The 57671-nt window shown below is 60.4% G+C and carries 43 protein-coding genes and 2 pseudogenes (1 of these 45 running past the window's edge); 25 read left to right on the top strand and 20 right to left on the bottom strand.

The features are described from left to right. The 12 genes from EMQ25_RS11565 to rfbA form a co-directional block, all read left to right on the top strand. A protein-coding gene (locus EMQ25_RS11565) for a hypothetical protein (protein ID WP_127188752.1) crosses the window boundary here: on the top strand, positions 1–1095 show its 3' portion. It extends 657 nt beyond the left edge of the window; 1095 of the gene's 1752 nt are visible here — the last part of the coding sequence; its start codon lies off the left edge, out of view; it ends in the stop codon at positions 1093–1095. A 406-nt stretch (positions 1096–1501) separates the two neighbouring features. Beyond that, complete coding sequence (locus tag EMQ25_RS11560) at positions 1502–2599, top strand: glycosyltransferase (protein WP_158626066.1); 1098 nt, start codon at positions 1502–1504, stop codon at positions 2597–2599. A 1-nt stretch (position 2600) separates the two neighbouring features. Further along, complete coding sequence (locus tag EMQ25_RS11555; protein WP_127188750.1) at positions 2601–3641, top strand: hypothetical protein; 1041 nt, start codon at positions 2601–2603, stop codon at positions 3639–3641. Next, positions 3638–4231, top strand: coding sequence for a hypothetical protein (locus tag EMQ25_RS11550; RefSeq protein WP_127188749.1), 594 nt, complete (start codon positions 3638–3640; stop codon positions 4229–4231). Before EMQ25_RS11555 ends, EMQ25_RS11550 begins: the two co-directional genes overlap by 4 nt. Beyond that, positions 4228–5388, top strand: coding sequence for a hypothetical protein (locus tag EMQ25_RS11545; protein ID WP_127188748.1), 1161 nt, complete (start codon positions 4228–4230; stop codon positions 5386–5388). The genes EMQ25_RS11550 and EMQ25_RS11545 overlap by 4 nt, the downstream gene beginning before the upstream one ends. A gap of 671 nt (positions 5389–6059) precedes the next feature. After that, the gene (locus EMQ25_RS11540) at positions 6060–7322 is read left to right on the top strand and encodes a glycosyltransferase (protein WP_127188747.1); all 1263 of its coding nucleotides are present in this window, start codon (positions 6060–6062) and stop codon (positions 7320–7322) included. Beyond that, positions 7303–8454: a glycosyltransferase family 4 protein gene (locus EMQ25_RS11535; RefSeq protein WP_158626065.1), complete on the top strand. Its 1152-nt coding sequence runs from the start codon at positions 7303–7305 to the stop codon at positions 8452–8454. The genes EMQ25_RS11540 and EMQ25_RS11535 overlap by 20 nt, the downstream gene beginning before the upstream one ends. After that, positions 8451–9539: a DUF1972 domain-containing protein gene (locus EMQ25_RS11530; protein ID WP_127188745.1), complete on the top strand. Its 1089-nt coding sequence runs from the start codon at positions 8451–8453 to the stop codon at positions 9537–9539. Before EMQ25_RS11535 ends, EMQ25_RS11530 begins: the two co-directional genes overlap by 4 nt. Positions 9540–9592: 53 nt before the next feature. Then, positions 9593–10153 carry a dTDP-4-dehydrorhamnose 3,5-epimerase gene (gene rfbC, locus EMQ25_RS11525; RefSeq protein WP_127188744.1) on the top strand — a complete coding sequence of 187 codons (561 nt, stop codon included), beginning with the start codon at positions 9593–9595 and terminating at the stop codon, positions 10151–10153. A 3-nt stretch (positions 10154–10156) separates the two neighbouring features. Then, positions 10157–11215 carry a dTDP-glucose 4,6-dehydratase gene (gene rfbB, locus EMQ25_RS11520; protein ID WP_127188743.1) on the top strand — a complete coding sequence of 353 codons (1059 nt, stop codon included), beginning with the start codon at positions 10157–10159 and terminating at the stop codon, positions 11213–11215. Beyond that, positions 11212–12066: a dTDP-4-dehydrorhamnose reductase gene (gene rfbD, locus EMQ25_RS11515; RefSeq protein WP_127188742.1), complete on the top strand. Its 855-nt coding sequence runs from the start codon at positions 11212–11214 to the stop codon at positions 12064–12066. Before rfbB ends, rfbD begins: the two co-directional genes overlap by 4 nt. Beyond that, on the top strand, positions 12063–12944 hold the full coding sequence (gene rfbA / locus EMQ25_RS11510; protein WP_127188741.1) for a glucose-1-phosphate thymidylyltransferase RfbA: 882 nt from the start codon (positions 12063–12065) through the stop codon (positions 12942–12944). Before rfbD ends, rfbA begins: the two co-directional genes overlap by 4 nt. A 457-nt stretch (positions 12945–13401) precedes the next feature. Here rfbA and EMQ25_RS11505 read toward each other — a convergent pair whose 3' ends face one another. The 6 genes from EMQ25_RS11505 to EMQ25_RS11480 form a co-directional block, all read right to left on the bottom strand. After that, complete coding sequence (locus tag EMQ25_RS11505) at positions 13402–13818, bottom strand: GlcG/HbpS family heme-binding protein (protein WP_127188740.1); 417 nt, start codon at positions 13816–13818, stop codon at positions 13402–13404. Between the two features lie 221 nt (positions 13819–14039). Further along, entirely contained in the window at positions 14040–15125 is a 1086-nt protein-coding gene (locus tag EMQ25_RS11500; protein WP_244606570.1) for an ABC transporter ATP-binding protein, read from the bottom strand. 13 nt (positions 15126–15138) lie between these two features. Next, entirely contained in the window at positions 15139–15963 is an 825-nt protein-coding gene (locus tag EMQ25_RS11495; RefSeq protein WP_127188739.1) for a carbohydrate ABC transporter permease, read from the bottom strand. Further along, positions 15960–16835, bottom strand: a complete 876-nt coding sequence (locus EMQ25_RS11490; protein WP_158626064.1) for a carbohydrate ABC transporter permease — start codon at positions 16833–16835, stop codon at positions 15960–15962. The genes EMQ25_RS11495 and EMQ25_RS11490 overlap by 4 nt, the downstream gene beginning before the upstream one ends. Before the next feature lie 55 nt (positions 16836–16890). Continuing rightward, positions 16891–18186, bottom strand: coding sequence for an ABC transporter substrate-binding protein (locus EMQ25_RS11485; protein WP_127188737.1), 1296 nt, complete (start codon positions 18184–18186; stop codon positions 16891–16893). A 44-nt stretch (positions 18187–18230) separates the two neighbouring features. Next, on the bottom strand, positions 18231–18911 hold the full coding sequence (locus EMQ25_RS11480; protein WP_127188736.1) for a FadR/GntR family transcriptional regulator: 681 nt from the start codon (positions 18909–18911) through the stop codon (positions 18231–18233). A gap of 68 nt (positions 18912–18979) precedes the next feature. On the opposite strand from EMQ25_RS11480, the gene EMQ25_RS11475 reads away from it, so the two are divergent. Both EMQ25_RS11475 and EMQ25_RS11470 read left to right on the top strand, forming a co-directional pair. Then, positions 18980–20227 carry an enolase C-terminal domain-like protein gene (locus EMQ25_RS11475; RefSeq protein WP_204570008.1) on the top strand — a complete coding sequence of 416 codons (1248 nt, stop codon included), beginning with the start codon at positions 18980–18982 and terminating at the stop codon, positions 20225–20227. Then, entirely contained in the window at positions 20224–21924 is a 1701-nt protein-coding gene (locus EMQ25_RS11470) for a GMC family oxidoreductase (protein WP_127188735.1), read from the top strand. Before EMQ25_RS11475 ends, EMQ25_RS11470 begins: the two co-directional genes overlap by 4 nt. A 316-nt stretch (positions 21925–22240) precedes the next feature. Here EMQ25_RS11470 and EMQ25_RS11465 read toward each other — a convergent pair whose 3' ends face one another. Further along, entirely contained in the window at positions 22241–23182 is a 942-nt protein-coding gene (locus EMQ25_RS11465; RefSeq protein ID WP_127188734.1) for an ArdC family protein, read from the bottom strand. Between the two features lie 641 nt (positions 23183–23823). Here EMQ25_RS11465 and EMQ25_RS11460 point away from each other — a divergent pair. Then, positions 23824–24066, top strand: coding sequence for a hypothetical protein (locus EMQ25_RS11460; protein WP_127188733.1), 243 nt, complete (start codon positions 23824–23826; stop codon positions 24064–24066). Here the strand turns inward: EMQ25_RS11460 and EMQ25_RS11455 are convergent. Then, positions 24063–24530, bottom strand: coding sequence for a hypothetical protein (locus tag EMQ25_RS11455; RefSeq protein ID WP_127188732.1), 468 nt, complete (start codon positions 24528–24530; stop codon positions 24063–24065). The genes EMQ25_RS11460 and EMQ25_RS11455 overlap by 4 nt on opposite strands. 230 nt (positions 24531–24760) lie before the next feature. On the opposite strand from EMQ25_RS11455, the gene EMQ25_RS11450 reads away from it, so the two are divergent. Together EMQ25_RS11450 and EMQ25_RS11445 are read left to right on the top strand one after the other, a co-directional pair. Then, positions 24761–25018, top strand: a complete 258-nt coding sequence (locus EMQ25_RS11450; protein ID WP_127188731.1) for a hypothetical protein — start codon at positions 24761–24763, stop codon at positions 25016–25018. Then, positions 25002–25568: a hypothetical protein gene (locus EMQ25_RS11445; RefSeq protein ID WP_127188730.1), complete on the top strand. Its 567-nt coding sequence runs from the start codon at positions 25002–25004 to the stop codon at positions 25566–25568. The genes EMQ25_RS11450 and EMQ25_RS11445 overlap by 17 nt, the downstream gene beginning before the upstream one ends. Before the next feature lie 67 nt (positions 25569–25635). Here EMQ25_RS11445 and EMQ25_RS11440 read toward each other — a convergent pair. After that, positions 25636–26402: pseudogene (locus tag EMQ25_RS11440) on the bottom strand (IS5 family transposase). A gap of 338 nt (positions 26403–26740) precedes the next feature. Here EMQ25_RS11440 and EMQ25_RS11435 point away from each other — a divergent pair. Beyond that, a pseudogene (locus EMQ25_RS11435) lies at positions 26741–26998 on the top strand (integrase core domain-containing protein); the annotation flags it as partial. Positions 26999–27039: 41 nt separating this feature from the next. Here the strand turns inward: EMQ25_RS11435 and EMQ25_RS11430 are convergent. After that, positions 27040–30714, bottom strand: coding sequence for a peptidoglycan-binding protein (locus EMQ25_RS11430; RefSeq protein ID WP_204570005.1), 3675 nt, complete (start codon positions 30712–30714; stop codon positions 27040–27042). Between the two features lie 649 nt (positions 30715–31363). On the opposite strand from EMQ25_RS11430, the gene EMQ25_RS11425 reads away from it, so the two are divergent. Both EMQ25_RS11425 and EMQ25_RS18085 read left to right on the top strand, forming a co-directional pair. Then, positions 31364–32299, top strand: a complete 936-nt coding sequence (locus EMQ25_RS11425) for an HWE histidine kinase domain-containing protein (protein WP_158626062.1) — start codon at positions 31364–31366, stop codon at positions 32297–32299. A 681-nt stretch (positions 32300–32980) separates the two neighbouring features. Then, positions 32981–33541 (top strand): c-type cytochrome, encoded by a 561-nt coding sequence (locus EMQ25_RS18085; protein ID WP_158626061.1) that lies wholly within the window; start codon positions 32981–32983, stop codon positions 33539–33541. 269 nt (positions 33542–33810) lie between these two features. On the opposite strand, the gene EMQ25_RS11415 is transcribed toward EMQ25_RS18085, so the two are convergent. From EMQ25_RS11415 to EMQ25_RS11385, 7 genes are all read right to left on the bottom strand, one after another. Further along, complete coding sequence (locus tag EMQ25_RS11415) at positions 33811–34710, bottom strand: GGDEF domain-containing protein (protein WP_127188727.1); 900 nt, start codon at positions 34708–34710, stop codon at positions 33811–33813. Positions 34711–35245: 535 nt separating this feature from the next. After that, the gene (locus tag EMQ25_RS11410; protein ID WP_127188726.1) at positions 35246–36067 is read right to left on the bottom strand and encodes a DeoR/GlpR family DNA-binding transcription regulator; all 822 of its coding nucleotides are present in this window, start codon (positions 36065–36067) and stop codon (positions 35246–35248) included. A gap of 112 nt (positions 36068–36179) precedes the next feature. Then, positions 36180–36608: a RidA family protein gene (locus tag EMQ25_RS11405; RefSeq protein ID WP_127188725.1), complete on the bottom strand. Its 429-nt coding sequence runs from the start codon at positions 36606–36608 to the stop codon at positions 36180–36182. Between the two features lie 30 nt (positions 36609–36638). Next, entirely contained in the window at positions 36639–38303 is a 1665-nt protein-coding gene (locus EMQ25_RS11400; RefSeq protein WP_127188724.1) for a hydantoinase B/oxoprolinase family protein, read from the bottom strand. Between the two features lie 2 nt (positions 38304–38305). Continuing rightward, positions 38306–40354 carry a hydantoinase/oxoprolinase family protein gene (locus EMQ25_RS11395; RefSeq protein WP_127188723.1) on the bottom strand — a complete coding sequence of 683 codons (2049 nt, stop codon included), beginning with the start codon at positions 40352–40354 and terminating at the stop codon, positions 38306–38308. A gap of 4 nt (positions 40355–40358) precedes the next feature. Next, a complete protein-coding gene (locus EMQ25_RS11390; protein WP_127188722.1) occupies positions 40359–41702 on the bottom strand; it encodes an NAD(P)/FAD-dependent oxidoreductase in 1344 nt (447 codons plus the stop codon). 35 nt (positions 41703–41737) lie between these two features. Then, on the bottom strand, positions 41738–42451 hold the full coding sequence (locus EMQ25_RS11385) for an SDR family NAD(P)-dependent oxidoreductase (protein ID WP_127188721.1): 714 nt from the start codon (positions 42449–42451) through the stop codon (positions 41738–41740). A gap of 396 nt (positions 42452–42847) precedes the next feature. On the opposite strand from EMQ25_RS11385, the gene EMQ25_RS11380 reads away from it, so the two are divergent. From EMQ25_RS11380 to EMQ25_RS11365, 4 genes are read left to right on the top strand one after another with little or no spacing between them, the layout of a single operon-like run. Continuing rightward, positions 42848–44533, top strand: a complete 1686-nt coding sequence (locus EMQ25_RS11380; RefSeq protein ID WP_204570002.1) for an ABC transporter ATP-binding protein — start codon at positions 42848–42850, stop codon at positions 44531–44533. Continuing rightward, positions 44530–45504, top strand: a complete 975-nt coding sequence (locus tag EMQ25_RS11375) for an ABC transporter permease (protein ID WP_244606569.1) — start codon at positions 44530–44532, stop codon at positions 45502–45504. Before EMQ25_RS11380 ends, EMQ25_RS11375 begins: the two co-directional genes overlap by 4 nt. After that, the gene (locus EMQ25_RS11370; RefSeq protein ID WP_127188719.1) at positions 45501–46325 is read left to right on the top strand and encodes an ABC transporter permease; all 825 of its coding nucleotides are present in this window, start codon (positions 45501–45503) and stop codon (positions 46323–46325) included. Before EMQ25_RS11375 ends, EMQ25_RS11370 begins: the two co-directional genes overlap by 4 nt. A gap of 52 nt (positions 46326–46377) precedes the next feature. After that, a complete protein-coding gene (locus tag EMQ25_RS11365; protein WP_127188718.1) occupies positions 46378–47907 on the top strand; it encodes an ABC transporter substrate-binding protein in 1530 nt (509 codons plus the stop codon). Between the two features lie 1171 nt (positions 47908–49078). Here the strand turns inward: EMQ25_RS11365 and EMQ25_RS11360 are convergent. The 3 genes from EMQ25_RS11360 to EMQ25_RS11350 form a co-directional block, all read right to left on the bottom strand. After that, positions 49079–49816 carry an outer membrane protein gene (locus EMQ25_RS11360; protein ID WP_158626060.1) on the bottom strand — a complete coding sequence of 246 codons (738 nt, stop codon included), beginning with the start codon at positions 49814–49816 and terminating at the stop codon, positions 49079–49081. 641 nt (positions 49817–50457) lie between these two features. After that, a complete protein-coding gene (locus EMQ25_RS11355; RefSeq protein ID WP_127188716.1) occupies positions 50458–52605 on the bottom strand; it encodes a putative bifunctional diguanylate cyclase/phosphodiesterase in 2148 nt (715 codons plus the stop codon). A gap of 458 nt (positions 52606–53063) precedes the next feature. Then, on the bottom strand, positions 53064–53741 hold the full coding sequence (locus EMQ25_RS11350) for an outer membrane protein (protein WP_158626059.1): 678 nt from the start codon (positions 53739–53741) through the stop codon (positions 53064–53066). Positions 53742–54491: 750 nt separating this feature from the next. Between EMQ25_RS11350 and EMQ25_RS11345 the strand changes: the two genes are divergently transcribed. After that, on the top strand, positions 54492–57077 hold the full coding sequence (locus tag EMQ25_RS11345; RefSeq protein ID WP_158626058.1) for an EAL domain-containing protein: 2586 nt from the start codon (positions 54492–54494) through the stop codon (positions 57075–57077). Positions 57078–57671 lie beyond the last annotated feature (594 nt).

Genomic DNA, 57671 nt, shown 5'->3' with positions numbered 1-57671 from the left:
ATGATCACCGCCATCTTGCTTCTCACCGTCGCGCCATTCTTGCAAATTGCGCCTCAACCCGTGACGCGCGCCGCATCGGAAGGCACCGACTTCCTTGCCAAGATGCTTGGGTCCCTGAATGAGCTCCAAGTATCAGATTACGCGGGTATGCAGGACATCAGCGACAACTGGAGGGGATACGAGGCCTATATCGGCACTCAGGAGATCGAGAAAGTCGGCGGCCTCGCCCGGATCATCGGTGTAGGCTTCGGCAGCTTTGCCGTCGGACCGTTCGACGATAGGCTTCAGAACATTCCCTTCTTCCACAACGGCTACGTTACGATATACCTCAAGGCAGGCTTTATGGGCCTCGCCGCCTTCGTACTCTTCATCTACAAACTCTACCGGCTTGCAGCAGCAGGTATTCAGGAAGCGCGCCGAACCGGCGATCGCCGGGTTGCGACGGCCGCGTTGGTGATATTGCTTCTCACGACCTCGATTCTGGTTAAAACATTGGTGGCGCACGGTGTTTTCTATTCTAAGACAACTTTCGAGTTGTTCCTGATCGGAATGGCAATCTACGATCTGCACAATGCCCGTCGAGCCCCAAGGAGCTACAGAAGCCCTTCTACGGGGCGAGGATCGTACTTGGGGGCGGCGACGGCATTGGCACCACGGCAATCATGGTCGAGACCGGCAAATGCAAGATCCGCGTGTGGTGCTGGCAGGAGCGGATCATGCTTTAGGGCGTCGGCGGTCTCCCTCGCGAGTACTCCTGCTCGCCCGGAAAGACATAGGTCTCGCCAGAGGGTGTTGCCGGGATCTGCCTGTCTGACGCAGGAGCTGCCGCCGCCGCATGAGGCGACGATTGGGCGCTGCGCGCGGTGGCTAGGGTCCTCGGGCCAGCGGCGTGGAGGGTGCAGAGCATCTGAACAGTCCGTGGCCTCAGCCCTCAAGACTGGCGGCAGTTCAACGCCTCTGGCGATCCGGCCTTCGCCGAGAAGCCCTTCACCATTATTAGTCCATGTCTTGATCGGCCGGCCGATGCGGTGGTTTCGTTCGATGAAAAGAGCCAGATCCCGGAGCTTGACCGCGCCCATCCTGGCCTGCCCATGAGAAGGGCATGGCCGGCATCATGACCCACGGACTACAAGCACTGCGGCACAAGCACGTTGTATACCGCGCTCAACCTGCTCGATGGCGAGGTCATCGCGCAGAACATCCAGCGCCACCGTCACCACTTCACGCGACCTCCTCTCCCGGCTCAATGTCGTCGAAGAATTCTTTGCCAAACTCCCCCGACACAGGCTCAAGCACGGCTTCTTTCACTCGGTTGTCGATCGCCAAGCAGTCATCAACCGCTTCGTTCGTGAGTACTATGCCGTCAAATCGAAGTCCCTTCGTCGGGAACACGGACCCCGAGGGCTTCATCGCCGCTCAGAATCAAGGGTTACCAATTTGGAAAAAATCCGCTAGCAGCACACAAGATGTGCGGGATGCAAAACAGAAGGGTCTCGGTGGATTGAAGGTTCTGCACGTCATTCTAGGCAAGGCGGACAAGAACCGCGCTAATGGTGTAAATCAAGTCATCGCCGGCCTCGCCAAATACAGCGCCAAGCACGGAGTATCGGTCACTGTGTTGGGCAAAGCGCAAACAGCCGCGCATGAGGGGGAAGTGATCCAGCGCGACGGCTTCGCGGTCACCGTCTACACGAAATGGAACCGGGCCTTCCGCACCGCCATGCACCAGGCTGTCATGGCGGCCGACGTGGTGCATCTGCACGGAACCTACGCGCCCCTCAACATCTGGGTTGGGCGGGTTTGCGAAAGGCATGCAAAGCCCTATGTCGTCACCCTCCATGCCGGGATTGCCCCCGCCCGGATCTCCCTGAAGAACTTCCTGCAGAAACAGCTCTTCCACATGCTCTTGCAGCGGCGGCATCTCGAGCGGGCGGCTTTGATACAGGCCCTGACCGAGGAGGAGAGCACCGAGGCCTTGGCCGCCTTCCGGCCGAAGGCGATGTGCGTGATCCCCAACGGTGTCGATCTTGAGGATTTCCCTAACATTCGCGAACGACCACGGCCCGGACCGGATCTCAGGATCGGCTATATAGGACGGATTGCCCGAGAGAAGAACCTCGGCGCACTTTGCGAAGCCTTCGCCAAGGTTAACACCGACGGCCGGATGCGGCTCCTGCTGGCTGGTCCTGCCTCCGCCGAGGCAGACGTTATCACCCGGCAATGGGGGGCGGCAGGCGTCGAGCTCGTGGGGCCGAAGTTCGGCGCCGACAAGCTTGCCTTCCTAGATGACATCAACCTGTTCGTCCACCCATCGAAATCCGACGTTTTTTCGCTCGGCGCGATGGAAGCCCTCGCGCGGGGGGTACCGGCAATTATCTCACGCACATCCGACACCAGCCATTTCGCCGATACCGGTGCTTTCGTCCTGTGCGAACCGACGGCGTTTGGCATAGAGCGCGCAATGCGAAAGGCGCTTGACACACGCGACGACTGGCCGGCTATGGCAAGGCGGGGACGGCGATTAATCGAAACCCGGCTTAACTGGGACGCCGCCTCGACGGATTTAGTCGTGGCCTACCAAAACATCCGGGAGACATAGCTTGGCGTTCAAGCGGGCAGCAGCGGACCTAGTGCTCACGGCGCTGGACGGGCAAATGCAATATCTACTGCTGCGCGGCCTTGACGAGTTCGCAAGGGAAGGTGGTGACATCGACGTCCTGGTGAAGCGCGACCGTGCCCGCGAAGCCCTCACTCTTGTCGCCGAAGCGGCTGGCCGCGGCGGTTGGGCTGTCGCGGGCCTGGCCGACATAGGGTATCTCACGCAGATCTGCCTGGTCCAGCGTTGGGGTCCTGACGGGCGCCACAAAGCCGTTAAGATCGATCTCTGGAACGGTATGAGCTGGGGTGCACTGGGCGCCGATCCCTTGACAGACGCCCTGTTCGACAATCTCGAAACGCAGGGGACGGCGGATACGGTCGGGCTAGTCACCCTACTGCAGAAACTGCTCTATGCTGGCTACCTGCGCGACGGTGACCGCGAGCGCGTGTTCTCTGTCTGTGCGCCGGATCGCATCGCCGCTTTCGCCGATGCCCACGGCCTTCCCCTATCAGAAGCCGAGATCGAGCGCGGCCGGATTGACCGGTCTGCCCGCTGGCGGCTGCGCGCCGCATCGGCAGGCGTGAACATCGTCGGCCTGCCAGCATGGATAGTTAAGGTGGTCTGGCGAGCGCTGTTCTTCACAGCCATCCCGTCGACATTCGCGGGCGAAATCTTCCGAGTGTCCGGGGCCGATGCGCCGCGCCGCGCCGCGCTGTTCGAAAATTTCCATACAATCATGCATCAATCCGGCTTTCCCGAGCCCTTTATAGGACCGGTCGCCGCCGGGTCAGTCGGGCCATTGTCCAGGGGCACTATGCGCCTGCGCGGGCAAGCCTTTCGTGGCAAGACGGTTCTCGTCGGCGATGCATCGCTTGACGTGAGGGGGGCGCCTGCACGAAAGCCCGGCCTCTTCGCCAAGTGGGTCAACATTCAACTCTCCGACGTCCCCCTTTCCAGCGCGAAAGAATGCGACCTCGAGGCGCTCCTCGCCAGCGTTTCCAACCGGGCGCTCGAAAGGCTGCTTGGGACAAGAAAGACATGACAAAACGCGCAAAAACCATTGTATTCCTCGGCCCGGACGGCGCTGGCAAGAGCACTTTGCTGAGCCTTATTGAAGTCGAGCTGACCAAGCGCGGAGTCGAGTTCTCTCATTACCATTTCGCCCCAGGATACCTGAAACGCTACCGCCCTTCAGGATCGCTGACGATCACCACCAATCCACACGAAGGCCGGCAATACAAACCGGGGCTGGTATTCGTGAAAATCTCGTTAATGCTGTTCGAATTCAACATGGGGGTGCCACGCGTTAAGCGACGCAACGATTTAGTGTTTTTCGACCGTTACATCCACGACGTTCTAATCGACCCGCGGCGCTACCGTTTGGACCGAGTGCGTTGGTGGATGCGTGCGCTCTTGAAGCTCGCGCCCCGCCCCGATATCGGAGTAATCATCACGGCGCCGCCGGCGGTGATCCAGGCGCGCAAACAGGAAGTGCCACCGGAAGAAACGGAACGACAGGTCGCGGCCTACAAGGCGGCCGCGCGCTTGTTCCCGCGCGCGATCAAGATCGAGAACGTCGGTCCCCCCGAGGAGACGGCCCAGCTGATCATCGAGGAAATCCTCGCCCAATGATCGATCTCACCGCGCTATTTGGCCCCAAGGGGGCGCCTGGCGACGACATCACGTTTCGGGCGTTTCCACGCCGCGGTCCAGAACGCTGGTTGCTCGAGGCGCACTACCGCCGTCCTTTGCACCTCGAGACCTGGCCGCGTGCCAACCGACGCGCGCAGATAATCTACGGTGCCGCCCGGATTCTTGGTGCCTTCGGTCTGCGCCTTCCCTCACGGCGGGTTGTTCTCAGAATTGCGGACGGTTCTCGCTATGATCTGTACCGAAGGCGTTTTGACGCCCTCGCAGTCTTTCTCGGGACCGCTGGACCAAACCGGAAGTTTGTCGTTTTCGCCAAGAAAGGCGCAACGGCCTGGTTCATCAAGCTGCCGATCGGAGCCCAGAGCTTGGCGCTCGCTCTGACCGAGGCGGCGACCCTGAACGCGCTGGCCGAGGACACGGAGCTTGCCGGTCTCGTGCCGCGATGCTTCTGGATCGGCGATGCGCTCGCTCTCGAAGACGTTAGGAGCACCGGCGCGACCTACGCCCCTCTTGATAATAAGGAGGTCCTGCGCGTCCATGATCTGCTCTTCGCCCGAAGCCAGACAGACGTCCCGCTTGAAGACCTCTTGCAGCGATTGAAATCCCCCAACTTGACGACGGCGCCGCACCCGAAGCGCGACATCGCTGCGCGAATTGACCGGGCTCGGAGAGCGGCGCACGCGTTCCTCGAAACCTTTCCGCCCGAAACCATCGTCGCCTGCTACGACGCGCACGGCGATTTCACCCGTTGGAACGTACTGCGCGCGCCTGACGGTACGGCGCGGATCATCGACTGGGAGCTCTTCGGCCTGAGGCCGAAATTTTTTGATCCGTTTCACTACAAAGTGTCACAGGCCATCCTGGTGCATCGGACCCCGGCAAAGGCGATCCTGAAACAGATCGACAAAATCGCCATCCAGACATTGGATCGCACGTCCATCATGATGTACTTTGGCTTGTATCTTGTTAGCCAGGTATCCTACTATGGTGAGGTATACGAACGTCAAGAAGAGCAGGGCGCGCAGTTGTATTGGTCACTAGAAACGTGGACAGACCTCCTGGTCTATTTGGCTAAGGCCCATCTTGAGGCAAATACTGCGAATGCAGTTTGCACCGAGAATCTTGGCGTCGCGCAATGACCCGTCTCGCGTCATTGGCTCACTTCTCGCGCGTTCGGCCGTCCGTCCACCCTCTCGTCGGATGTCCCAAGCCGGACGATGGCCGCCATTCCTTGATTCAGTGGCTCGGTTTGGCCCGAGGCTTGGTCCTTTTACAACGTAAGATCGTGCTCGCGCGCGAGAGGGGACCCTGCTACTGACAAACTCGGCGGGCGGCCTTATGCGGTTCCAGGAGGAATGCTTAGATGACTGCCTCTAGCACTATCAGATATCGGTCGAGCGCAAATTCTATTTCGGGACGCCATTGCACATGACCCCGAGTGGTTCGATTGCGAACGTTGGTAAGGGTATCAGCTGTGACGACAACGTATGAACTGCGAGTTCGCCTATATCCGCTGTACGGGGGGGGCTCATCAGGGCTGATCGTGTCATCGGGTAATGCTTAACGTGAACGCCGAAGCCACATCTTCAACGGCTCGCGCTCTTATGCAAGCGGGGCGTCACCTGCAAAGAGGACCGAGATCGGCCGGCTACCGGACGGGCGCAAAGGTCATGATAATCGACGGCTTGGCGATTGGTCGGGGTTTGATGATCTCCGCGGGCAGCGTGGTCATCGGAGCTTCGCTCACCTTCGCCTGATCGGTGGCATTCCCCCTCGGCTCATCCGGCCGCTTTTCTACCAGGACACCGCAGTGACCAGAACCAGTCCCGCGCCCTCCATCAGCAAGGCCACCCGAACCTGCATTTTGATCGCCGCCTATGATGCTGGGTTGCAGACGAGCGAGGGCCACGTAGCGCGCAGCCTGCTCGCGCGGCTGGACCCCGACATGCGGGTGATCCTAATCACTCGCCGCAACAATGTCGCTGAGCTTAAGGCAAGCCCCGACTTTGCCGCCGCTAGCCCCAACGTCCAACTGATCGGGTTCGATCTGCCCCGGTGGGCCGCCTGGTGGAAGAAGGGTGCGCGCGGTTACGGACTGTACGCCTATCTGTGGCAATCGATTTGGCCGTTCGTATTGAAGAGAAGGCGCTTGCTGTTACGGCATATTTCAATTGTCCATACCCTCAACTTTCACAATGACAGTATCCCCAATATGGGTTGGATTCTCGGCCGTCCATCGGTCTGGGGGCCAATCAACCACCATGAAATCGCGCCCGCTTGGCGCCGCGAAATTTGGCCCCACCAGGTCAAACATCTCCACGTCGTCAAGTTCTTTTCACGAAGAATTCTATGGCGGCTGGATCCGTTTTTGCGGCTCGCGCTTCGACGAACGGACAAGATTTTCTGTGCCGGACCATGGGTGACCCGCCGACTGGCGCCTCTCGACGAAGCCCGGGTCATCATGCGCAGCCAGCTTGGGATTGCCAAGGATCTCGCAGTCAATGCGCAGGATCGTTCTGCCGGGAACGAGACAGTTTGGCTGATCTGCCCCGGTCGCCTGGATTGGATCAAAGGAGTCGATATCGCCATCGAAGCGATGGCCCTGCTGCCAAACAACGTGCAGCTTGAAATCATCGGCGACGGCCCTGCAGAGCGCATGTTGCGGAATCTGGCCGAGAGCCATCAACTATCGGCGCGCGTCCACTTCATGCCGCCCATGGACCGCAATGCGTTGTTTGCCCGAATCGCAAGATGCGATCTGCTTCTGTTTCCCTCGGCCGAGGTGGCTGGCCTAATCTGGATCGAGGCACTCGGCTGCGGCACGCCGGTCATAGCGTTTGACGGCATCACGGAAATAGCAACTACTGCGCGTGAAATCCCGGGCATCACCCTCGCAAGCACGGGAACATCGCGAAAGGAAGCCGTTTTGAATTATGCGAACGCCATTAGGTCTGCCGCCGAGAAGCCCGTGGACCATGCCGAAATCGCTTCTAGAGCCGTCAACAGGTACTCTTGGGCGTCACTCGCCGAGCACGTCCAGGATACTTACCGGCGTGCAGTCGAAATCGAGTGAGCGTCCATTCTCGGTGATAATTTTCTGCCACCTTCTCAACGACGCGTCGGGCAGTCCCGTGGTCTTGCGCGAAACAATCCAGGCGCTTGAAGGGATCGAGCCCGACCGGGTCCTGTTCGTCGGGAGCCAAGGTTACGGCGCACTGGATGATGCGGGCGTACCCGTCCGCCGCTACTGGTACCGCCGCAGCCGGATCCGGCTACTCACGCTCTTTGCCTTTGCCGTGAGCCAGCTGTCGCTTTACCGGGCGCTGTCGCGAGCGGATCTGCCTGAAGATGCGCTGATCTACGTCAACACACTTCTGCCTTTTGGCGCCGCGCTTTGGGGCGCGCGTCATGGGCACCGAGTCGTGTATCACCTCCACGAAGTGTCGATTTCTCCGCGACCGCTTGGGTGGTTTCTCCTGCGCATCGCCGAGAAGACTGCGGCCCGGGTCTTTTATGTGTCGCACGATCACCGCGCTCGCCTTCCGATCGCCGGCGTCCCCAACCAGGTGCTTCCCAACCCGATCTCCGCCAAGATTTCAAAGCGTGGCTCGGCGACCACCTACGCACCCCGCCGATCGGGCCTATTCGAGGTGCTAATGCTAGCCTCGCCGCGCGACTATAAAGGGATTCCCGAGTTTCTTGCCCTGGCCCGCGGGCTCGAGCGGCGCCCCGACATCCAGTTCACGCTCGTGCTGAACGCGGATGCCGCGGAGATCGAAAGCTACCTGCCTCCGGCTCGTGTTCCCGGGAACGTGACTGTGCATGGCCGCGCCGCCACCCCTGAAGCGTTTTACGCAACAGCCGACTTGCTAGTGAACCTCTCAAGAGTCGACCTCTGGATAGAAACTTTCGGTTTGACCATCGCCGAGGCCATGGCTTTCGGCTTGCCGGTAATCGGCCCGCCCGTGGGCGGACCGAGTGAACTCATAAGCCAGGGCTGTGAAGGGTACCTGGTGGATTCGCGCGACATCGCCACACTGGATCGCAGTGTGACCACCCTTGCGGACGAACCATCCACGGCGCTGGCTATGTCGGAGGCAGCACGCCTGCGAGCTCGGGAATTCACCGTCAGCCAATTCGCAACTGCATTGCATGCAGAGATTCTTGCCATGGCCCCAAGCGCCCAAAAGCCGAGGAAACGATGAAACTCGCCATCCTTGGCACCGTAGGCGTGCCAGGTCGCTACGGCGGTTTCGAGACGCTCGCGGAAAACCTCGTGCGCTATGCGGAAAGACATTCGCAAGCCGCGGATGGGCTGACCGTCTACTGCAGTCGACGCGCCTATTCCGACCACCCAGTCACCTATCACGGGGCTCGCGTGCGGTATTCACGGCTCGATGCTAACGGTGCCCAGAGCATTCTCTATGATGCCATCACTGCCCTTGATGCGGCGTGCCGTGGGCATGACAGACTATTAATCCTCGGCGTGTCGGGCGCCGTCGTTCTGCCGCTTTTGCGGCTGGTCTCGCGCGCGAAGATCGTCATCAACGTTGACGGAATCGAGTGGCAAAGGTCGAAATGGACAGGCGTTGCCCGACACTTCCTGCGCTGGTCTGAGGTCCTCGCCGTGCGCTATGGCCACGAGGTGATCGCTGATAACCAGGGAATCGCGGACTATCTTCAGACGGCCTACGGGATTGCCGCCACGGTGATCGCCTACGGCGGTGATAACGCGCTCGAAGGGCATCTAGCCGATGCCGTGACGTTCCTTCCCAAACTCCCGCCCGAATACGCTTTAGCGCTCTGCCGTATCGAACCCGAAAACAATGTCGAGATGATCTTGGAGGCTTTCAACGGTTCCGACCGTCCGCTCGTATTCGTTGGCAACTGGAACAGGAGCCACTACGGGCGGCAGATGCGGGCGCGCTATGTCGATCGCCCCGGCCTGCACCTGCTCGACCCGATCTACGATCGCGACGCCCTTTACCGCCTGCGCCGGAGCGCGGCAGTTTACGTCCACGGCCATTCTGCCGGCGGCACCAATCCGTCGCTAGTCGAAATGATGCATTTCGGCGTCCCTATCCTGGCGCATGGCTGCGCCTTCAATCGCCACAGCACTGAGGGTAAGGCGCGCTATTTCAATACTCTCGGTGAGCTTGCGGCACTGATACGGGGCCTCAACCCAACAGGGGCTGCACAACTCGGTGCCGATATGCGCGAAATCGCGCAACGCCGCTACACTTGGGATCAAATTGGCGAAGCTTATTTCAGGCTTCTCAACCGCATTTGAGGCGAAGCAACCGTAATGAAAGCGAAATCTGAGGATATCAGAAAGCCACAACTATGAAAATCGTACAAACGACGCTGCCCGACGTCAAGCTTCTGAAACCGAAACGCTTTGGTGATCATCGCGGTTTCTTTGCCGAGACATACAGCCGCCGGCTATTCGAGGGCTTAGGTGTGAATGTCGAATTTCTCCAAGACAATCACTCTCTGTCTGCCACAGTGGGTACGGTTCGGGGGTTGCATTTTCAGGCTCCGCCCTACGCGCAAGCGAAGCTGGTGCGCTGCGGGCGCGGCGCCATCTTTGATGTGGCGGTCGATATTCGGCGCGGAAGCCCGACCTATGGCAACTGGGTGGGGTATGAGCTTAGCTCAGAAAATGGCGCGCAGCTATATGTTCCCACAGGCTTTGCCCATGGCTTCGTTACGTTAGAGCCCGACAGTGAGATAATCTACAAATGCAGCGAATATTACGCGCCCGAGACCGAGGGCGCGTTGCGATGGGATGATTTGGCCATTGGCATCGACTGGCCCATAACAGGCGAGGCAATCCTAAGCGAGAAAGACGCTACAGCCCCACTGCTGGCCGAGTTCAACAGCCCGTTCGAGTTTCGAGGATAGGCCATGAAGCTTCTCGTCACAGGCGGGGCGGGCTTCATCGGCTCTGCTGTAGTGCGGCTGGCGGTCGCGCGAGGCCATACTGTTGTGAACCTAGATGCGCTTACTTATTCCGCCAATCTAGCCAACGTGGCGTCGGTGGCGGATAGCCCGTCTTACGCCTTCGTACAGGCAGATATTCGCGATCGTGCGGCGGTTGACGCGATTTTTGCCGCCCATCGGCCCGATATTGTGCTGCATCTAGCAGCTGAGTCCCATGTCGACCGATCAATCGACGCGCCTTCCGACTTTATTGATACCAATATCACCGGTACGTTCAACATGCTGGAAGCCGCGCGAAAATATTGGGTGGCGGAGGGCCTGCGCGAATGTTTTCGCTTTCATCATGTCTCGACCGATGAGGTGTTTGGCTCGCTGCCCGCTGACCCAGATTTGCAATTCACGGAAAACACGCCCTACGATCCGCGCAGTCCGTATTCGGCCTCCAAAGCTGCGTCTGATCACCTTGTGCGCGCTTGGTATGAAACCTATGGCTTGCCAGTGGTGCTGAGTAATTGCTCAAACAATTATGGCCCCTATCACTTTCCCGAGAAGCTGATCCCGGTCATCATCCTGAGTGCGCTGTCGGGCAAGCCGCTGCCAATCTACGGCGACGGCAGCAACATCCGCGACTGGCTCTATGTGGAGGATCACGCCGACGCGCTGCTCTTGGTGGCCACTAAGGGAACACCGGGGCGCAGCTACAATATCGGCGGCGAGAACGAACGCACGAACCTTCAACTGGTGCAAACCATCTGCGCCATACTTGATCGGCTGCATCCGCGCGCAGCTGGCAGGTATGCCGATCTAATCACCTTTGTCGCCGATCGTCCTGGACATGACGCGCGCTATGCGATCGACCCCACGCGCATCCGCACGGAACTCGGGTGGCGCCCGTCGGTCAGTGTGGAAGAGGGGCTAGAACGAACCGTATTGTGGTATGTAGAGAACAGGGACTGGTGGCGCCCGCTGCTAACACGTCACGGTGTGGGTCAGCGCCTGGGCACAGCAAAGCCCACCACATGAGCGGCCTTCTGGTGTTCGGTCGCACGGGCCAGGTCGCAAAAGAACTGCAACACCTGGCCCAAGTGCAGGCTTTGGGCAGGGATGCGGCTGATTTGTCTGACCCTGCTGCCTGCGCCGCTGCAATCTATGCACACGGTCCCCGTGCAGTAATCAACGCGGCCGCCTATACCGCCGTGGACCGCGCCGAAGAGGAAGAGGCTCTGGCTACGACCATCAACGGCGCGGCGCCCGCCGCCATGGCAGAGGCCTGCGCCGCGTTGGACATTCCGCTAGTGCAACTTTCTACAGATTACGTCTTTGCGGGTATTGGCACACAGGCCTTTGCGCCAGACGATACCACTGAGCCACAAAACGCCTATGGGAGGTCTAAGCTGGCAGGTGAGCAGCGTATTCGTGCGGTAGGCGGCAGCTACGCGATCTTGCGCACCTCATGGGTGTTTTCCTCTCATGGAAGCAATTTCGTCAAGACCATGCTTCGGCTCTCGGAGAGCCGGAACGAGCTGAGCGTAGTGGATGACCAGTTCGGCGGTCCAACCCCTGCGCGTGCCATTGCCGCCGCCTGCCTTGAAATCGCCAATCAGCTTTGTGCCGGCCGAGACAAATCCGGCACGTACCATTTCAGCGGCGCGCCAGATATCAGCTGGTGCAATTTCGCCCGCGCGATTTTCATGGAGGCCGACCGTCCAATTGGCGTGAAGGGTATTTCTACGAGCGACTACTCCACGCCTGCCAACCGTCCGCTGAATTCCAGGCTGGACTGCAGCAGCACTACAGCGACATTTTGCATTGCCCGCCCTGATTGGCGGGCAGCGCTTGCAGACACATTGACCGAGTTAGGTATTTCCACATGACAAAGCGCAAAGGCATTATTCTGGCCGGCGGGTCGGGAACCCGCCTCTATCCCATCACTCTAGGCGTCTCTAAACAGCTTCTGCCGATCTACGACAAGCCTATGATTTATTACCCCCTGACGGTGCTGATGCTGGCTGGCATCCGTGACATCATGGTGATCACCACCCCCCACGACTCAGATCAGTTTCAGCGAACTTTGGGTGATGGCAGCCAGTGGGGCATAACGTTGCATTATGAGGTACAACCCAGCCCCGACGGGCTCGCACAGGCTTTTATTCTGGCCGAGGAGTTTCTGGCTGGCTCCCCCGCAGCTATGGTTTTGGGCGATAATATCTTTTTCGGCCACGGCCTTCCCGAACTGCTGCAAGAGGCGGGAAAAACCACTCATGGCGCCACCATTTTTGCCTATCGCGTGGTCGATCCGGAACGCTATGGCGTGGTGGAGTTCGACGAGGACGGCATGGCAAAAAAAATCGTCGAAAAGCCGGCCGCGCCGGCTTCGAACTATGCCGTGACTGGGCTCTACTTCGTCGATGGCACGGCACCCGAACGAGCCCGCGCCGTGCGCCCCTCCGCCCGAGGCGAGTTGGAAATCACCACGCTTTTGGAGAGCTATCTTATCGCTGGCACCTTGACCGTGCAGAAAATGGGCCGCGGCTATGCTTGGCTGGACACCGGCACCCACGCGAGCCTGTTGGACGCAGGAAATTTTGTGCGCATCCTGACCGAACGTCAAGGTCAGCAATTGGGAAGCCCCGACGAAGTAGCCTTCCAAATGGGCTGGATTACCAATGACCAGCTAATCAACCGAGCAAGGCAGTTCGGGAAGAATGACTACGGCGCTTACTTAAACGTCACAGCGCAAGGACAAAGTTAGTTTGGCTGGTGGGAAGGGAAATCGGCCAGCTTGCTCGAGGCCGCGGCACACCTTGGTGCCCTTGCGCGACGCCAAACACATGCAATGGCGCGGAAGGTGAGCCAGTTCCTGCGCAGACGGAAGCAGAGCCGTACCTGCTATCGGCGTCGTCAGTAGGGCCAATGCTGGCGTTGGTGTCCTTCATGAACATGATCGGGTTCATGCCGATCCTGGCCGTGGTTTCGTCGGCACGGTCTGAGACGCTTCAGCAAGCATAGGTAGAGCCTCGACACTAACGAACCGAGCGATACCCCCGGACGCAACGCTCCAGTGCGGTCGCGGGTCCGTTGGAGCTCTGCAGGCATCTCCTCGGGCCAGCCGGGCCGCGCTACCCATTTGAGAAGGGTGCCGGACAAATCAGGTAGAGGTCTGGTTACAGTGCCAACAGGCTCTTGGGAGCCGAAGGCACCGCTCGGTGCTACTGAGCATACTCAAGACCGAGCTCTTCCACAGCATGGATGGCGCACGCTTCGTCGGTGTCACCGGCATCACCCGAAACGCCGATGGCGCCGATCAGCATCCCTTCGCGAAGCAGCAGCAGGCCGCCAGGCGCTGGCAGTAGTCGGCCGTCCAACAAGCTTGCAGCGGCGGCGAAGAATTCTGGTGCCTGTGGTGCACGTTCGGAAAGAGTGCGCGAGCCGAGGCCGAGGCTTAAGGAGCCCCATGCTTTTGCCTGGGCCAGGGCCAGCCGCGCAAAACCTGCCCCGTCCTCACGTGCGCCGGCTACTTGATGGCCGCCGCTGTCGAGTACAACTGCCGACAGGGGCCGTGCACCCAGGCGTCGTCCCTCTGCGAATGTCGCCTTCAACAAGGCAAAAGCAATGTGAAGCTCCATCAGTTGACCTTTCGTGAGTTTGGGCGAATGGGCGCTAGGCTTTTCAAAAGCCGATGCCGTGGCAAGTATTGTCCTCCGACGCCACCAAGCGACCATGCCGGCCGCGGCGTCGGCGTAGTCCTACAACTGACCTCGAGCCCCAATGTTCCGGGCGATGGCAAAGCCAGGACCCAGCGCCGCCGCCGGCCACATCGTCGTCAAGATCGATGTGGGTAAACTTCTTAAACTGATAAGCCCGTTTGCGTGTCGAAGAAGCGAACCTTGGCCGGGTCGGATGGGCGCAGCCCCACCGCGCCGCCGGCGCTGAGCTGCACGGTTGCGGGCAGGAAGGCCGAAACCAGAGCGTCGCCCACATCTATGCGCACCAAGCTGCGTGAGCCGAGAAACTCGACCGTTCTTACGATCCCCTTTATTGGCGCGTTTTCGGATGGGTCGTGCTCGATGTTTTCGGGGCGGATGCCTATCGAAAGCTGCTCTGCCGGCACCCCGACGGTCGCGGGAAGCGGCAGGGAAAAGCCTTTGCCGACAAGGCTGCCGCTTTTGCTCTCGCCGTTGAGAATGTTCATTCCGGGCTCGCCCAGGAAGCGCGCCACGAACAGATTGGCAGGACGGTCGTAGAGGTCCCGGGGCGTGCCGACCTGTTCGATGCGTCCCGCCGACATGACCACGATCAGGTCCGAAAGGGTCATGGCCTCGCTCTGGTCGTGAGTGACGTAGAGCATGGTCGCGCCCAGACGCTGGTGCAAATCCTTCAGTTCCGAGCGCATCTGCACCCGCAATTGTTGGTCAAGATTGGAGAGAGGCTCATCGAGCAGGTAGACGGTGGGCGTGCGCACCATGGCACGGCCCAGCGCGACGCGTTGACGCTGTCCGCCGGAAATTTCCCGAGGGTAACGGCTGAGCATGCCATCAAGGCCCAACATGCGCGCGGCAGTGCGAACCTTGTTGTCCACTTCGGGTTCGGGTGAGCGGCGTCGGCGCGCCCGCATCGGAAACGCTATGTTTTCATAGAGGGTCAGGTGCGGATAGAGCGCGTAGGACTGGAAGACCATGGCTATGTCGCGGTCAGCTGGCTTGACGGTCGTGACATCGCGATCGCCGATCAGGATCTGCCCTTCAGTGGGCATTTCCAGACCAGCAATCATGTTGAGCGTCGTGCTCTTACCGCATCCCGAGGGCCCCAGCAGGGTGACGAACTGGCCGGGCGCGATGGTGATATTTATGCCTGAGACGGCTCGAACATTGCCATAGCTCTTGCCGACATTGATGAAGCGGACCGATTGCGCTGTCGATGCGTTGCGTGGCACTGCGTTCACCGAATTAGCCTTTCACCGAACCATCAGCGAAGCCGCCGATGAGATATTTACGGAACAGGAGGAACATGACGACGGGGGGGATGGTCGCAATGATGACGCCAGCCATCAGCGCGCCCCAGTCCCTGCCGTGGAAACCCTGGAAGAAGATCAGAGCCACCGGCAGGGTGCGTAGGCCCGGCGTGTCGACCATCGTGGTGGCGGTGACATAGTCGTTCCAGGAATGCAGGAAACCGAAGGTCGCGGCGGCCAGAAGTGCTGGCTTGGCGCCTGGCAGCACGACCTTCCACACCGCCTCGAAACGCGAGTACCCATCGATCTGCGCCGCCTGTTCGAGTTCGCGTGGGATGGTGTTGAAATGCGACCGCGTCACCCACACGGCGAAGGGCAGGATATGGCCGGCATAGAGCAGGGGTAGCGCGACATAGGTGTTGTAAAGTCCCATATTGACGAAGAGCAGCTGGGTGGGCAGCAGCACGGCGAAGCCGGGGACTGCCATGGCACCTACGAAGAGGACCAAGACCAGCTGCTTGCCCGGGATGGGGTATCGCGCGAGCGAATAGCCAGCCACGGTGCCAAGGACCAGCGCGACCGCCACCGCCAGAAAGGCGTAGAGGCCGCTATTGAGAAAAGCCCGGTGTACACCTTCCGAGATCAGGCGGGCGTAGTGGTCCAGCGTCGACACCGAAGGGATGAGCTCGGGCGGCACCTGGAAGATGCGATTGGTCGGCTTGAGCGAGGTCGAAAACGCCCAGACGATGGGGCCGAGGGCGACCAAGGCTGCAAGAAGACAACCCAGCAACAACAGCCCGTTACGGGTTCCGGTTTTCATGCGGCAGCTCCCGGCTGCTTGCCCAAGATTTTGATGTAGAGGGCGATGAGCAGCATGTTGATCATGAACATGACGATGGCGATGGCGTTGCCGCGCCCCTGGTCGAGCTCCACAAAGCCGGTATGGTAGAGCAGATAGCCAAGCGTCGTGGTCTGACGGATCGGGCCACCGCCGGTCAGTCCGATAATGGTCTGGACCTCGTTGAAATAGCTGATGGTCAGCATGGAGATGACGATCAGCAGCGACGACGCCAATAGCGGCAGAGTGATCTTGCGGAACGCTTCCCAAGCGCCAAGGCCATCCATGGCGGCTGCCTTGTAGAGATCACGTGGGATTTGCCCGAGCCCGCCCGTAAGGATGATGGCGGCGAATGCAAAATTGCGCCACACCGCGATCAGTATCAGCGTCGGCATGGCGAGGATCGGGTCGGTCAGCAGGTCCTGCGGCGGCATGCCGAAGGCGGCAAACACGGCGCCGACAAGCCCGCCGGGCGAGGGGACCAGGATCCATTTCCACAGCAGAGCCACGACGATCGGGCTCATCGCCCAGGGCACGAGGAGGACGGTGAGCAGGATGCTGCCCCATTTACCGAGGCGTCGGATGCCCATGGCCGATACCAAAGCCAGGGGGACGGCAATGACCAGGGAGCCGAAGGTGAAGATCAGGGAACGGCCCATGGCCTGCCAGGCGAAGGGATCGCGGAACAGCGCGACGTAGTTCTGCAGGCCAACATAACCTTCATCGCCAAAGAAGAAGACCTGTCGAAGGCTGAGATAGAAGCCATAAAAGGCCGGAAGCACATTGATCGCCACAACGAGGATAAGTGCGGGGCCGACAAGTGCCGACCCCACGATTCTGGTCTTGCGGGCCACTGAGTCCAGGGCGCGGGAAGAGTCCACCGAAATCTCAACGGCCGTCGTCATCGCACTACCAACCCAGCGTTGCCTTGGCTCGTTCTAGGATGGCGCTCACATCCTCGTCGGTGCCGATCAGCTCCTGAAGCGCGGTGTTCATGATCGGGAAGACCCTGGTGATGTCGGGCAGCTTGGGTGGGAAGGTCAAAGCGCCCGGTGCGTCGAGCAGCGCGTTGAACACGGCGATGGATTCGGCCTCGGGGGTGCTGAAGAACGGGTCGGACTGAACGGAGCGGCGGTCTGGCACCAGCCCGGCGGTCTGCGCCCACTGCATCGAAGCTTCCGGCGTGTAGAGCGCTTCCACAAAGGCGGTAGCGGCTGCCTTGTTCTCAGATTTTGCCGAAACACCTACTGTCCAATAGGGCCCCAACAACACAGCCGGAGGCCGATCACCAAAGGCCGGCCAGGCCGAGACGGCAAGATCATCGGGGTCATAGGCGGCCGCTATTGACTTGTACTGGGCAAACCGTGGCGCGAAAGCCTGGACGATGGCGAAGCGACCCGCGGCGAACTGGTCCTGAATATCGTCGCCCATTGCGTTCAGCAGCGTGGGCGAGAGAGCGCCGACAGACACAAGCTGTCGGACAACATTGGCTGTTTCGACCGCTTCGGGTCCGGTGACATCGAATTGTCCGGTCTCGGCGTCAAAGATGCCCGGACCGAAACCGGTCATTATGTTGATGAACGCTGAGACGCTATTATCATTGGTAGGCAGGCCGAGGCCAAGACGGTCGCCGCTGGTCAGCCTGCCGGCGACCGGGATGAATTCGTCCCAGGTCAGCGGCGGTGCATCGAGCCCGACTTCGGCCAGCGCGTCCTCGCGATAAAAGAGTACCTGCGCGGGCGATGGCCAGAGCGGCAGGGACGTGCGAACGCCATCGATGACCGATTTTTCTGCGAAGACCGGATAGAGGTCGGGGATGACATCGCTCTGAAAGGAGGCGGACAGTTCGTCGTTGAGATCAGCGAGCGCTCCGCGCTGATTGACCAGATCGAGGAAGGTGTCTCGCATCCAGATGATGTCGGGCGCCCGGTTCTGGGCCGAGGCCGCAACGAACTTCGTTTCGAGTTCCTGGAAGGGTTGAGATTCGACTTCAACCGACACGCCCGGATTGGCCGCGACAAACGTCTCGATCAGGTCGCGCAGCACGACTTCGCGTGGCGACTGGCCTTCGGCGCTGAGAAAAGTCCAGATCCGGATGGTGCCGCTGTGCTCCTGAGCAAGAGCGATTTTGCCCATGGCGGGCAGCAGCGCAGATGCTGCTCCCAGCTTCAAGACCGTGCGTCGATCCAGTTTACCGATACTCATTGCAAGTTCCTCCACTGCTTGAATTTTTATGATTTCGCCGGGGGCTATCGCTCCAGCGTGCTCAACACACGCGAGCGCCCATTCAGTAGGTGCCGTCGGATCTCGGCCCGAGCGCGATCTGCGTCGCGCGCCGCGACGGCATCGACGATGCCGCCATGCTCGAGGGAGATCAGTTCCCGGCGCTCGGCCAAGGTCAGAAAGCCTCGCTCGGCCGACAGGCTGCTCCACCTGAAGATGTGAGAAGTGAGCTTGCCCAGCGCGTCACTGAGCTTGGGATTATGCGCGCAGGCCGCTAAGGCCGAGTGGAAGGCGACGTCTTCCTTGTCGGCATGGTTGCTGGCGAGCTGGATGATCAGGTCAGCCTGGGCTTTTTGCAGATTGGCAAGGTCCGCGTCAGTGCGGCGGTCGGCGGCGAGGGCCGCAACCTCGCTTTCGAGCGCCAAGCGAACTTCATGCCATTCGGCCAGATCGCGCATGGATTCGATGGCCGACAGGCGCATCATTTCAGGGGAGCCGTTGTGCACGGCATAGCTTCCCGAACCCTTGCGAGAGCGCACCATGCCCTCGGCGCGGAGGCGCGCCAACGCTTCCCTTATACTGGCGCGCGACAGGCCGAACATATCGACGAAGTCGGATTCGGCGGGCAGGCGCTCCCCATCATCCAGTTGCCCCATATAGAGGACCAGCTGGCGATAGGCACTCTCACTGCGACTTTCAGTTTCCATGTTCCTTAGACACCAATATCCGTTGACGGGCAGATTGTTGTCTGACTAGAATTGTTCTGTCAGACAGCTTGGCTTTTGGCAAGCGAGAATTTCTAAGGGATGAAATGAAAAGAATCATTGGCGCACGGCCCGGCTGGCGCATTGCCAAGGTGGAAGTCCACGAATTTGACTATGTCGTGGATGGATTGGGCATGGATGACAGTGGCAATCGCTGCGTGATGAAGGGCCAGCAGAGCCGCCTTTCAGCCTTTGCCGTCGTGATCGAGACCCGGGACGGTGCGCGCGGCGAGTATTGCAGCGTCCATAGCGGCAAGAACGGCGCCATGGTGGGCCAGGTCAAGGCGCTGGCCGGCCAGATCCTGGGCGAGGACGCCGAGGAACGCGAAGCAATCTACAACAAGCTCAAACGGTTTCACCGCCACTATATGGCAATTGGCCACTCGGCATTGGACATCGCGCTGTGGGATCTGGCAGGCAAGGCTGTCGAGAGATCGGTATGGCGATTGCTGGGTGGGTATCGCCAGCGACTGCCCACCTATGCCAGCACGCTCAATGGCGGTCGACATGGCATTCTCGATTCTATCGAGGCCTACGCGGACTTCGCTGAAGAGTGCCTTGCTCTTGGCTACCGAGGCTACAAGATCCACGGCTGGGGTGAAGGCAACCCTCGGGAAGAGGCTGCCAATCTGCTGTTCTGCGCCAAGCGCGTCGGTGATCGCATGGCGCTGATGTATGATGCGGCCAGCGAATTGCAGACTTTTGCCGATGCCATCTATGTCGGCAAGGCCTGCGACGAGGGCGGCTACCTCTGGTTCGAAGATCCGTTCATGGACGCGGGGTGGTCGCCCCACGCGGCGCGCCAGCTCAAGGAAAGTGTCCGGACGCCGCTCATGCTGACCGAGCATGTGCGCGGGCTGGAGGCCAAGGCGTCGTGGATCGGAGAGCGCGCCACCGATTATATCCGGGTCGACCCTGACTATGACATGGGGATTACCGGCACCATGAAGACCGCACATCTGGCCGAGGCCTTTGGGCTCGATTGCGAGATTCACGCCGCTGGGCCGGCGCAGCGACATTGCATGGCCTCGATGCGTAATTCGAGTTGGTACGAGCTCTCTCTCGTTGCCCCAGGTGTGGCCAATCCCGTGCCCCCGGTTTTTGGCTCGGGCTATAGCGATGCGCTCGAAGACATAGGCGCTGATGGCTGCATGCCGGTTCCGGACGGTCCGGGACTTGGCGTCGAATATGACTGGGACTACATCATCGCCAACCGCACTGCATTTCAGCAGTTCGTCGTCACGGATGACCGGCCGTGACCTCAGGCTATGATTTCGTGATCGTAGGGGGCGGCTCGGCGGGCTGCGTCCTGGCCAATCGTCTCTCGGCCGCCAGCGCCCATCGTGTCCTACTGATCGAGGCAGGGGTCGACCATCCGCCGGGTCAGGAGCCGGACGCAATTCGCGACGTCTATCCGTATCGGGCCGCTTTCAACCCGTCCTATCAGTGGCAGGATCTAAAGGCGCATCTGCTGCCCGTTCCGCATAACGATCCGGATCGACCGCCCTTAAAGGCTTACGGCCAGCCGCGGCTGATTGGCGGCGGTTCGAGCATCAATGGCGAGATTGGAAATCGCGGTCTGCCGGTGGACTATGATGAATGGGCCGAATTGGGGGCCGCCGGGTGGGACTGGCAGAGCGTGCTGCCATACTTCCGAAGGCTCGAAACCGACATGGACTATGAAGGTCCTTTCCATGGAGACGATGGCCCCATCGCCATCAGTCGGGTTTCCGAGAACCAGTGGCCCGGCTTTACCCGGGCAGCGACGGCGGCCTTTTCAGCGGCCGGCTACAGAAATATCGGGGACCAGAATGGTGTCTTCGAGGACGGCTGGTTCCCACTTTCGCTGACAACCAATCGCCACCAGAGAATTTCCGCGGCCATGGGTTATCTCGATGCGGCGACCCGCGCACGCCCCAATCTTACCATCAGGACCGATTGCACGGTGGACGGATTGGTAATGGACGGGCGCCGTGTTGCCGGGGTCAGGGTGGGAGCGGAACAGATCCTGGCGCGGCGGGTCATCCTGTCGGCCGGCGCGACGCGGTCGCCGATCTTACTGCTCCGCGCCGGCATCGGCTCGGCCAATGAACTCCACGCAGCTGGAGTTCCGGTTCTTCACGACCTGCCTGGCGTGGGCAGAAATCTGCAGGAACACCCCTCCATAGCCATGTCATCTTGGATTCGCCGGGGATCGCGCATGGGCAAGGTCCCCCGCCGCCATGTTCAGGCAGGATTGCGCTTCTCGTCCGACCTACCCGACTGCGGGGCAAGCGACATGTTTATGGTCGTGGTCTCCAAATCGGCATGGCATCCGGTGGGCATTCGCATCGGCTCGCTGTTCAGCTGGATCAACAAACCCTATTCGCAAGGCTTTATCCGGCTCGATCCAGGCAATCCGAATGGCCAGCCGGATATGCGCCTCGAAATGCTGTCCGATCCGCGCGATCTGGCGCGGATGAAGATCGCAGTGCGCAGAATGGCAGCTTTCTACGCCACCAATGTTCTGCAAGCGGCGTCGGCCCACCCCTTCGCCGCTACGCATGGCGCCATGGCGAAGCTGGTTGGCGACGTCAATCTGCGCAACTGGGTCGCCACTATGGTGCCCGCCCTCCTTACCGATGGACCGTCCAGGCTAAGGGATTTTGTCATCGACCGCTTGTTTGCAGCTGGTGACGATCTGAGCCTAGCTCTGCGCGACGACGATGCCATGACGGCGCTCGTGCGCAAGCATACGGTGGTGGGATGGCATCCTTCCTGTACCTGCCGCATGGGGCGGGCCGAAGATCCACTCTCGGTTACCGATGCGCGAACGGGGCAGGTGCACGGTATCGACAACCTGCATGTTGTTGACGCTTCGAACATGGTGCGGGTGCCCCGTGCCAACACCAACCTTCCGACCATGATGCTGGCCGAAAAACTGGCCGACGGAATTCTGGCAATGACTAGCCATTGATCTGACGCCTACCCACCGTTCCGCCTGCCGCACGAGACCATCTCGGCGGCATGGGCACTGTTAGATGGTCTAGAAATGGCCAGCTCTGCGCCAAGGCTGCGCTGTTGATCAGTGTGTCGGTTGGTCAATTGCCTGATCGCTTGACTTTTCTCATGGAGATATCGGCGCAAGCGCAGATCGGCGGCAGGCCGATCTTGTCCTACATCCCCAGCGTTTGGGCTATTGCGAGCTTTGGCTGCGAAGCACTGGCAGGAGGTCATTCCGAGGAATATGGCCTAGACATCGCCGCAACCATGCCTTCGACTGCGCCGCTGCGCTACGAGGCAGCGGGTGAGGGGATCGGAACAGAGAAGGGTGCGGCCAGCCCAGTAAGGTAGGTCGCTGCCTCGGAGGCCCTGGCAGCAGCGGTGAACAAGGCCCGGTTGTCGGACTTCAAGAGCTTCAGCCAGTGAGCCAGATAGGCTGCATGGTCAGGTCGCGGACTTTGCGTCACCTGCAGCTCGGCACAAAGGAACGCCGAAGCGATTTCGGCGACAAGCTCCTCGGCTGCGTAGGCATCATCGCCGAAGCGCTCGCCGAACCGCCTGTTCAAGCGAGCGGGCGCACCGGTCCAATGCGCCAGTTCGTGCAGCAGCACAGAGTAATAGCTTTCAAGGGGCGATGAGGTAGGTGTGCCCACGAAGCTCTGCTGGTCAGGCATGACGATCCGATCGGCGCGACGATCATAATAAGCCTCGTCACCGCCATGGTGGATTTCGGCTTTGCTGCTGGCGATTAGGGACGCGACTTGGGAAACAGCTGGGACGGGCATGTCCTTCCCGCACGCAAGCTGGACCGTCTCGGGCAGAACATAGCCTTCGACCTGATCCGCGTTAAAGACGATCGAGAGGCGCGCCACGCGGCGGCGGCCATCATCGTCGGCATTCTCTGGATCGGGTTCGACGTCGTAATCGCGGTAGAAGATGATCGGCGTGCCTTTCTCACCTTTCCGCACTTGCGCGCCGAGGTCGAGCCACTGGCGATAGCTCGCCCAGGAGGATGTCGTGTAGCCAGCGGCAAAGGCGGCACACCAGAGGCTGATGATGTTGACCCCGTTATAGGGCTTCGTTGTGCGCGCATTGGTGGGGAGGGTCATTGGGGCCTCGGCACGCCGCCAGGGCAACACAGGATTACCCGGATCGGCTTCAATGGCGGCAATGAGCTGAGTCGTGATTTCGGCGTGAAGATCGCGTCGAGCTGGAGGAGAAGAGGTGCGCATGGGGAACTCCGCTGTCGGAGTTCGGGCTTCAGGCGCAGAGATTAGAAATTGCCACCTTGGCGGCTGATTGTGGATGGTGAGGCTGCCGGCGCTACCACCAGGCCGCACTTGGAGTGTCTGGTGCATCAGGGCGTAAGGCTTGTCAGGAACCAGCGAAGCTCATCAGGGGAGTGGCCGGAATATCCTTCTCAATCACCTCGTCCCGCCGCTTGAGCCCCCCGCGCCGACCACCGCCGAGCCTGTCTGTTTCCGCTCCCACACCGCAATTGAGGCTGCGTCCTCCGTTGCCCAAGCTGCACTCGACCCAAGCCAGTTGACTGCGAAGCTGGTTCCGACCAGCGCGACGATTCAGATCCTCGGCGTCAGATGCCACCCAATCGACAGAGCAAGGTCTGTCAGCTCGCGTTGAGGTGCTAGCCTGTCGTCACTCACCGGAGCGCGCGCAGTCGGGCGCTGGATACACCAATTGTACGTACCTATAGAATAGGATTATCTGCTCCCAAGTGCTGAGCGGCGGCGGCAGAAGTGATCGGCCGGGGCATAGCAGCGCCGTGGGAGATGTGCACGCGAGCATCAGCAGCCGCTACCAGACGTGGAACTCCAGGTGATTGCAAGAGGACTGACAGAGGATGCGAGCTGAGGTGAAGCGGCCAGTGCGGCCGGTGCGTCATCCCGATCGTGAGCTCGAGTGTGAGGAGGCGCTGGAACCAGCGCTGCTCGAGCTCGTCGCCGCGGCCGAGGGCGCAGGCTGGGATCACGGCGAGATCTGGCTGGCCTTGGTGAGCCTCGGCGTCAATCACATCAATGCCGACATCGAGAAGGAGAAACGCGAGACGAATCTGCGTACGGCACGGGGCGTCCGCCGGCTCTTCCCCGACGGCTAGGCGCCTGCCTTGCCGCCCGGCAACACGATGAACCGGCTGTCGCGCAGCACGAACGCACCTTCGGTCAGCGACACGCGCCGGCCGGGATAGGCCAGCACCGCCGCCTCGAAGGCCGCATGCGCAACGCTGATGTGTCGCACCTGTGCGATAACGCTCACCAGCACCTCGTTGCCGACGTCCCGATTCTCGACCGCGTACGGCAGCCCGCCTATCAGCGGCTGCGGCGTCTTGGGCACACCCATCCAGATGTGGACGCCCTTACTGTTGCAGGCTGGGCAGCGCATGCGCTCGGAAAAGTGCCGCTGCCCGCGCATCGGCCACAGGCTGTGCGCGCCGCCGACATAGTGGATGACTTTCGGAAGATCGACGGGCCACCGGTGCCGGCACTGGAGCTGGAGGCAGATCGCTACCAGCTCCTGACCGCTCACTCGGGCGTCCTCTAATGTCTTCAGCGTCCGCGGCATTCCACGATCCTCATCACGAGGAGTCGTGTCCTAGAATGAGAACGGAAAGCGAACAAGAGGGTAGGAGTGGATTGTGAACTGGCGGACCGGATTTTGGCGCGCTTTTGACAGCCATCCGCTCCTGATGCCAATTCGAGCCTCAGGGCCCTGACAGGAGTTCGGCTACCAGCGTTTGCCACCGAAGCCCCGCAGGTGGCAGAATCGAACCGGAACGCCTGAGGGAGAGATCAGTGGCCGGCACCGACAACTTTACCGAGCGGGAGGCGCGCGACGTTGTCGCTCGCTCCGCTCGCGTGTTGCGGAGTTGGGAACACGAGCTTGCGGTGCTCTACGATGAGGATAGCGAGGACGCCGACTATAGTGGGGGCGCCGTCGCCACGATCTTGTCAACGCTGCGCGATATCGAACGCGATTTCCCCGCGTTGAAGAAGGAAGCCAGGGCTGTGATCGAGCGTTATCGGAAATTCTCTTATGTCGACCGTCGATAGGGAGCCGAAGCACAGGCGCCGGGGCCCCAACTTCAAGCACACCGCAGAGACCGACCGCTTCATCTGCGACAGCCGGAAGGCCGCCGTGACATTCGCAGCCATCGCTGAGACGCTCGGGATTTCGACGGCCGCGGTCGTACAGAGGGCCAGGCATCTGGATCCCGGCACCGAAAGCCTACGGTCCGGTCGCTACATCCGGGCAACGCCAGAACAGGTTTCGATCCTGGGCGAGATGGTGGACGAGGGTGCAACGCTCGCTGCCATCGGTCAAAGGCTCGGAGTTGGTCCTGATACAATTCGGGCATGGCTCGACGCATCCGGCTTCGCATCCTATCGTCGGCGGAAGATCCTCACGGAGGTCGTCGGTGGTCAGGACAAGCGGCGCAGGTTTGCTCACACTGCCGAAACAGACAGGGTGATTGTGGATAGCCTGGCAGCCGGCAAGACCTTCGTCTCGATGGCGGATGCGCTTGGGACCACAAGGCGCGTTGTCCGGGCACGGGTCCGATTCCTTCAGGCCGAGTGCCTGTTTCCTCCGCCCACAAAATGATACGAGACGTCCGTGTGCCGATGGTGTTTGAGTCTCTGCAGGCGACGTTGCCATCTAGGGTCCGGACTCAATTGCACCAATAGGTGATGGCAGCAGCGATGAGTGCTGTGGCCAGGAAGTTTCTGGCGAGCTTATCGTAGCGGGTTGCGATGCGTCTCCAATCCTTGAGGCGGCACCAAAGACGCTCGACCAAGTTTCGGGCCTTGTAGGCGTGTCGGTCATATGGGATTGGCGCGCGCCGGCTGGCGGTGGAGGGGATAACGACCTGAGCGCCCTGCGCAGCGATGGCGGCGCGGATGGCGTTGGTGTCGTAGCCGCGATCGGCAATGAGACGATCGAAGCGCCCTGCCGCTTTTTCGATCAAGGCGCCAGCCATGGTCATGTCGTTGATATTGCCGGCCGAGACCATGAGCAGGCGCGGGCGCCCCTGGGTGTCTGTCAGTCCATGGAGCTTGCTGGTGCGACCGCCGCGTGAGATGCCGATGGCTTGCGCGAAGGCCCCCCTTTTGCGCCGCCCGCCGAGCGGTGGGCCTTAATGTGGGTCGCGTCGAGGGCAACAGTGCCCCAGATGCCATTATGCCCGGTCAGCGCCTCGAACATCCCCAACCAGATGCCTTGTCGGCTCCAGCGATTGAAGCGGTTATAGATTGTCGTGTACGGCCCATATTCGGGCGGGCAATCACGCCAGCGTGCTCCGCTCTAGAGCATGTGCACGATGCCCGAGATCACCCGACGGTCATCGACCCGATGCGCGCCTTTGCGACCACGAGGCAGCAAGGGCTCGATGCGAGCCCACTCCGCATCGCTCAACCACGTCAACTGTCGCTGTTTCATCGCGGTCTCCTCTCCTCGGAAACCTTGAATCACAACTTATGCCGCACGGGAATCCTTATTGGGTACGGACCCTAGGCCGCCGTTCGCCCTTCGGGCGGCGTCGCCGTTCTTCAGCTGGCACTTTCTTTCAAGAACTCGATGACGACCTCATCCTGAGCGCCGTATGGGCGGTTGCCCCAATCGAATGAATTCGGGTGTCCACGGTGTGATCGGCAGCGCCGATTGGATGCGCGGATATCGAGCCAAATGACCTTTGTCTGCTTTCTATCCGTCGACCTTGTGCCAGTCCCACCTCCAACAACGTCGCTGCTGCTACAGATTGCGGCGTCACCTTCGATCGCGATGAGCTCTTGAACGAGAGCCTGTTCTTCGGCTTCGACCACGCCCGTAGCGCCATTGCTGAAAGGACGCAGGACCTCCATACCGCAAGACCCCATTTCTCGCTCGGCTATCAGACCCCGGCGGCCTTTGCTGGAGCACTAGCCGCAACCGGCTCCGACCCTGTGCTCGATAAGGGCTTCCCCTCTCCGCCGGTTGCTCAACCCGCGCCACACGGCGTAACTGAAACGGCCGAGGCTCTAATCGCCGCTGGATGAAAGTTCAGTGGCAGGTGAGTGCCATCCTGCGGAGACGCCCATCAACGGATTGTCGTTGGCAAATCGCTCGGAGTATCGACCAGATGCCACAGGCTCTCGAAGCCATGGCCCTGCTTCCATCCCTCGGTTTCCGCAGCGGCCATACAGTCACCCTCGAACGGGTCCCGCACGACCCTAAACTCGGTGTCGAGGAGTTGACCGAGAACGTAGCAGTCGGATTCATAGCGGCCTAGTATGGCGTTCTCGCGCTCTACGCCGATACGAACCAGTATTGCCTTGATGCGGCGATCCTGCCAAACGGCCGTACCATAGTCGAGTAGATCGTCAGACACAGTCGTAATCGTCCACCGGTCATTGCGCAACGCACTTAAGACCTTATGCGTCTTGGGAAAGTGCAGCAGTAGGGGCGCAGGATTTTGGTCGTCCACGAAACTGCGCATCATCTCCATAATGGTCTTCTGTGCGCCAGCCGCATCAACGTGATGCTCGGCTCGCAGCGCCACCTGCTGTGCGAGGCTCGCCGCGCGGAGCTCGTCCTCCTGTGCGCTTTGGAGTTGAGCGGCAGCCCGCAGCTCCTGGTCGGCCAGCGTGGCCGCCATCAACTCTTGGCGAGATACTTCATCAAGCCGAGCGACTTCGGTCTGCACGGTGTCGGTTTCGATCCACAGAGGCAGCAGCTCGTGTTTGATGTTGTCCCGCGCCATCGCGTCCATAAGGACTCGCAACGTCTCGTCTGGACCATAAATGGCTTCACATAAGCCTCTTTGGGCCGCGACAAATGCCTGCTCTTGAGTGAGAGCCTCAGAGAAAGCCACATCGCTCAGGTAGAGCGTAACAAGATCGAGATGGCGCGCCAGGAGATTGGCGTGAGCGTCGAGGTTTTGGGCGACGGCGCAGAACGCGCTGTCCGACGAAGCAAGCTTCAAGATGCCGTAGCCATGGAGAAGTTCGTTGCCAAGGCGAAGCTTGATAGATTGGACTTCAGCATCGAGGCGTGCAGCTTCATCCGCCGTTTCCTCCGATTGCACCGACACCAAAGTCACTAGGCGACCGTCTTCGAAGCTCGAGATGATCGGCTGCGCTTGGCTGGGGCTCAGCGACAGAAAGGCCCCCCTCTCAAGTAGGATCAGGTCGGCCACTGCTGAGCCGCCCAAGCACTGCGACACCTCTACTTGCTCGATGCCAAGGTCCTTGAGTTTCCGGCGAGCCAGTAGGAATGGAAGACCCGTCTTCGGAGGCGTATGAACCCAGCAGCCGTGCACGGTACCTCCCTCCACCGTCAGATCGCCCAGCAGATTGGTGGTGAGGTAGGGGGCGGTCCCGTCAGCCACTCTGAGGACCACAAGAGCGTCGTTGTCACCCTCAAGCAGTGCCGCATTTGCTAGAGTAATCGAGAGGCCGTTCGCGATTGTCTCGACTGCTGGCTGAACACGGCGTGCGGCCTCAGACTCGGCAAAAGCCATTGCCGCTGCGGTAAGACCGTACTCGCCTATTGATGCCTGCGCACCTGCGACGATTCGCACGATGTTTGAGGACTTCTCGTCGGCGAGTGCGCCTTCGAGCGTTGCCTGGAGCTCGATCAGAGGCAGAACCTCGTCATCGGTGAGGTTCCTGCTGATGTGATCAAGGAGGAAGGTGTTTAGAAGTGTCCCTTCCTCGACCGCCGTTGCGATGGCATTGGCCAAAGCGACGTCGTTTAGGTGATGCCGTGCGGACATCGCTGCGCCGTACAGCTCATCGGCGTGTACCAACTCGTACAACGCGGCATGCGACGCGGTCAGCCCATCCAGCTGCGGATCACTGAGCTCGCGCTTCAGCCGTCCGATTGCTCGGGCCACTGATATTGGTTCGACAAAGTTCTTTCCTGACCGAGCGAAGTCTTCGATATCAGCCAGCAAGCTTCGCGCCTGCTCGAGCGCAGCGTCGAGTGCTCGGGATGCTCTCGCGGCTTCAGCGTCGGCATTTTTGAGATCCGCATCAGTGACCAAGGGTGCTTCACGAGCGGCAGCAAATGAATGCAAATCCGCAGCAAGACCCAGTTCCTGAATTATCTGGCCTGCTTCCAATTGCGCGGACGTAACCCGCTCAGCGTTTCCTTCGACAAGTATCGCCTCAAGCCGCTCTTGGAGCTTGAGCAGCGCCTCCGTTTCGGCAGCGGTAACGTTCCGGGCAATATGATCGATGATAAAGGCAGATTGATCTTCCAATCGGCGGCGGGCAAGGAGTGCTCCTGTCGTCGCAGCCTGTTCCGCTGCGAGCAGCTGAGCCATGCGGTCCTCAACGAAGACTGCATCGAGTTCGAGCAGCCTCTCCAGACGTTTCACATCCGAGTTGATGCGCGTTGCGTCTTGGGCAGCAAGCGATTGCTTGAGTGCGACCAGAGCTCGAGCAACTTCAACCCCGTCCGAGAACCGACCCCCGCGGCTTGAAAACGCTTCCACGTCGTTTAACAGGGTCGTTCCTTGCCCTGTAGCCTCCTCGCGCGCCAATCGCTCCGCTTCCTGCTTGGCTCTCGTTTGCTGCGCTTGCCAGTTCTCTGTCGCGACCTCGTGCTGGATTTCAAGTTCGGCGAGCAGCAATTCGGCCTGCTCACGCTGGTCGCTGCCGAGTTGATCAATTTCAACCTGCGCAGAGCACGCCGAGTCGGCGTGCTTCCAATCCTCCCTGTGTATAGACGCCGCGCAATTGGTGACTTGCAGGTGCAGTTCACCCAAAACCAGACGGTTGGCCAGCGCGTTGATCTGGTCTCGAAGGGCGCTAGGCTCTTGTGCAACAGCGTCCCGCTCGGTGGAGGTAAGCTCTACCAACTGCTGCTGCTTCTCCTCCAGCAACGCCCGTGAATCTATAAGCGCTGCGCTAAGCCGCCCTCGAATATCTTCCAGGATCGCCTTGATCGCACCATTTTGTGGGTCCGCTCGGTTTGCGCGGAAGCAAGCTTCCAGTCCAGCTAGCCAATCTAAGGCGTGAGCCGCTGATTTGCACGCTTCGCTGGCATGTTCGGCTTCGGCGATTGCGAGCCTGTGCGCATCGTAGGAGATCTTGTCCGCAAACCCTGAATCGAGAAAGTCCCAATAGGGGCGGGCTTGGGCAAAACCTAGCCGTTCGGCGTGGGCGAAGTCTTCTGCAGAGTCGAAGCCGGCTTCTTGCGCTGCTATGAATGTAGGATAATCGCCGAAGTCAGATTCAGCGAACAGGTAATATTCGATGGAGCTTGTGATGCCGTAGTACCGGGCACTGTCCCAGTCGCCTTTCGAATCGAACCCGGCTGTAGAGGCCGTGATGAATTCTTGCCTACTGGTAAAACCGGCCTCAGCTGCCTGCCGCTCCTCGCGTGCGCTGCGCCAACCCGCGCTCGCACGTTCCTCCAGATCGCCCAGGTCTGCCTCGCTGAAAGCCCCACGTAAGTCGAAGGCAGCTTGATAGGCGGCTACGGCCGCCCGCGTACCGGGCCCCACTTTCCCGTCCACTTCCATGTTGTAGAAGCCAAGTGAACTTAGCGCGGTCTGTACCCGGCGAATGAATGCAAGTTCAGCTTCTAATTCTTGGCGGGCCTTCTCAGCCTGAGCCGCCTCCATCTGCTGTTGCTGTACTCGCGCTTGTTCCTGCTTCAACCCCTGCTCGAGCAATGCCCCTGCGATCCCAAAGAAGAGATCTCGATTGCTCTGGGAAGCTCCGGCCGTCACGCTTGCCAATAGTAAACCAGTCGCGAGCGCCACACTACGCAGTCGCCGGTATGCTCTGTGTTTCAAGTAGTGCCCCCACCCCTAGACCTTGCACCCACTGAACCATAGGCGACCCGAACGATCAACATCGAAGAGTAACGTCTATCCGCATCCTGGCTTCGGCTAGTGACGTGAACGGCGTCTATTTGAGGCATTAGTCGCGCAAGTTGCCGTCGAAGCTCTCGATGAGGTCGTTCTGCATGGGTTGCCCGGCGGGATGCAGTGCCAGTCGATCTGCCAGTCTTGGGACCAGCGCAGGATCACATGCTGGAAACCCGGTGCCATTGTCACTGACCACCGTCGACGGCCTGCCTCTTTCGGCGATGATGGCATCAAGCTTGGGCGAAGAGTATGAGCGCCTTGTGGTGCGCAGCTGCGAAGGCTCGGCGATCTGTGGCGCCGGGCTCTGTCTTCTCCGAAGCGCAGTCGAAGCGACCGAAGTTCGAGTGGGTGGAAAGCGTGGAGGAGCAGGGCGCGGCAAGGCCTGAAGGCCTTAACACTCGGTGCAACATGCGAAAGATGCGGGATGGAGTAAGTGCACCTGCGTCTCTTGCGCCATGCAGACATACGGGCAGTTGTCCTAGGTCCTTGAAAATGGGATCATTGCCCTCCTCTGATGAAGTAGCGTCCTTCGCAGATGTCCATGACCGACCAAGAATTGGCAATTGCTGTTGCCGAGACGTCACCCGCCATGCTGTGGATGGGCGATGCGCTCGGTCGTTGCGTGTTCCTAAACAGCTCACTTCGTCGTTTCTGGGGCGTCGATCCCGACGCTCTCGATCAGTTCGACTGGAGCTCAACGCTCCATCCCGACGATGTCGCGCTGTTGAGCCAGCCGTTCAGCGAGGCAATGGCTGCGCATACCTCTTTCGTAGTTGAGGCCCGCTACAGGCGCGCCGATGGCATCTATCGAATCATGCGGACCGAGGCGAACCCCCGCTTCGGCGGGGACGGGACCTTTCTCGGCATGACAGGGCTCAACATAGACGTGACGGAACAGCGGGACGCTGAGCAAAAATCCCTCTACCTCATGGGCGAGCTGAACCACCGAACTAAGAACCTCATCACGGTGGTCATGGCCATTGCGCGGGCGACGGCGCGAAGTACCGAGCCTGATCGTTTTCTCGAGACCTTCTCATCGCGCCTGGCGGGGCTGGCATCCAGCAATGATCTGCTCGTTGCGCAGGACTGGACCGCAGTGTCAATGCGGGATCTTGTGACCAGTCAATTTAGGACCATTTCCATGGAGTCCGATGATCGCATTGCATTCGATGGACCCGACTTCTCCGTTTGCCCGCAGCATGCTCAGACAGTCGGTATGGCGCTACATGAGCTGGCCACCAATAGTCTCAAGCATGGGGCCCTTTCCGAACCGTCCGGCCGATTGACCGTAACCTGGCGATCAAATGATGCTAACCAGTGGCGATTGGAATGGCGAGAGACTGTGTCACGGACGCTGCCGGCTCCGGTCCGAAGGGGGTTTGGGCACGTAGTCATGGTCGACATGGTAGAGCGTACCGTGGGCAAGGTCGATCTCCGTTTCGAACCGCAGGGTGTGACCTGGATCCTCGAGGTTTAAGGTGCGGGCGGCATCTACCGGCCAGGGTGCACTTCGATCGATAACGTTTGGAATACGTATTGGACAAAGCGACAGTGCACTCAAGCGCTGTGGGACACCGACACAATTCGCGATTCAAGAATAGCATGAGGGTGAGACCGTCCTGCCAAAGCGTTCTGCTTCAATGTGTATCAGAGAGACTGCGGCTTCGGCCCGCTCGCCGGTGATTGGCCGTCCGATTGCACGCTAAGACTGGCAGTCGAAAACTGAACCGCATCGCCGCGGCACTCCTAGGCATCTCGCGAACACGGGCACCGGACGGGACGAATTGCCCTTGTGGACGGAGCAGGTTCAGGCGAACTTGATGCCGAAGTCAGGTCATTCGGGAGTGCTGGCCGGCGCATTCCAGATATCGACGTCGGATGGCTGCAACTTTTGATGGATAGGCGCGCGTGCGGCTCGATGTTGCCGTCGGCAAGCACATTCTGCGCGGTGATGCTTGCCAAGGTCGGACGAGAGGGGACATTCCGCGTTGGCGGAGATCCGAAATCAAAGCTGTGGGAGGGCAACATTAGCGGAGCTGCTGAATCCAGAGATGCGATCGTGCGTCTCCGTGACGCGCCAGCAAGGGCGTCGATGCTACGCGCTGGCCTTTTTGTCATCATGCTGTGGGGTGCCCCCGCATCCGCCCAGAGTGTGGAGATGGGAGCCAAGGTCTTCGCACGATGTGCTATCTGCCACGAGATCGGGCTGGGGGCCGGTAGCCGTCAGGGGCCGCAATTGAATGAACTGCTTGGTCGGCGCGCGGGAGACCTGCCGGATTTCAACTATAGCGCGGCCTTGCGTGAGGCTGGTCAAAATGGGCTAGTTTGGACGGCCGAGACGCTGGCCGAGTTCATCGCGCGACCGCGGCACTTTGAGCCGGGCAGCCGTATGATTTTTCGCGGGCTGAGAAATCCTGCAGAGGTCGAGGATGTCGTTGCCTACCTTGCAAGTCTCCAGACGCCCGATCAAATCGCAATGCGTACGGGCAAGGCGCTGGTTGAGACCTATTGCGGCGCCTGTCACGCGACGGGATTAGAAGACTTGGGGCCGCACACGGCAGCGCCAGCGTTTCGCGATCTTCATCGCCGCTACGATGTGGCAGACCTTGCCGAGGCGCTGGTCGAAGGACTATCGAGTGGCCATCCGGAAATGCCGGAGTTCGAGTTTGAGCCCGACCAAGCCGAGGCGATTATCGCCTATCTCAAGTCACTGGAATAGCGGCTTGATGTGTCGAACGGCCATGTCACCCTGAATGGCCCCACGATCCGCAGGCTATGACGCCTTATAAGATCCGAACTTTGGCAGTTCGCCCGACTGGGTGTGGTCACGGTCTCGCAACGCGTGTCTATCCGGCTTCGCCGTTGAGAACGGTTTCCGGTACCCTCAGGTGGTTTTAACAGCCTCACGCTGTGGGTGCCGTTCCAAGGACATCTTCCGATGGTGGCGGGTCGAGCAACGCTGACAACTTCGCCGCCTCTGGGAGCAGGCTAATGGACCGGTAGCTGAGCGAGATCCATTCGGTTCCGCCCATGGCGCTTTGCTCTATAAAGGGCACGATCAACCTCGCTGAAGATTTGCCCCGGTTCCCGCGCTCCCTCGAACAGCCCCAGTCCCATTGACACCGTGATGCAGCCATGCGGGGGGTTGCCTCTATGCTCGATCTTGGCAGCGCGGATACTTGTCAGCATTCCTTCGTAGAACGCGGCGGCCGACATACAGTCGCGATGCTTGGACGTTACGGCGAGCTCCTCCCCGCCAATGCGGTAGGCTCTATCCGTGCTCCGCTTGAGGGCTACCTGAAGCAGTTCGCCTATCCGCTCTAGAACAGCATCGCCCTTGGCGTGGCCGTATCGGTCATTATACGCCTTGAAGTTGTCGTCATCCAAAAGTGCGAATGCCTTTATGCTTTGATCGGCCACAGAGGCCATGAATTCTGGCAGTTCTTGAGCGTAGGCCCTGCGGTTCAACAAGCCGGTCAGTGCGTCCACCCTGGCGCTCCAAGCCTCTGTGATGTCACTGAAGATCCATATGCGGCTATACCCGCCGCCATTCTCCGGCAAAGCAACGCTACGGCGATTGAAGAGCCGGCCGTCCTTGAAAGAGAGCTGATCTTCCGATGGAATTGTCGAACCATAGAGGCGGTTGACGAGGTGCATGAAGGCATCGGGATCATCGAGTTGCTCGAGTACGTGAACAAGCATAGCCTGGTCGCCCTGCAGGACAACCGATCTCGGTATTCGCCATAGCGTCTCGAAGGCCTCGTTCATGTAGAGGACCTCTCTGTTGCTCCCGATGATCAGCACGCCATCTGGCATCAGATCGAGAGCTCGCCGCATCAGCGATGCAGTGTCTTTTTTCTCACGAGATGTTTCGAGTAGCGTGTCCACTATGCCTTCCTACGCTGACTTCTGCCGTGATGCTCGAGAGCATTTGGCATTGAGCCCCGTGGGACGGTGCAAAGCGTAACCCGTGGTCCGAATGCACGTCGATTTGGGGAGGCCAGTCAAAAATCCTGAAGTTTACGGCCCTGAAAGCCAGAGCCGCCACGTCAACGCTATCTGATAATCAAGGGCACTGGAAGCCATCTAGGATCCCTGTGTCCTGCGACGCCAGAAGGAGGCAGATGGCGGACGTCTTGACTTGGCGCCATTTGACTGGGCGATTGGCGGTTCGGTTGAAAAAACTGTGGCGCAGCTTGCGAGGCTTTCTTGCGGTATGCGCCGAACCCAGCGCGCCTGCGTTGCCCCCCAGAGGTGATGCTCCCTGAAGCATGGCTATGGCTCCGGTGGATGCCAGAGGATTGCCCAGAAGATACGAAGCCCCGCTCTTCTCATCGAACGCTGGCGCGAAGCGCACGGGTAGTGAGGCGACTGGATCGTTGAAGGGCAGTCTCCGCCAGCACGAGCTGTTGAAGGCGGTGCGCTAGTCGGCGACGGATTCGCCAATGGCGACGCGGGTAAGCTTGGTGTTCCGGGCCGCAAACGCCGCCGTATCTTCCTCGGAGACACCGTCATCGGTGATGATCTCGCTGATTTCGCTGACATCGGCGACGCGGTACATCGCCCGGCCGCCGAAGCGAGAGCTGTCGATCAGCAGGACCACCTGGTTTGCCGCGTTGATCATAGCGCGCTTGAGGTTGACGGTATCCACGGTGGTGTCCGAGATGCATTCAGCATTGAGGGCCTGGGCTGAGGCGAAATAGGTGTCGCACCGAAGATCACGGATGAAGGTCAGGCCCGGCTCGCCGAACAGCGTATAGGCGCCGTCTCGGCAGGCGCCACCGGGCACTACTAGTTTGATGTGATGGGTGTTGGCCAGCGTGCTCGCAACCAGCACGTCATTGGTGACGATAGTGAGCGGGATCGACAGCGCCGCGATGGCGCGGGCAAATTCGTGCATGGTCGAGCCGGTATCGATCAGGATGCTCTGGTGCGGTTCGATCCGCTTGATCGCCTCTTGCGCGATGGCGCGCTTTTCCTCCGTCGCTGTCTGGCGTGCGAGGTCGATGGTGAATTCCCAGGTCGCCTGTCGGCGTACGCGCACCGCCCCGCCGTGGGTACGGCGCACAAGGCCTTGCGAGGCCAGCTGATCGAGATCGCGCCGGATCGTGGACACCGATGTACCGAAGAGGCGCGACAATTCCTGGTTGGTCGCCGCCATGTTCTGGTTCAACCAGTCGAGCAGTCGTTCCTTGCGCTCGGCCGGCAGCATGTCATCGGAAATAGGCTCGTCGTCAAAGTTCAAGGAGGCTTTCTCCGATTGGGAGCATTGTGCAATGCCCGCCCATATTCTCACACCCCCAAAGAGAAAGGAACCGCCGTGCCGGCGCGCGGTAGGGCGGTTCCGATGCCGCAGGTCAGAGCGTGATGTTGATATATTCCGCCCCGGCAGCGGCGACGCCGCGATAGGCGGTCAGCTCGATCTCGACCTTGAAATCGGCGGCGCCGAGGGGCGAGCAGGTTACGGTCGAGGCGGGGTCGATACCCTTGAACTTTTCGCCGACAACGGCCATCACCGCGGCGGCATCTTCGCGGTAGGGAATGGTTACGCGCGAGCGCACCACGTCGCCCAGGCTGGCACCGACGGCGGCAAGCGCACCCTCAAGGTTCTTGAAGCATTGCCGGGCCTGCTCGACCGCGTCGGTCGACATCTCGCGGGTCTGGTAATTGCGGCCAGCCGAATTTGAGGCGAAGATCCAGTCATCGATGACCACGAGGCGCGAATAGCTCTCCTTGTCTTCGAAAATGCTGCCCGATTTTACCTTGATCACCTTGGGAGTGGCCATGTGTCTAATCCTTCTTTTTTGGAGGGGGGGTCAGCTGGCGGGTGCCAGATCGGGGTGTGCCACGGCAACGCTGGTGGCGGCCTGGCCATAGGTCCTAGCCGCGAACTCGGCGCTGATCCGGCCTTCGGCGATGTCCCGCGCCACAGCTTCCGGGGAGCGCCCGGAAGGAGGGCCGAAGCCGCCGCCACCGGGCGTGACAATCTCGACCACCTGTCCGGACATGAGCGGGATGGAGCCGACGAACGAAGTGCGCTCATCGCCGAAATCGGCGGTAGAGCCGGCGGCCGGAAGCCCGCCGGAAAGGCCCCAGGGCTGGGATAGGAGGCGCGAGCCATGCAGGCTGAGCTTGCAAGGCCCTTCCGCCCGATAGACCCGGCGCAACCCCATGCCACCACGGTAGGTGCCGGCCCCAGCTGAGCCATCGACCAGTTCGTAGCGCAGCAAGGTGAGGGGATATTCGAGTTCGAGCGCTTCGACCGGCAGATTGGACGTATTGGTCATGTGCACATGAATCCCGCTCAGGCCGTCGGCCTTGGGGCGCGCGCCCCCGCCGCCGCCAATGGTTTCGAGATAGACCCAGAGGCTTCCATCGGCGCGTTCGCCGGTAAAGATGGCGCCGGTGCAGCAGCCATTGCCGGCCGCCTGCACCCGGTCGGGCAAGGCCTGGGCGAGCGCGCCCTGCACCATGTCGGCGACGCGCTGGCAGGCGGCGATGCGCCCGTCGACAGCGCCGGGATGCTTGCAGTTGAGAAGCGAGCCATGCCGTGCTGTCACCGTCAGCGGCCGTGACAAGCCCGCATTGGGAAGGATGGTGGGATCAACCACCGATTTGACGGCGTAGTAGCAGGTAGCAAGCAGCGCCGTGAAGATGACGTTGAGCCCGGCAGCGACTTGGTCGGGGGCGTCGAAATCAAGGTGCATCTCGTCACCGCTGACGGTGATGGCGATGCTCAGTTTCATCTCGACGGGCATCTGGCTGTCGTCAAAATAATCGGTGAAGCGATAGGTGCCGTCGGGAATTGCCGCGATGCCAGCGCGCATCTTGCGCTCGGCATAGTCCTGCAGGGCGTCCCCGGCCTGCAGCACGCGCGCGGTGCCGTATTTGGCACAGAGCGCCTGCATGCGCTCAACGCCCAGCCGGTTGGCCGACATCTGCGCGCGCAGATCGGACAGGCGCTCATGCGGCACCTGGCAATTGAGCAGGAACACGTCCTGCAGGTCCTTTTGCAGAACCCCCTGCTTGTAGAGCTTGACCGGGGGCAAGCGGATGCCCTCCTGGTAGATATGGGCGTGCCCGCGATCGGCGAAGTCGGAATGGTGGGCTGTGTTGATGGCCCAGCCGACCATGCGGTCCTCGAAAAAGATCGGCTCCGCAAGGACGATGTCGGGCAGGTGGGTGGCGCCCCCTTCATAGGCATCGTTGCCGATGAAGACGTCGCCCGGATGGATGTCGGCTTCGGCGAAGCGCTTCTTGATGTGCGGGATTATGCCGATGAAGCTGCCCAGATGCATGGGGATATGCTCGGCCTGGCAGAGAGTGTTGCCGCGCCAGTCGAACAGGGCGGTAGAGCAGTCTCGCCGTTCCTTGATATTAGTGGAATAGCTGGCGCGGACCAGCGCCTCGCCCATTTCCTCGACGATGGAGGTAAGGGCGCTGCCGATGACCTCGACGGTGATAGGATCGACCTGACTCATCTTCACACCTTGAGGATGACGTTGAGATAGGGATCGACGACTGCGTCCATGCCGGGCAGCACGACAGTCGTCGCGTCCATCTGCTCGATGATGGCGGGGCCGGCGAAGCGATTGCCCGAACGGAGCCGGTCACGGGCATAGACCGGGCATTCGACCATGCCGCCGGCCTCGGGCATATAGACCTCGCGCCGCGCGACGATCGCGCCCTCGGCGGACGGCCCGGCGTCGGGGTGGCTGTTGAACTGGGCCTTGGCGACGATGCCAGTCGCCTCAACCCGCAGGGTAACGACCTGCACGATCTCGCCTTCGGCGATGAAGCCGAAGCGTTGGCGATGGGCCTCCTCGAAGCCGGCCTCCAGCGCCTCGAGCGTTTCGGCAGTGATCGGCCCGGCAGGGACAGGGACGGAGAGCTCGTAGTTCTGTCCGGCATAGCGCATGTCAACGGTGCGGCCGATCAGGCGTCGATCCTCCCTGAGGCTTTCGCTGTCGAACCAGATTACGGCCTGCTTTTCGAGTTCCACGAAGCCTTCATGCAGCACGGGCAATGCTGCCTGATCGAGTGGCAGCAGCCGGCTGGCGGCAAAATCGGCGCGCAGATCGGTGAGCAGCAGGCCGAGGGCGCAAAGGGTGCCGGGGGTCACCGGCACGATAACGTGCGACATGTCGAGCTCACGGGCGAGGCGGGCGGCATGAAGCGGCCCGGCTCCGCCGAAGGCCATGAGCGCATAGTCGCGCGGATCGTGACCGCGCTGCACCGAAATGACACGGATGGCCTTGGCCATATTGGCAGTGACCACCGAGATGATCCCCTGCGCTGTTTCCATGACGCTGAGACCCAGCCGATCTGCAAGGCGCGCGACAGCTTCGACGGCAAGGTCGCGCCGAACCTTCATGCGCCCACCCAGAATCTCGACCGGGTTCAGGGTCTGAAGGACGATATTAGCGTCGGTGACAGTCGGCTCGGTATTGCCCCGGCCATAGCAGACGGGGCCCGGATCGGCCCCCGCGCTGCGCGGGCCGACCTTGAGCAGGCCACCGCCGTCCACGAAGGCGATGGAACCGCCACCGGCACCTACGGTATGGATGTCGAGCATGGGGGCCTTGATCGGATAGCCATGAACGCTGGCTTCGCTGGTGAGGCCGCAGGCGCCGTTGCGCAGCAGTGCCACATCGGACGAGGTGCCGCCCACGTCGAAGGTGATGACATTGTCGAATTCGGCCATGCGGCCGATCGCCTGGGCGGCAACAACTCCGGTACTTGGCCCGGACAGCACCGTCCGCACGGGGAGGGTGGCAGCCGCGTCGAAGCCGATGACGCCGCCGTTCGATTGGGTGAGCTGGGGCGGAATCGCGATCCCCAGATCCGACAGCCGCGCCTTGAGGCGCTGGATGTAGCGCCGCATGACAGGGCCAAGATAGGCGTTCACCACCGTAGTGGACATGCGCTCGTATTCGCGGAACTCGGGCGCCACTTCGTGCGAGGCGGAGACGAAGAGGTCCAGCGCTTCCTCGCGCACGATCTCGAGTATGCGCTTTTCGTGCGCGGTGTTCATGAAGCCGTAAAGGCAGCAGATAGCGATGGCTTTGACCTCGGCACGTTGCATGGCGCGGATCGCCTTGCGAACTTCGGCCTCGTTGAGGGGAAGCTCGATGCTGCCATCGCTACGCACGCGTTCGGCAACCTCGAAACGCAGGTCGCGCGTCACCAGCGTTTCCGGCTTTTCCGCGTTCATGTCGTAGAGGCTGGGCCGTTTCTGGCGGCCGATCTCGAGCAGGTCGCGAAAGCCGTCGGTAACGACAAGGCCGGTCTTGACCCCGCGCAGTTCGATCAGCGCATTGGTTGCGACGGTCGTGCCATGGCCCAGAAAACGGACTTCGGCGGGCTGAGCGCCCACAGTCGACAGGCCCTCCGAAACGCCATCGGCGATGCCGCGCGAGGGATCGTCCGGCGTAGAGGGCACTTTCCAGATGTCGAGCCGGCCGGTTTCGTCGTTGAAAAGGCAGACGTCGGTGAACGTGCCCCCCGAGTCCACCCCGATGCGCCAAACCATGTTGCTAACCCCTGGAATCGTTGATGAAGGCACGGGAGACGTTGGCCGACTTGGCAAAGCGTTCGAGCGCGAAGGGCTGGGCGTCGACGGTCGTCTGTTCGCCCATGACGAGTTCAGCCATCATCTGACCCGCGCCCGGGCCAATACCGAAGCCGTGGCCGGAGAAGCCGCTGGCGATGAAGAAGCCGGGAAGCGAGGCGACCGGACCGATGACGGGAACGGCGTCGGGCGTGACATCGATAAGGCCGGACCAACTCTGCTGGATGCGGGCATTGGCAAAGGCTGGGAAAGCCTTGATGACGTTGATCAGCCCGTTCTGGTTGAAGCGTTCGACCGGCACGGGATCAAGCACGCGCACACGTTCGAACGGAGAAATCTCGTCGAGCGCCCAGCGGCGGGGAGTGCGCCATTCCTCGAGAAAGCGCGAGCCGATCCGGAGCTTGAGTTCATGCCATTGCTTGATCAGGCTGGGCACGAAATCTGCAAAGAGGCGGAAACTGTCGGGCACGATGGGCACGACATTGGCATTACGCATGGCAATCGAATAGCCGCCGTCGTGGCGCTTGCGGAAGGCGAAATTGCCGCCGCCCACGGGCATGTCGGGCACCCCATCGACCGGACCGATCCGCGCCACCGTGCCCAGGATCTTAAGCTGGGGAAAATCGATGTCGAGATTGCCGGCAAAGAGCCGCGACCAGGCTCCTCCCGCCAATACCACCTGGGCTGCGACGATCGGGCCGCGCTCGGTAACGACGCCGCTGACGCGGCCGGCCTTGGTTTCGACCCCGCGCACGGCGCAATTGGTCAGCACATGGGCGCCGGCTTGCGCCGCAGCGCGGGCGATGGCGGGCGTGGCCATGGTGGGTTCGGCGCGTCCATCCGTGGGAGTGTGGAGCGCCGAGACGAAGCCCCCGGAAATGCCGGGAAGCAGACCGCTCAAATCACCGCGGCCGATGAGGCGCGAGCCGATCTGGAACGCCTGCGCGTGCTCCAGCCACCCCTCATAGGCCTGGGTCTCGCGGGCATTGGTGCAGAGATAGGTGATGCCGGTCTGGCGGAAGCCGGTCTCGCCTCCGACTCGCTCGTTCATGCCGCGCCACAACCGGAGGCTTTCCATGGCAAGCGGCAGTTCGGCCGGATCGCGCCCCATCTGCCGCACCCAGCCCCAGTTGCGGCCGGATTGCTCTGCTCCGATCAGCCCTTTCTCGCACAGGGCCACCGAAACGCCGGCCTGGGCCAGAAAGAGGGCGGTGGAAGCGCCCACGATGCCGCCGCCGATGATGACGACGTCCACCTTTTCTGGCAAGCGCGCATCGGTGACGACGGGATCGGGAATAATTGTGGACATGATCGGATCTTCTGGATCGATTGTGGGGTTTCGGCTCAGAGCATGTCTTCAAGACGACAGTTGACGAGCAACTCGGCGATCGCGGCGGAATTGGGTAGCTCGACGAGCGTGCACACGAGCTCGGCCATAGTCTCGGGCTGGATCATGTCCTCAGGGGACACCTTCGAAGTATAGGCGCTCATCTCGGTGCGCACGAAGCTGGGACAAACGGCGGTGGCGCGCACGCCCTTCTCCCAGGCGACATGCCGCGTCGTATGGGTCAGGCCCATCAAGGCGAACTTGGTCATGTTGTAGCCGACAAAGGCGTTGCGCACGCGCTTGCCCGACAGCGAGGCCACGTTGACGATACGCCCGGCGCCGGTCTGTTCCAGTTCTGGCAGGCACAGCCGGGTGAGGCGCAGCGGCGCCTTGACGTTGACCGCCCAAAGCCGGTCGAGCGCCTCGTCATTGTCATCCATGAGCGAGACGCGCTCGCCCGACCCGGCATTATTGACCAGCGCGTCGATGCGGCCGAAGCGTGCGACGGTCGCGTCAACCCATGCCGCTGCGGTGGGAATGTCGAAGGCGTCGAACCGCGCGTAAAGCAGCTTGTCGGTCTGGGGACCGAAGGCATCCACTAGCGATTGCGGATCGCGGGCGCCCAGGCTGACCCGGTAACTGCGGGAGATGAAAGCTCGGGCGATCGCAAGACCGATACCGCGGTTCCCGCCCGAGATCAGCACCACGCGCCCGTCGGAAATACTCGCCATGCCCTCTCTCTCTGCTGGCGCATTGAATGCGCGTATTGCGCGGTCGGTCAAAGAATCTGGTAGAAATCTACCACAAAAGGCCGACAACGACATTAGGAGCGCAGTTTCATCGCGAGTGCAAGCCTCAAAATGGCGGAAGATATGAAAGAAAATGCCCATTTTTCGCGCAAAGAAGTACCCGTCTATGCGTGTTCGGTCAAAAACCCCCACCATTCGCCTTCGAGGATTGACAAGGTGCGCAGGATTGTGCCTGCTTTGATCAGTTGAAGCGACCTTGTGGCGGATATTGATGCAGCAGGTGGTGCAAAGCCTTCAAGTATGCTCACTGTCTTGCGCGGTGATCCTGGAGCCTTCAGGCACGGCCGCCTGCCGTCGGCCGCCCAAGGATGCTCCGCTGTGCTGAGCGTCGAGGGGCTGAGCATCGGCTTCCAGTCGCAGGACGGAGTTGTCCCGACGGTTCAGAATGTGTCGTTCAATCTCTCTGCCGGTGAAGTGCTCGGCCTCGTCGGCGAAAGCGGAAGCGGCAAGACGCTGACCTCGCTGGGCGTCATCGGCCTGCTTCCGCCCAATGCTAGTGTCACCGCCGGCCGGGTAGTGTTCGAGGGTGTCGACCTTCTGTCGCTGAATCAGGCGGAGATGCGCAAGTTACGCGGCCGACGCATCTCCATGATTTTCCAGGACCCGGTGGCTTCGCTCGATCCCGTCTTCACGTGTGGGGACCAGATCATCGAAGCAATCCAGCTGCACGAGAAGATCGGACGCGGGGAAGCCTACCGGCGGGCCGTCGCTTTGCTGGAACGGGAGCACGTCAAGGATCCGGCTCGGGTCATGCGCTCCTATCCACACGAGCTGAGCGGCGGCCAATGCCAGCGCATCATGATCGCTATGGCGGTCGCCAGCCGCCCGCAACTGATAATCGCGGACGAGCCGACTACGGCTCTCGACGTGACGGTGCAGCGCCAGGTGCTCGACATTCTCGAGCGCCTGAACGAGGAAGTGGGCGCCGCCATCCTGCTGATCACCCATGATCTGGGGGTGGTCTACGAGATTGCCGACCGGGTGATCGTCATGAACGGCGGTAGGCTGCTCGAAGAGGCGACGCGCGACGAGATCTTCCGCCGGCCCCAGCACGACTACACCAAGGCGCTGCTTGATGCGATGCCGGCGCTGGGCAAGCGGCGCGACCGCCTTCCGGTCATCGAGCGTGGCGGCGCAACTGACGCCCCGCGGGCTATGGCCTCAGCGGCGCCGCCCGCACCCCGCGAGCCCGGCCCGCCGATCCTCGAGGTCAGGGACCTTTCCAAGACTTTTCTGATCAAGAGCGGCATGCTGGCCCAGACTCAGCGCTATCAGGCCGTCGATAATGTCAGCCTGTCTATCGCCCGGCACACCACGCTCGGCCTAGTGGGCGAGTCCGGATGCGGCAAGACCTCGCTGTCGCGGCTCATCATGCGCCTGACCGAACCGGATTCGGGACAGATCTTGTTCAACGGCACCGATATTGCGCAGCTGAGCGAGCGCCGGCTGTTTCCGGTGCGGCGCAACATTGCCATGGTTTTCCAAAACCCCTTCGGCTCGCTCAATCCGCGCCTCAGCGTGCAGGAGGCGATCTCCGCACCCATGCAGATCCACGGCGGCGTGGCGGATCGCCCGAGACGTGTCGCCGACCTGCTCGATGCCGTCGGGCTACCGCGCAATGCAGGGCAGAAATATCCGCACGAATTTTCCGGCGGACAGCGCCAGCGCATCGCCATCGCCCGGGCATTAGCGCTCAACCCTTCACTGGTCATCTGCGACGAGGCGGTGTCGGCGCTCGACGTCTCGGTGCAGGCGCAGGTGCTCAACCTGCTCAAGGATCTTCAGGCCGAATTCGCGCTGACCTATCTCTTTATCTCTCATGATCTGTCGGTGGTAGAGCACATCAGCGATACCATCGCGGTAATGCGGGCCGGCAGGATCGTCGAGACCGGGCCGGCGGATGCTATCTTCGCCGCGCCGCAGGAAGAGTACACCCGCATCTTGCTCGCAGCCGTGCCGCGCATCGGCATCGAGCGCGAAGACCGGCAGGAGCGGCTGCAGTGAACGCCCTGGCCGGTATCCTCGCCTTCGTCGTCCAGAAGCTCGCTACCGCGCTGACGCAGCTTTTCGTGGTGGCGACGCTGGTGTTTTCTATCATGTACATCATGCCGGGTGATCCCGTGCTGCTGCTGCTGGGTTCGGAAAGCAGCCCGTCCCCGGAGACGATCGCTGCCATGCGATCGCGGCTGGGGCTCGACCAGCCGGTGCTGACCCAATATGTCAGCTGGCTCACCGATGTCGTGCGTTTCGATCTCGGCAATTCCATCCTAGGCGGCTATTCGGTGGGGCAGGTTGTGGCCGACAACCTGCCGCGCACGCTCGAACTGGGCCTCGCCGCCATTGTCATTGCTTCGCTAATCGGGGTGCCGGTGGGCATCGCGGCGGCGCTTAATCGCGGCACGCTGGTGGACACGGCCCTGACCTCGATGACCACGATCGGCATATCGGTGCCGGTCTACATTCTCGGGGCGCTGCTGATCATCCTCTTCAGCCTGCAATTGGGCTGGCTGCCCTCGAGCGGCTACATGGACATCGGGCGAAATGCGCCCGAGCACTTCCGCCGGCTTGTACTGCCCGCCTTCACACTCGGCTTCGGCCTGGCCGCCTCGATCGCGCGCATGACGCGGTCGTCCATGCTCGAAATCCTCAACCGCGACTTCATCCGGGCACTGCGCGCCAAGGGCATGTCCGAGCGGCGCATCATCTGGCAGCACGCGCTGCGCAATGCCTCCATCCCGGTGGTGACCATTATTGGTCTACAACTCGGCAATCTGATGGGCGGCACGGTGCTGGTGGAAGCCATGTTCAACTGGCCGGGGCTGAGCACGCTGCTCGTCGATGCCGTGTCCTCGCGCGACTATCCGGTGGTGCAGGGAAGCGTACTTGCCATCGCGGCGCTGTTCATCTTCATCAATCTCGCCGTCGAACTGATCTACGGGTTGCTCGATCCGCGCATTCGCCGGAGGCGCACATGACCCTCTTCCTGCTGCGCATGCGGCCCGCTGTCGCCGCCAGCGCCCTGCTGCTGGCCGCCGTGGTCGCTATCGCCATCATCGGACCGGCGCTGGCGCCCTATAATCCCTACGAAATCCAGCACCTCAAGGTGAACCAGCCCAGTTCACCCCAACATTGGCTGGGCACCGACGAGTTCGGGCGTGATCTGCTGAGCCGGTTGCTGATCGGCATCCGTCCCACCGTGATGGTGGCGATGGGGGCGACGGTGATCGCCGCCGCGTTCGGAACCTTTCTGGGTATTGTCGGGGCCTACGGGCCGCGCCTGGTCTCCTTCGGCATCATGCGCTCGGTCGATATCCTGCTCGCCTTTCCACCAATCCTTCTGGCCCTCCTAGCCGTCGGCTTCTGGCAGAGCGGTGTCGTCAGCCTTATGGCCGTCATCGGGGTCGTGTACACGCCCCATTTCGCCCGCATCGCTCAATCGTCGACCCTACAGGTGATGCAGCAGGAATATGTGCAGGCGGAACGATCCATGGGTGCCAGCCCGCTGCGGATCGTCTTCCGCGCCATCCTGCCCAACATCCTGTCACCGCTCATGGTGCAGGCCACGCTCACCATCGCCGCTGCGATCCTGCTCGAGTCGGGCCTCAGCTTCCTGGGGCTTGGCATCGTGCCGCCCGAGCCCTCCTGGGGGCAGATGATCGGCACCGCGCGCAGCTATCTGAGCATCAACCCCATGTACCTGGTCTGGCCGGCGCTGTGCCTGGCGATGACCGTGCTCGCCATCAACATCATCGGAGACTATCTGCGCGACCTGCTCGATCCACGGTTGCGTCAGTAGAGGGGTGCCGCTGCGGCGGCGCGACATCAACAAGGGAAGGACGTCGACTGCAATGAGAAAGCTGATAGCGACAGGATTGCTGGCCGCCGCGCTGGCATCCTATTCAACCGCAGGCATGGCCCAGAGCACAGTATATTTTGGCATTTCGGGCGAGCCCACCACCATGGATCCGATGATGCAGACCGGAACGACCTTCCGGACTGTCAAGCTCGGCATCCATCGCGGGCTGGTGAACTACGATGTGGATGGCTCGATCTCCCACGAGCTGGCGGAAAGTTATGAAGTGGCGCCCGACGGGCTGTCCATCACCTTCGCACTCCGCGACGCGCTGTTCCATGACGGCTCGCCGGTCACCGCGGCCGACGTAAAGGCCTCTCTCGACCGTATCCGCGATCCGGAAGGGGCGGCGTCGTTCCGCAACGAGCTGTCGGCGATCACCGACATCGAGGTGGTCGACAACAAGACGGTCAGGCTGGTGTTGGACCAGCCCAATGCGGCAATGATCCATTATCTGGCACTGCCAGAATCGGTGATCATGCCGGCCAGTTGGATAGAGGCCTTTGAAGCCGACCCCAACGTCGCCCCGATCGGTGCCGGCCCCTTTCGCTTCGTCAACTGGACGCGCGGCCGCGAAATCGTCGCCGAGCGGTTCGAAGACTACTACAAGGAAGGCAAGCCACATCTGGACGAGGTGCACTACGTGTTCTACGGCGATGAGAACGCCCGGGTGAACGCTATCCGCACCGGCGACGTCGACATCATCGACTATGTGCCGGCGCGGGAGCTCGAAGCCTTGGAGGCCGAAGCCGAGATCCGCACCGAACGTACGTTCGGCCCGTTCATGGGCCTGCAGTTTAACACCCAGTTCGAACCGTTCAGCCACCCCGAAGTGCGCCAGGCCATCGCCTATGCCGTCGATCGTGCGGTGATCATCAACACCGCCTTCAACGGCATCGGCACGCCCATCTATGGGCTGGCCATTCCCGAAGGCTATATGGGCTATTCAGAAGAAACCACAAACTACTTCACCCACGATGTGGAGCGGGCCCGCGAACTGCTGGCAGAGGCGGGATATGCCGACGGGTTCGAGGCAAGGCTGCTGGCATCGGCCCAGTACAGCTTCCACCAGAACACGGCAGTGGCGATACAGTCCGAACTCGCCAAGATCGGCATCACTGTGACGCTCGATCTGCCCGACTGGGCCAACCGCATGTCCAAGGCATCGGTAGCGGACTACGACTTCATGGTCATGGGCAGCCTTGGGGAGATCACCGACCCCGACTGGCTGAGTAACTATTACTATGGTGGCACGCAGCTGGTGCGGAACAACAACTCGGCCTATTTCCAGGACGACCGCATCGACGAACTGCTGGACCAGGCTCGCGTTTCCACCGATCAGGAGGAGCGTGAGGCACTCTATGCTGAGTTCGCCGACCGCGCGCTCGAGCTTTCGCCACTTGTCTTCTACATGTGGCGCGACCAGAGCTACGCCGTGCGCGAAAACGTGCAGGGCTTCACAAATATGCCCGCCTTCCTCAGCTTCCAGTCGGGCTTTTCCATCGAGAACGTGACGGTCGAATAAGGCTTAGACACGGATGCGGCCGGAGGTTGAACCCTCCGGCCGTAATATCTCCGCCGAACAGTCAATATCGGGACGCCGAACCGTGGTCGACGCAACTTGGAAAAGTAATGACGCTATTACCGGCTCCGCTAACCTCGCGATCGCTCATCTTTACATCCGCCCAAGGCGGGGCGCCCTGGAGCCCTTCGATGATTGCGGAAACGTCCCGAACGCCCATGTTGGGGAAGGCCATCAGGCAGGACGATCAAGCAGTTCATCGTAGGCGGAGATACCCTCCAGCCACAAATGCTGCTCGTCAGCAGACCTGTCTCGATTGACGAGGCAGCACCACGTCCGATTGCCTTCCCGCAGACCTCCCCGACCCCCGTTCCGTCCTCAGCCTGCTTCAATACGGAAGCGATCTGCGCCTCCGAGAACTTAGATACCTTCATGGAACTCTCCTTCTCCCCAGTCAGGGATCATAAATGGAAAACTCCAGCCAAAAACGGTCCGATTTAATGGGGGCACGTCAGGAGGAGAGAACAATCGCGCGGGAAGGGGCGCGCTTATTGAGGTACAAACCGCTTAACAGCCGGCTGTTCCCATCAAACGACGAGGAGAGGAGATCCGCTTCGACCGCGATGGAGGCAGCACAACTCCTCGCGCTCATGCGAAAGGTTGTCGACGCCTTTTGGGGGACAAAGGCAGGAGGCTGCGCTAGGCGTCCCGGGCAGCACGCTGATTGGCGGATGGCACACTCCGGAGCTTCCCGACATTCAGCAGGGCCGACCTAAACTCAGCACCGACGGTGCAAACTTCGGGATCGCCAGTATTCTGACACCTGCTCCCGAGTGCATTGAAGATGAAATTTCTTATCCCCATCTTGAGCCCTGCTACTGATGCCACTGCGCCATCCCAAGGTGATCGCACCGCCATGGATCTGCTTTGACGATGCGATAGTAGGCGGCCTCATGTGGCTGCACGACAAGCAAGTGTAAGACCTTTTGCGCTACAGGTTAGAAGTGCGCGCTGATCCTTCGAGGGCTGGCTCATGCGTCCACCAGAGAGGACTTAGCTCGGCTGCCGAGGGGTGTGACGCATACTGACAGTGGCAGTGCCTGCCGCCAGGAGAAAAGAAAACCTCCAGCGCCACGGAGCGCCGGAGGCTTTCGCTGCTGCTCTTGGGAAGCGGCTAGAAGCGGAAGTTGAGGCCCGCCTTGATGGTATGGAAGGAAAGATTCTCATCAAATGTGATGTCGGGGCCCAGGTCATCGCCCGAGTAAAGCTCGTCCGACCCAAGGTCGAAGTAGGAGTACTCAGCCTGAAGCGAAATCGTTTCGGTAACTCTCGCTTCGAGACCTGCGCCGACGACGAAGCCAGTACGGTCGCCTGATGCGGCATCGCCCAGATCGAGCGAAGTCGTACCGAAGCTTATTTCGCGCTCAGTATGACCGAAGGCGACACCGCCATGGACGTAGCCAAGCAGGTTCTCGAAGCTCAGCCCGGCGCGGGCGCGAAGAGTGGCCAGCCAAGTCAAAGTGGACGAGACTTCAAGATCCGTCGGCGAGCCGAGGTCGATCGTGCCGTCGATGCCTGCATGGATGTTCGTCCATGCGACATCGCCCACAATGCCCAGCACGAAGCCGTTGCCGACATCGAGATCATAACCGGCTTGGACGCCGGCAAGACCGCCGCCAGAGCTGACATTCAGATCCACCACCGTGCTGGGAGCGCCTTCCACATCAACTGTATAATTTGTGTCGCCCGCGCCAATACCGCCGAACACGCCGACATAGAAGCCGGTCCAGCTATTGACGACAGGGGCAGGATCGTACGCGATCGGATCATAAACGCCGAGGTCAGCGGCGAGAGTAGAGCCCGCGAGCGATGCGAAACCGGCGCCGGCCAGCAGGATTGCCTTCAATTTCATGATTATATTCTCCCATGCATGGAACTGGGCAATTTTGTGGCGCATGAGTAGCCGCTCCGTCTAGAGCAAACATCGCTTGTCCGAACATGAAGACAGGGCTGTGATAAATGTATCACGACTTTAACCGTTGCTTAACCAAATGCTCACTCAAGCCGACACGTCGGCGGATCTGAGGTGGTTGGATTGGTCGAGGGAGGCGTCCGCGTTACAAGACTGAAGCCACGCCCGCCGGCATGTGCGGCCGGCTTCTCGCGTCTCTATAGTTGGCCGGCTTCCCGGTACCAGTGAGGCCTCATGGCTGTAGCCATGGCGAGATCTTTGCCTATCCTTGCAGGCAAAGGAAGCTCCTGCTTTGCAGGAGCCGCAGCGTAGCCGGCCCACTCCCACAGCGCGAATTCCAGAGGATGATGGTCGAAGCCTCTCTCTAGCCTCAATAGCCGAGCTTCGACTGATAAATTCGCGCCATCTCGCTCACGCGCGCGATCCGCACTGGCGCGGACGACGAGCACAGTCGTCTGCTTCGCGCATTGTGTGCGTCAGTTTGAAGCTTCTTCCCCAAATGACTGTCAATGACGCCACTAGGCGCTTGAGAGGGAATCTAGCCTAGTGAACCAGTGATCCTGCATACCGACGCGGATCTGCTAGGCTCTTGCGTATCGCGCTGTTAAGATCTTCAGGCCTGTGCAGCGCGTATCCCTGTCCGTATACTGCACGCCAAGGGGCCTCAGTGCCTCCAGTATCTCCGACGTCTCCACTGCCTCCGCAATAACTTCCATCTTCATGCAAGCGGCTAGCCGGGCAACCGATTCCACAATTATGCGGCTTGCCTCATTGGTGGGGCTGGCCCTCACGAAATCCCCCTCGATCTTCACGAACTGAACGGGCAACTGCTGGAGATAGGCAAATGTAGCCATTCCGCTGCCGAAATCATCGAGAGCGAAGCGAAAGCCATATGCCGCCAATCCGCGCATGGCTGCGGCGCTTCCGCGGATATCTGAGATGGCTGCCGTCTCGGTTACTTCAAAACAGATTCGTGCGGCATTCACGTTGGGCATATCCTCAAGAAGTCTCTCGATATACGAAAGAAAGCCTGGTGCCCCCAGGGTGATTCCTGAAAGGTTGATGAAGAAGCCAACGCGGGCCCGAACTTCGGTCGGCAGCGACGAAAAATGGCCAAATGCTTTTGCGACGATGTGACGATCAAGGGCTTCGATCATTCCGAAGCGTTCGGCGGCGGGGATGAAACCGGATGGAGGAACGACCGTCCCCTCGGTGTCGCGAAGGCGACACAGAATTTCAAAACGGGTGATATCTGCTCCTTTCGCAGGAACTATCGGGTCAATGCGCTGGGCGAAGAGCATGATCCTGTCCTCGCGAATGGCTTCCTTTAGCCGAGTGACATTATCCATTTCTGTCAGTTGCCGTCGAAGCTCATCGTCCGACGGCAGAGCAAGTTTAACGCGGTCACGGCCTGCTTCTTTGGCCAGGAAGCAGGCGGCGTCGGCATGGCCGAGGGCGTCGTCGATAGTATTCTCCTGCAATTCGCCAAACGTTGCGACGCCAACGCTGAGCGTCACGCCGTAGCGTCTGCCGTTCCAGATAAAGTTAATCGCCCGGACAGCTTGACGCATCTGGTGAGCAAGCGTCACGGCGGCATCGCTTCCGCAATTGGGCAGCAGGATTGCAAACTCATCGCCGCCCAACCGAGCCAGAACGGCCTCGGTGCCCGCTCGCATCGCCAACACATCCGACACTGTCTTGAGGAGACTGTCGCCAGCGGCGTGGCCGCATCGGTCATTGACGATCTTAAAATGGTCCAGGTCCATGTAGAGCAGCGCATGTGGCCCCTGGCCCTCCACCTGCCCGATACGTCTCGCAAATTCCCGTCGATTAAGTAGGCCGGTAAGCGCGTCATGGGCCGCCTGGAACGCCACCTCCTGTGCCAAAGTGTAGGCCTCGGTGACGTCGTGCCCTTGAACGAATATGCCGGTGACGTCTCGAGAAGCGCTCAGGATCGGCTGGTAGATCAGGTCAATATAGCGCGTCTCCAAAGGTGCTTCGGGGATCCGCTGGAGCTCAATGTGCATGGCGCGACCGATAAAGGGCTCGCCCGTCTGAAAAACTCGATCGAGCTTGCTCAGAAATCCCTGAGATACAACTTCCGGCAGGACATCAGCGAGTTCATGTCCAATGATTTCCCGGTGACCGACCAATTGGTAATAGGCGTCGTTCGCCAGAGAATAGACATGGCGCGGGCCCTCCAGGACACATATGAAACCCGGCGCTTGATGGAAGAGCTCTTGGAGACGAGCGCTTTCTGAATTCAAGACCGACTGAGCCGCCCGAACGACGAGCGCCTCGTCAGTCTTGGCGGGCTGAGCGGCTTGGTATTGGTCACCCTTTGACAGCCGCGTAATGTCGAGCGGACAGTGAAGGATGCCTGCTAAATCACCGGACGGAGAAAAAAGCGGGATGTTCGAAACCGTCCAGATGCGCTCGACGTTTCTGCCGTCCCTAGCCGAAAAGTCATAGCGCGTGCTCGAGAGGTGATGGGGCCTCATTGTGTGCAATACATGCCGAAAAGACTGCGCAAGGGCGTCTTGCTGCCCGCCGTCGCCCCCAGGAAATACCTCGAAGAGCGCCTTACCGAACAGGTCTTCGAACCTGTGATACGACACTGTCTCATAGGCGCCATTGCAGGCCACATAACGCAGCTCACTGTCCAAGATTGCGGCCGGGCTGGGCCATGCACCGAAAATCGCCGCATAGTCAGGCTTGAACAGCGTCATCGTGAAGGCCCCTCGCTTCTGACCGTCATCGCACTGTTCTACTAAACCTCTCTAGTGCACGAGCGAAAAGAAGTTTCTTATTGTTAATCGGTGCGGCAGCGGTGGGTTAGGCCGTTCAGCATTGATCCATTGACCAACTTGGGCGGGATATGCACGGCGCCTGTCTGATCCCGTGGTTCGGATCGAGTGCTGGGAGCTACAGCATGAGACCCATTGCGGCGAACGCCCGTTCGTGAAGCGTGGCAACGTCCAGAGGGGTGGCCTTCAGCAGTATCGGTATGCAGCTACATGATCCTGCGAGCACGTCGCGGTACATGCTGCACGAACGAACCAACGGGCTCGTTCCAGAGTTGCACTGCCCGAGGCGACGAGAAAGGGGGTGGCCGTTCACTGCCACCCCCTCCATCCACCACGGAGCCGCTACAACACCTAGTGGATTTTGCGTTGAAAAGACGGACCTAGAAGTGGAAGTTCAGGCCAATCTTCGCGGTCGAGACGTTAAGTGAGCCCTCGCCTGGAATGCTATTGAGGGAGTAATCCTGCGACCCGAAATCATGATAGAGATATTCCGCCTTCAGCGAGATGGTCTCAGTAACCATGGTTTCAATACCAGCGCCGACAACCCAACCGGTATGTGTGTTGGAATCCGAGTCATCGGGGAACTGAGTGCTGCCGCCGTCAAAATCCACATCGACACCGGCAAAAGCCACACCGGCGGTGCCATAGATAAGGAACGCATCAGCGGCGAAGCCGACACGGCCGCGGATGGTCGCTAGCCAATCGACAGTGGCGGTCGTGGTGGTGCCGGCATCTTCGTACGAACCGCTAATGTTGGCCCAGGCGATGTCGCCCTCGATGCCAAGAACGACGCCGTCAAGATTGACATTGTAGCCGGCCTGTACGCCAGCGAGCCACCCATCGATGTCCTCACCATCTACGGCGAAGCCGTCGACGTCCACATCGCCCCAGCCATAGCCCGCATGCACACCGACATAGGCGCCCGTCCAATTCAGCGGTGCGGAGACCTCGGGGATGTAAGGCTGTTCGACAGGAATGTAGAGATCGGCGGCGTAAACTGACCCGGTCATCACGGCTAGTGCCGCGGCTGAAGCCAGGAGCTTGGTCGCAAAATTCATGAATAGTCCTCCAGTGAGTAGGTGGCTGCTCAAGCCAGTAACGCAGAGAGTCACCGAGCGACTCAAGGGGACTAGGCCATAAAACCCGGCATAAAGGGGGCATTTATGTGGCTCATGTGACATGATAGCAACAGATCTACCTCGTGAGATCGTCCAATGACTGTGGAGCTTGTCCAGTTCCGGCACGTTGTAATTTCACCTGTATCGCTGCCACCCTTGGACATTTCGCGAACATCTGCCAGCTTCGTAGCTGTATTGCCTTCAAAGGTTCGCGTCGCTCTACTCTTACTGCCGGATCAGCAGCGTCCGAGCTGCGCGCCAAGCTCGCTATCCAAGTGCAGACGGGAGCCGTTCGCGAGAGACGCCGTACGGCGATCCTCTTAAGCATGCTTTCAATAGGCACCACAGTCGTGGTCGGGAAAACAACACGCTTCCGAACCTCGCGCAGTAGAGAGTGCAATGCGCGGAACATGCGGCCTTTACGCAGCAATTACACCTGTTGCCGAAGCGTAACGGAATGCAGGGACAGTCATGGCGGGCGGATCGGATCCTCAGGCTTCGCCTTCCAAAGGCTCCGTTTGATACCCCCTTTGGCCAGCGCTTTCGACAGAAGCTCTCGAAGTTCTCTGCGACGTGTAGCAAAGGCGCCGACCAGCGCTAGATCAGTCAATTGCTTCGCTCATCTCAGGCCGCCGTTAACCCGGTCGTGCACAAATGGCGGCTAGCTGCTTCTCGGCTGGGGCCTCACTGATGACCGATGATGTGCTGTTTAGATCGTTGACGCGAGCGGTTCCTGGAATCGTCTGGATCTCGAATTCTTCGGGCATGGTGGAATATAACAACCGCCGCTGGCAGGAATTCACCGGAATGAGACTGGAAGCAGGTCTCGGGCATGGATGGCTTGACGCAATTCATCCAGCAGACGTTGCAGCGTTCCAAGCCCAGCTCCCTCTCGACGGCGTGACCCACGCAGAGATACAGACGGAAATTCGCGTGCGTCGTCACGATGGCATCTACCATCGCCATGTCCTCAGTGCGCGTTATGTGGGCGGAGACAGGTGGATCGGTTGCGCCATTGACGTCCACGAATGGTTGATTGGCGAGGCGCGTGATGCCGCGCACAACCGGATTTTGGACCTGGTTCTGTTCGGATCCGAGCTCGACGAGGTGCTGCTGGAGCTGTGCTGTGCAGCCGAAAAACAGATTGCCGGCTCGACCTGTAGCATCTTGCTGGTTGGTCGTGATGGTGAACATTTTTCAGCTGGCATAGCGCCAAAATTTCCCCTGAACATATACGAGGGGCTAAAGTCGGTCCGCATCGCCGAGGGATCGGGATCTTGTGGGACAGCAGTCCACCAAAGGCGCGATGTCATAAGCTCCGATATTGCTGCCGACCCAATGTGGGACAACTGGCGGGAGGCAATTCTAGCGTTGGGATATCGGGCGTGCTGGTCCAAGCCCGTCTTCGATTCAAAAGGCAGAGTGATTGCGTCCTTTGGGTTCTACTTCCGCGACGTCCGAGAGCCAACATCTGCAGAGCGGAGGGAGATGGACCGGCTGCGCAGGCTCGCTGCGGTGACGATTGAACGTGCGCGGTTCATCGAGGCTCTTCGAGAAAGCGAGGAGCACTACCGCTACACGGTGGAGTTCAGCCCACAGATTCCGTGGACTGCCGATCGCGAAGGTAAGATTCTGACAGTATCAGGAAAATGGCTGGAGGCGACGAACGTCGAGCCACAACAGGCGCTAGGGGACGGCTGGCTCGCGTCACTTCATCCAGACGATGTTGGGCCCACCACCGCGAGATGGGCTAACGCGGTTGCTACGGGGCAATTGTTCGAAACGACCTATCGCATCAGACTCGCCGATGGCAGTTATCGCTGGGTGAGAGCTCACGCTCGGCCTCGACGTGCAGAGAACGGTGAGATCATCCGCTGGTATGGAGCGGCCGACGACATCCATGAGCGATATCTGGCCGAAGAGCGGCTGAAGTGGCAGGTCTATCATGATGACTTGACCGGCCTGGCAAACCGACGTCGGTTCGTCGCGGATCTTCATCAAGCGCTGGCCGATGCATCCGTACCTCTAGGACTCATGGTCCTCGATATGGACGATTTCAAGCTCATCAATGATCGTCACGGCCACCAGACGGGTGACGCGGTCTTGCGTCTGTTCGGGAGAATTCTGACAGCGGTAGCGGAACCGGGTGAGCGGGTTTATCGCTTGGGCGGCGATGAGTTTGCCATTCTCTCACAAGTTGTCTTCACCGATGAGTGTCTTCTCGCCCGCGCTTCAGAAATTGAGGTCTTCATAGACGTCAGGATGAAAGGGAACAAGAAGGCGAGGTCTGGCAGAGCAAGTATAGGCTGCACTCTGGGCCTGCCTGACGAGCACTCAGATGAAGTGTTCAAACGGGCCGATCTTGCGCTTTATGCGGCCAAGACATCTGCAAAAGGAACAGTCAAACTTTTCGATCCGCGCATCCGTAGTGTCGCCACAGGACGGTTAGAGGAGTTCGAACTGGCGCGCGCAGCTCTGCGCGAAGGCTGGATTGAGCCCTTTTTCCAACCGATCCTGTCCCTTGACACCTTTCACCCGCGTGGCTTGGAAGCGCTCCTGCGGATCCGACATCCCGAGGAAGGGCTTCTCTCGCCAATTCGCATACGCTCGGCGCTCGACGACCCACGTTTGAGCGATGCGCTTGGTCTGCGGATGGTCGAGCTTGTCGTGGATCAGATGGCCAGATGGTCCGCTGATGGCGTGCCATTCGGTCAGGTTTCCATCAATCTCGCGACAGAGAACATCGTCAATCCTGAGTTTAGCGACAGGTTGGTGACCCTGCTCGAGGGACATGAGCTTGCGCGCGAAAGCGTCAAGCTCGAGATCACCGAAAGAGTTCTGCTCGATGAGTTGGAGGATGTGATTACTCAACGACTTGAGAAGCTCAGGGATCAAGGCATAGCGCTTTCGCTGGACGATTTTGGGACAGGCTATGCCTCCCTCATTCACTTGCAAAACCTGCCCGTTACCGAGATGAAGATCGATCGATCGTTCATCTCAGCTATGCGAAACGGGCCGAAGGCGAGAGAGATCGTGCGCGCCATGATCGGACTAGCCAAAACGATGGGCTTAGTGACTGTGGCAGAGGGCGTGGAGACACAGGCAGAGGTGATGATGTTGGCATCCTGGGGCTGTGATTACGGACAAGGGTTCCTGTTCAGCCGGCCGATACATGCCGATAATGTACCGTCCTATCTCCAGCAGCAATTTGGCTTAAAGCAGCGCCGTGGGGCAGACGAGCCTGGCTCGCAGTTATCATTTTCAAATCAATCGTGATCACGGTTGTCGACGGTCATCGCGTGATGGCATCAAAATCGCTCTCGCAGCACTTAGCATCTAACAGCCTGAACTTCGGCTATCGGTTAAAGGAGAGCCGGGGCATGTCCTCTAAATGCGTCGCGGGGGTCGCCATTCGCTATGACCTCACACTTGCCGACGCAGGTATCAGCAATTTGCCAAAATCGCTGGCAGGCAGAGGTCTACTGTAGAGGTAACCTTGAGCTTGCGCACATCGCCATTTGCGAAGGAGCGCTTCCTGTTCTGGCGTCTCTACGCCTTCAGCAATAGCCGAGCTAAGCGTTTATAGCGAGGGCCGCTGTCGACTAGCGTCAAGTCAGCCTTTACGCCGCCGCGTTTTTAAAGGAATGCGTAGACTGTCAAACGGCTTCCAAATCTGACCCCCGATCGGCGTCCCATTTTGACCCCCTTCATGTAATGCACAGCGGTCAGCGCTCGCCCGGGCGGAGCTGGCCAGGGTTGCGCAGCCCGGGCGAGCGCGGCTAGCGTTTTGCAGCTTGATGCGGTGATCAGGCGCGGTTCTTGAAGCGCCAGGATTCGTTTCCGGTTTCGATGATCTCGCAATGATGGGTG

The organism is Arsenicitalea aurantiaca, assembly GCF_003994485.1.
In the GTDB taxonomy this organism is placed as follows: Bacteria; Pseudomonadota; Alphaproteobacteria; order Rhizobiales; family Devosiaceae; genus Arsenicitalea; species Arsenicitalea aurantiaca.
Note: the sequence above shows the minus strand (reverse complement) of the source record. Positions and strands in the feature narration are given on the sequence as shown.

Excerpts from the sequence above, each read along its gene's own strand:
- EMQ25_RS11400 (WP_127188724.1), bottom strand. The coding sequence starts at position 38,303 with ATGAGTCAGGTCGATCCTATCACCGTCGAGGTCATCGGCAGCGCCCTT.
- EMQ25_RS11350 (WP_158626059.1), bottom strand. The coding sequence starts at position 53,741 with ATGAATTTTGCGACCAAGCTCCTGGCTTCAGCCGCGGCACTAGCCGTG.
- EMQ25_RS11530 (WP_127188745.1), top strand. The coding sequence starts at position 8,451 with ATGAAACTCGCCATCCTTGGCACCGTAGGCGTGCCAGGTCGCTACGGC.
- EMQ25_RS11545 (WP_127188748.1), top strand. The coding sequence starts at position 4,228 with ATGATCGATCTCACCGCGCTATTTGGCCCCAAGGGGGCGCCTGGCGAC.
- EMQ25_RS11495 (WP_127188739.1), bottom strand. The coding sequence starts at position 15,963 with ATGAAAACCGGAACCCGTAACGGGCTGTTGTTGCTGGGTTGTCTTCTT.
- EMQ25_RS11550 (WP_127188749.1), top strand. The coding sequence starts at position 3,638 with ATGACAAAACGCGCAAAAACCATTGTATTCCTCGGCCCGGACGGCGCT.
- EMQ25_RS18085 (WP_158626061.1), top strand. The coding sequence starts at position 32,981 with ATGGGAGCCAAGGTCTTCGCACGATGTGCTATCTGCCACGAGATCGGG.
- rfbD (WP_127188742.1), top strand. The coding sequence starts at position 11,212 with ATGAGCGGCCTTCTGGTGTTCGGTCGCACGGGCCAGGTCGCAAAAGAA.
- EMQ25_RS11355 (WP_127188716.1), bottom strand. The coding sequence starts at position 52,605 with ATGACGCTGTTCAAGCCTGACTATGCGGCGATTTTCGGTGCATGGCCC.
- rfbA (WP_127188741.1), top strand. The coding sequence starts at position 12,063 with ATGACAAAGCGCAAAGGCATTATTCTGGCCGGCGGGTCGGGAACCCGC.
- EMQ25_RS11395 (WP_127188723.1), bottom strand. The coding sequence starts at position 40,354 with ATGGTTTGGCGCATCGGGGTGGACTCGGGGGGCACGTTCACCGACGTC.
- EMQ25_RS11465 (WP_127188734.1), bottom strand. The coding sequence starts at position 23,182 with ATGCGCACCTCTTCTCCTCCAGCTCGACGCGATCTTCACGCCGAAATC.
- EMQ25_RS11390 (WP_127188722.1), bottom strand. The coding sequence starts at position 41,702 with ATGTCCACAATTATTCCCGATCCCGTCGTCACCGATGCGCGCTTGCCA.
- rfbB (WP_127188743.1), top strand. The coding sequence starts at position 10,157 with ATGAAGCTTCTCGTCACAGGCGGGGCGGGCTTCATCGGCTCTGCTGTA.
- EMQ25_RS11360 (WP_158626060.1), bottom strand. The coding sequence starts at position 49,816 with ATGAAATTGAAGGCAATCCTGCTGGCCGGCGCCGGTTTCGCATCGCTC.
- EMQ25_RS11370 (WP_127188719.1), top strand. The coding sequence starts at position 45,501 with ATGACCCTCTTCCTGCTGCGCATGCGGCCCGCTGTCGCCGCCAGCGCC.
- EMQ25_RS11505 (WP_127188740.1), bottom strand. The coding sequence starts at position 13,818 with ATGGAGCTTCACATTGCTTTTGCCTTGTTGAAGGCGACATTCGCAGAG.
- rfbC (WP_127188744.1), top strand. The coding sequence starts at position 9,593 with ATGAAAATCGTACAAACGACGCTGCCCGACGTCAAGCTTCTGAAACCG.
- EMQ25_RS11445 (WP_127188730.1), top strand. The coding sequence starts at position 25,002 with ATGTCGACCGTCGATAGGGAGCCGAAGCACAGGCGCCGGGGCCCCAAC.
- EMQ25_RS11425 (WP_158626062.1), top strand. The coding sequence starts at position 31,364 with ATGACCGACCAAGAATTGGCAATTGCTGTTGCCGAGACGTCACCCGCC.
- EMQ25_RS11345 (WP_158626058.1), top strand. The coding sequence starts at position 54,492 with ATGACCGATGATGTGCTGTTTAGATCGTTGACGCGAGCGGTTCCTGGA.
- EMQ25_RS11405 (WP_127188725.1), bottom strand. The coding sequence starts at position 36,608 with ATGGCCACTCCCAAGGTGATCAAGGTAAAATCGGGCAGCATTTTCGAA.
- EMQ25_RS11480 (WP_127188736.1), bottom strand. The coding sequence starts at position 18,911 with ATGGAAACTGAAAGTCGCAGTGAGAGTGCCTATCGCCAGCTGGTCCTC.
- EMQ25_RS11385 (WP_127188721.1), bottom strand. The coding sequence starts at position 42,451 with ATGGCGAGTATTTCCGACGGGCGCGTGGTGCTGATCTCGGGCGGGAAC.
- EMQ25_RS11365 (WP_127188718.1), top strand. The coding sequence starts at position 46,378 with ATGAGAAAGCTGATAGCGACAGGATTGCTGGCCGCCGCGCTGGCATCC.
- EMQ25_RS11455 (WP_127188732.1), bottom strand. The coding sequence starts at position 24,530 with ATGCCGCGGACGCTGAAGACATTAGAGGACGCCCGAGTGAGCGGTCAG.
- EMQ25_RS11485 (WP_127188737.1), bottom strand. The coding sequence starts at position 18,186 with ATGAGTATCGGTAAACTGGATCGACGCACGGTCTTGAAGCTGGGAGCA.